The following is a 57,671-nucleotide window of genomic DNA, read 5'->3' on the forward strand; positions in this document are numbered from 1 at the left end:
ATCCATCGAAGACTGCGTAGCATAGGATAACTACGGTGAACGTAGCAGGCTTGCAATTCAAAAGCTGCCAAACATCGTGCTATTCAGCGCTCAAAATGGGCGGGAGGAACTTTGGCTAATAGACTCGTTGACTCGACCAGTCCTTATCTTCTCCAACATAAAGACAACCCGGTCGACTGGTTCCCCTGGGGTCCGGAACCCTTCGAGGAAGCACGTAGGCGAGATGTTCCTGTGCTCGTCTCGGTCGGTTACTCCTCGTGCCACTGGTGCCATGTAATGGCGCATGAGAGCTTCGAGGATCCCGAGACGGCAAGCATCATGAACGAGCGGTTCGTCAATGTCAAAGTTGACAGGGAGGAACGTCCAGACGTCGACGAAGTGTACATGACAGCCCTTCAAGCAATGACAGGTCATGGCGGATGGCCCATGACTGTCTTTTGCACCCCAGAAGGAAAGCCTTTTTTTGCAGGGACGTACTTCCCTAAAACAGAGCGCGGAGGATTGCCGTCTTTTAAGGACTTGTTGATTGCTATCTCCGAAACTTATGCCAAGAACAGAGGAGAGGTCGTCGAGCAAGCCGAAAAACTCGCAAAACTACTCGAACCTCCAACCCTAGATGCGAAGAAAAACGAAGGTCTTGAGCTCAAGCGAGTCCGCGACTTAATCGAAACAGCTTTCGAGGCTTTATTTGCCAACTTCGACGAGGAGTTCGGGGGATTCGGGGGAGCCCCTAAGTTTCCTCAGGCGCCCAACTTAGAATTCATCCTAAGGTACCACTGGGCGAGCAGCGACCCCAGAGCCCGACGCGTTTTACGATCTACCTTGGATGCCATGGCTCTGGGAGGTCTGTACGACCAGATCGCAGGTGGCTTTTTTAGGTACTCGGTTGACCGGCGGTGGGTCATTCCGCACTTCGAAAAAATGCTGTACGACAATGCGCAGCTAGCGCGGGTGTACCTGTGGGCCGGGCAGCACTTTGGATCGACGTTTTACCGCCGGATCGCGTGCGAAACCGCAGACTTTGTAATCGACACCCTCACAGATCCACAGGGAGGATTCTGCTCAGCCTTGGACGCAGACACCTATGGGGTCGAAGGAGGTACGTACACCTTCAGCTACGAAGAGCTCAAGGAAATCCTTCCCGAGAACCACCTTGACTTCGCCGTCAATTACTTTGGAGTATCCAGAGAAGGTAACTTCGAAGGAACCAACCACCTCAGGGCTCGCGTACCTGCAGAAGATCTCTCAGAAACAGATCGGCAAACGCTACAGCAAATACGCCAGGTACTTCTCGAAGTTCGAAAAAACCGTTCTCAACCTAACTGCGATGACAAAGTGATCGCATCGTGGAACGGCCTCGCAATCCATGCCCTCGCCGACATCGGGCGAGCGACTGCGAACACAAAATATTTAGATGCTGCCGTGTCATGCGCCACGTTCATCAAAGAGAAAATGGTAGGTCCGTTGGGATTGGTGCACACATGGAGGAAAGGGAAGACATCTCCTCAATGCTTCTCGACCGACCTCGCTTCGGTTGGTCTTGGCTGCATAGCAGTGTTCGAAGCAACTGGAGATTGGGGATGGGCGTGTTACGCTCGAGACCTTGCTTTATCGATCGTCGAAAACTTCATAGATACGAAAGACGGTCTAGTATTCCTCACCCCTGAGCACGATGTGGTCGAGTCGGGCCTCATCTCTAGACCCAAACCCTTGCTAGACAATGCCGAGCCCGGTCCCAACTCTTTGTCCGCAATGCTCTTGTTTAAGCTAGCTCGCCTCTTTGATGACGCCTCGCTACAGGACGCCGCTAACCGTATCGTCCACGCCCTATCTCCTGTTGCGGGGCGCCATCCGTCCGCTTTCGGCGGCTTTCTTTCAGCCGTGCTCTTCAACTCTCGTCCTCCAGCTGAAATTGTGATCGCTGGGGAAGTTTCCGAAGAAATGCGCGCCCAGGTTCTCTCGAGCTATCTTCCCGATGTCACCTTTGTATCGGGAATAGATAAGGCGCCAGAAGGCCTACCGTTAATAGAAGGAAAGCAAAGAACGAGCGGACAAGGCGCGGTTTATGTCTGCTCTAACTACGTGTGCGAGGAGCCGTCGACCGAGCCGTCGGCCCTCAGGAGGGCCATTGCAAATCTATCCGCTCGCGAAATGACAGTCGCGTAGCGACTCTAAAAAGCCGGTTTCCGCACGGCTACTGATCGGATTTGCGAGCACACGTGCATTAGAGAGTTAGACGAAGTGCAACACGGGCAAAGGAGGGTGGCGCAAATGGGAAATAAGGCATTGCTCGTCATCGACGTCCAAAATGACTTTGTTCCTGGGGGGGCTCTAGCTGTACCGGGAGGCGACAAGGTCGTCGACGAGATAAACGAAATGATGCCGTCTTTCGACAGAGTAATCCTTACACAGGACTGGCACCCCCCTGACGACCCATCGTTCCAGGCGTTCGGCGGTCCCTGGCCCCCACACTGCATTCAGGGAACCGAGGGAGCGGAGTTACACGCCCGGCTCTCAAAAGACAAGGCTCACCATCTAGTGAGGGCAAGCGTCAACAACAAAACGTCGGGGACCGACCTTGCAGAGTACTTGAACAACAACGACGTCGATGAAGTGACGGTCGCAGGTCTAGCCTTAGATTACTGTGTGAGAGAGACCGCTCTCGCCCTCGCTGACAAGGGTTTCAAGGTTAAAGTGCACTTGCCGGCGACTCGGGCAATCGCTGCTGACACCGCAGCGAGAGCGCTAGAGGACTTCAAAGCCGCTGGCATCGAAACCGTCGGCAGCCTTGAGGACGCGTTGGCCACCTAGGAGACCTTGCAAAAAAGCTCCTGCAGGCCCCGTAAAAAAGCAGTCTCCCTGAGTGGGTCGTGAGCCTTGAAAGAAGTAGAAGAATTTGGAATTGGTGCTCTAGATCACTCAAAAAATTGAAACTCAAGGCTAATGATATTGTTATCTGGGACGATAGATTGTTTAGGACCGCTGGAGTGTTTAGCGACGTCCCCTAAACAGGGACAGTCGCAAGCATCTGCACTGTTATAAATGAAGGGTTCGGCAGCAGGGCAATGGAGGATGGGCGTCAGCTGGTCCTCTGCAAAGAGGGGTCCTTGCTCCAGCGCATTAGGTAGCCGAAGTAGCAGACAGAGTATCAGCGGGAGGGCTGAATGGCGAGAGTACGCAAAGAGGCTCTCGAGAGTGAAGATCTTCTAGGTCAATACTTAAAAGAGATTGGACGTCACACCCTCCTGACACAGCGAGACGAGGTGGAGCTCGCCAAAGCGATCGAAGCCGGTGTCGAAGCCAAAATGAAACTTGAGTCGTCCGACAAGAAACTTTCCAAAGAAGAACGGATAAAGCTGCAGAGGCTAGTGAGAGAGGGCGAAAAGGCCCGCAAGCGATTCTTGGAATCGAATCTCCGTCTGGTAGTTTCGATCGCCAAAAAGTACACCAACTCCTCGGGAATGCCGCTTCTCGACCTCATTCAGGAAGGTAACCTCGGCTTGATGAGGGCTGTAGAAAAGTTCGATTACCGACGCGGATTTAAGTTTTCCACCTACGCAACTTGGTGGATAAGGCAGGCAATCACCCGTGCTATAGCCGACAAGTCGCGAGTAATTCGCGTCCCAGTGCATATGACAGAGGTCGTAACCAAGCTAAATCAGGCACGCCAACGGCTTGAATCGGAGCTTGGCAGAAGACCATCAGATTACGAACTGGCCGAAGCGACACAGCTTCCAATAGAAAAGGTACGCCTGGCATTGGAGTCAATCTACGACGTTGCATCACTTCACGAAACCATTGGCGAGGACGAGGAGACCGAGCTGGAGGACTTCATAAAGGACTCCGATGCTCCCGACCCAGAACACGACGCTTTGCGAGCCACTTCCAAAGACGAGATTCGCAGGATCCTCCAGGTCCTAAAGCCGAGAGAAAGAGCCATCCTTGAGTTGCGTTTCGGTCTCGACTCTGGGGAAGAGCGTACTTTAGAAGAAGTCGGAAAAGAGTTCGGGCTTACGAGGGAGCGTATACGCCAGATAGAGGCGAAAGCTTTGTCAAAGCTTCGCCATCCCTCAATGGGAACGCTAGTCGTAGAACAGGCGTCCTGAGCTCTGGTAGCGAAGGTATCGACCGGGTTAGTCGGGGAGGTCCGACACTGCCTGGATGTACGTTTTGCGGGCACGCTAATCCACCGGACACGACTCGGTGCGAGTTGTGCGGTCAAGACCTCATACTCCCGCCGAGCCAAAGCATGGGGTTTCCGCAGACAGAGACTCCCTCGGGCGCTCAAGGAGGCGGCGCGGACCCCGGTTTTCTTGCGGGGACCCCTAGGGGCGCTACCCAAGAACTTTTTGACGCACGCGACGCGGCACCGTCTCGGTACGACATTACCCCGCCTCAGACTCCGAGTTCTCAAGAATCACTTCCTCCTCCTGGCTGGGGCCCGAAAGGATCGACTACCTCATGGAGCATTGCCAGTGGCCAATCCCCCACACCCGTAATCCCACCGGCCAAAGTTAAGAGAAAATCGGCCACTAAAAACCTGTGGAAGGAGTTACAGGGATATCTGAAGGTCTTGGCCATCCTGGCGGTGGCAGTCGCCGGAGTCGTCCTCTACTTACAGTCAAGGGCTAATTCTGCTGACCTCAAAGTCACGATTTTCGGGCCTCCAGAAGGCAAAATATCCGGCTCACTCGTCGTCAAAGATTCCGCTGGAGAACAGCTCGGTAGAAGAGAAGTCTCGGAAACTGGAGCCCGTTGTACCTTTTACAAACGGGTCGACCTAACCATCAGAGCTAAGAAGTCAAGCGACTACTACTTTGAATGGGACGGTGTGACGGGTAATTCGCTCTCCGACGGAGAACTTCGTTCCAAAGGATATGCGCTTGTTTTAGACATTCGGCGAGGGACGCCGTACGTTACAGCGGGAGCCCCCTCCCAAGTGTGCTAGCCGAGGTCGAGTCTTAAGCCCCAGCATGCCTCCTATTCCAGGCATTAGCGGATGGCTGCCTGCAATAGCCACAGTGCCAGGATTACAACAACTATAAAGGCTGCGATCCCACCGCCGAACAGAAGCCATTTCGGGACTTGACTCCGAGAAATTCCTGCGGTTGGGCTCGCAGTTACAGGGCCATGAGAAGTAGTAAGCACACCTGATGGGGGAAGCGTGGAGGCGACTTTTGGCGGAGGAGGCAGTGTAATTCTTCCAGCCGCCAAAGCATCGGCGGCAGCCGTACTAGGGGATGCCCGCCCGCCAAGCGATGACGATGTAGCCGGCGCGCTCGCCTGGCTCCGAGATACCGGTCCTGTAGTACTTGGCGCACTGTCATATACAGCAATGCCTGGGACAGACACCCCACTTTCAAGTTGACCCGAGGAGGCCGCCGTGAAGAAATCTGCATATCGGTCCGGTGCCTCGGTCCTTCCAAGCTCCATAGCGGCTGCAAGTTCCTCGGCTGTCGGCCTTTCTTTTGGATCTTTTGAGAGGGCCCTCGTAAGGACTGGACGCAGAGATGCTCCCACAGGAATCTGGGAGAGGTCGGGGTCTTCCTTCATGACCTTGGTGAGGATTTCTTTGACGTCCGATCCCTCAAAAAGATCCCGTCCGATAAGGGAGAAAACAAATACACAAGCCGTGGCAAAGATGTCACTAGCCGGTGTGGCTTCCTGGCCAAGAATTTGCTCGGGAGCCATGTAGCCAGGCGTCCCTAACACAGGTTCCTTCTTTATCGCGCCTCTCAGCTGCTGCAACTGAGCGAGTCCGAAATCCAAAATCTTTGTTTTGTCGCCAGCGATGATCACGTTCTCTGGCTTGATATCGCGATGCACCATCCCTAAGGAGTGCGCTGCTTGCAGTCCTCTGGCAACCTGGGCACAAACATCGCAAGCTTTGGAAAGCTCGAACGGGCCATTCGCCTCGACCAGATCTCGTACCGTCTTACCGTCGACGAACTCCATGACAATGTATGGGGGCTTGGCGTCCACTACGTCGTAGAGAGTTACAACGTTAGGATGTGCAAGCTTGGCTGCAGCACGAGCTTCGATCAGAAATCGCTGAATAATCAGACTGGCCTCCATCCCACCTGCGTCGACGAGCTCGCGGGATATCATTTTTATAGCGACAGGACGGTCCAATAGCGTGTCATGAGCCTTTACGACGACCCCCATGCCGCCGCGGCCTAACTCCCCTTGAATGCTAAAGCGTTCATCAAGAAGACGTTCCATCGCCCTACCTGTGGTATTTTTGACCTGTCCCCAGACCCTTCATCTCGGCAAGTTCATTCTACCCGGATGAGTGCGCGTACTCCGAGATCTGCTGTTAGTGCACTTCTGGTTTCGGCATCCTACATCGCAGTATTGACATATCCTTTTTTGTGCAGTGAAGATAATCGAGCTCACGAACAGCCGATTCTGAGGAAGGATCATTGCGCTTCACTCGATCCCCCGTCTACATGCTGAGTACGCGATTGAGATTCGGTAAGCTTTTGAGATCGTCGGTCACAAGAACACTCGCCTCGAGCTTCGAACCACGCGAGAGTAAAGGTATCTCCGAACAGATCCGTGGCAGAAGAATATCGTTCTCGAACATACTTCGCATTTTTGAACAACTCGGCGACCCAGGGGTTGAAGCATGGTTCGCTCTCGCCGTAGACGGCGATTACGAGTTAGCAAAGAACCGAGCCGAAGATGCCCTGGCCCGTGATCCATCCTCTAGATTCGCACACAGCGCTCTCGCTGAGATCGCTGTCTTCAGCTCCCGGTTTGACATAGCCGCCCAACACATCCAAAAAGCTATTTCTTACAACCCTCACAACAAGTGGCTCCGCCTGACCCTAGCAGACATCTATATAGAGGGCAAGGAGCTGGAAAAGGCCATAAGTCTGCTCGAGGAATCTCAAGATATTCCGGGGCTGGAGCGCCACGTGTATAAACGCTTGGCACGGCTCTATTACCGTATAGGCAATCTACCTGCCTCGTTGTTTTGGCAAGAAAAATTGGTGGGGCTTGCTCCCGACTACCTCGTTTATGCCTCCGATTACCTGTTGCTGGCATGGCTGCAACTGCGCGTCATAGCCGACGCTGATCAAGCCCTCGACACTCTCAAAGCTGCTGCTCAGATCTATAAACGTAATCCTCGAATAAAAGAAGCGATTCTTTGCCTGGAGAAATCCACAGCCTTAGAGACCCAAGATCGAGCTCTCTATTTCGGAGAGGACACAGCGAAGTCTTTCCTGCCTCAGCTTTCATCCACTCAAGCCTTGAAAGTAGAGGGTTTTCCCAAAGTGTCTTGCATACCTGTACATACGCCGCTGGTTACCATGCACACCGACATCATTTCACTCATAGACGCGGCTACTGGCACAACGAGAGAGGCGGATGACACCGTGGCGATCTCGGAGTCGGTTCTAGCCATAGCTCAGGGACGGGCGATACCACTGGAACTAGTAGACCCCGGCCCGATATCTCGATTCCTATGCAAGTTCGTGGGGAAGGAAGGACCTCTTCACAGCCCCGAGGGCATGCAAGGCGCGGTGTTCGAAGCCGGAGCCGTCAAGATTGTTGTCGCAGCAACAGCTGGTGGACTTGCAAGGCTATCCGGCAGGAAAGGTGTCTTTTACAAAATCGCTGGCCCCCGATGCGCGATGATCGACGATGTTGCCGCTTGCATGCCGCCCTTCGATCACCACCTCATACTTGGACCTTCCAATCCCGATAAGTTTGCCGAGATCGCAGCAGCGACATTGGGGTGCAGGGTGTGCGTTGTCGACGCAAACAACAAGACTGGGGCATGGGTAGTAGGTGCATCCAAAGGGGTAAATAGGACTTCGTTAGAAAAAGTATTACGTAACAACCCCGCCGGCAACGAGGACGAACAGACGCCCGTAGTTCTTATAAAAGGGTTCAAATAGCCAAAAGACTACCTCTATAGAGTTGGCTCAAGTCGTCCTGTGATATATAGAAGACTCAGCCAGAAAAGTACGCTGAGGCGAAGTAAGCCATTGTTAGAGCCGTACCGACGAGCCCATGAAGAGCAATGTTCTTGCTCATAGCGGGCATCAGTCCGTACGGACTGTCGTAATTGTCCCGCATCCCTCTGTACACGACTATAGCCAAGGGCGCGGGCAACAAAGATAGAAGAGCCAACGTTGGCATCAGTCCGATGGCGACACCGATTACAACCGATAAGAATGCAGCTGCGGCCGCAATCGCGTACCCCCGAAGAATTGCTTCGCGAGAAAACCGCACAGCCACAGTATTTTTGCCCGCCAGCGCGTCGGCATTCCGATCTGGGACTTGATTCACGTAGAGAATCAGCATCACCAGAATCGCAACTGGTATCGAGGCATAAAGAGCCTCAATTGATAGCTTGCGGGCAACCACATAATAGGACCCTGCGACGACGATCGGTCCGAATCCCGTTGCCACAGCAAGATCACCAAGACCCCGATAGGCCAACCTGAGCGGCGGCGCGGTGTAAAAAAAGGCCAGTAAAACTCCGATACCACCTATCGCCAGCAAAGCGGGGCCTCTAAAGACCGACAATACCACTCCGATTACACACCCCGCTACCATCAGCCCGGCCCCCCACCCCAGCATCGCTTTCTCAGATACCAGACCGTACTGTAGCACCCTTGACCCTCCGCTGTATGGGGTAGGGGTCACATTCATCTGATCCGCTCCTGAGACGCTATCGAAGTAGTCGTTGAGCATGTTCAGCCCGATATGAACCAGAGACGCACCGATCAGAGCTACAGCAGTGAACCACGAAGCCGAGTATCCCTGCCAGCGGGCGACGGCAGCTCCAAGGAGCACTGGTATTACTGTTGCCGTAAGGAACGGAGCTCTGGTGGCGAGAAACATTTTCCATAGAAGAGGAAGCCGGGGCTGAATCTCCTTACCCTCCGTACGCGACAGCGACTCGAGATAAGCCCGGCCTCGACCCACTGAACGCTCGCAGTATTCGAAGAAGGGCACGACCGATTCGTCCCACCCACTAATTCGCTCGGCTTTGACTTCGAAGACATCCCCCTTCGGCTCGAGCCTGCCCTCTACAGTCAGGTATCTTCTGTCGACGTAGCCAAAGTCTTCGACGGGCTTTATGTGACTGAAAATGACAGTCACGCGGCGCCCTGGGTGCATATCCGGCGGCCTGGAAATCGGATCCAGGACTACCGAGGCCTCGGAGTCTCCCGAACGAAAATCGGCTGGTACGCTCATCGGGTAGTCGTCATCGTCAATGTAGGTGACTATCGCCTTGGCGTACCCTTCCAAATCGATTGCGTGCGATCTAGAAGGCGCTTCCACCATCATGACTCCCTCCGCCACACGAACACGCGTTTCGGCGTGATTTCAATGATCGCCCGCTCCCAAAAGAGCGGCATTGCAAAGCGCTTCTTCAGAAATACGTCAACAGAGGGTTCCTTCTGCCTCCACAGCGGTAGTAGCCTCATCCATCCTTCGTGAAGGTCATCGTCGATCACCGCCGCCTCTCCCTGGATTGTTGCTCCAGCAAGCTCGGTCCCAGATACAGCGCTTGGATCAGAGATGCTTACGGCCACCTTTGGGTTAGCTTTTATATGCTCCAGTTTTTTGCTGAAAAGGACGCTAGAAGTCATATAGATCTTCTCGCCGTCAAAGAGAGGAATCAGCGGGTACGAAACAACGCGTCCTCCTCCGGCTATCACCGAGAGCTCCGCCACGAGAGCTCGTATCAGCAGGTGTTCCACTTCCGGCGAAACCTCTGATAGCCGGGTCGGAGAAACGGTCTCGTCGTTCATTTGCCCGACACCTCCTTGTTCGGTCGGGATTGCTGATCCCGCGCTCTGCGGGAGTGTATCGACACCACAGCCCCGGCTCGTCGCGCCTCGTCTGGCTCCCACGTTTTTCCTGAACTGAATGCTGCCATCCCGCTCTCGACGGCGGATGCGAACTGTTCGAGAGCCTCTACTTTCGCCCTGATTTGATCGGAGTATGAGCTTTCCTCCAGAGCACGCTTAGTCTCTTCGACGGTGGCAATAACCTGGCGCAAGTTCCACCTAAAGCGCCTCTCGACGATTTCCTGGAGAACTCGCCAAAAGTCCGAAGCTCCCTCGTAGTGATCCTTTCTAGAACCGGGGACAGCAACCCGTCGGACAAGCTGCCATTCGAGAAGGGGCTTCATGTTGACCGAGACGCTACTTTTGGCAATTTGAAGAGATTCAGCGATCTCTTCAAGGTCCACTGGGGCTTGTCGCAAGTAGACGAAGGCGAATAGTCTCCCTTGCGCTTGAGTAAGTACGCCAGAGGTCGCCGCGGCCACTCCTATCCCGTCAATGAAAACTTTTTCAGCTCGGGACAAAATCGCCACGCCTAGGTCACCTCCGTTCGCAAGCTGAAGCCTTCATCTCTCCAAGATCTTCAATCTGGGTGCGTTCCGTCTGCTTAGCCCTTCGAGAGCCTTAGAGATAATTTGTTAATTTCAGAAGATTCGAAATGTTTAGAACATACAGCACTCTTCGGTCAAATTCCCCATGCCGATCGAAAGCGAGAGGACTCCCTACACAATCGAGTCTCGCTCTCCTCGACTGGTGTATGGCAGTTTCTATGCAGTTCTTCACCTATCGGCGTAAAATCTCTGCTGCGACTTCTCCGACCATCTCCAACGCGGAGCCGGACAGCCCCTGGTGTACAGGGATGCCCAAGAGCCTTTCCCTTGCCGCTCGAGTATCGCTTATGAATTGCTCCGGGGTTGACCGATGTGGTACAGGCCATACCTCGACTACCCTTACTCCCCTCTCGAAAAAAGCCGCGACTGCCGCTCTTCGGTCAGGGCACTCCACCGGCAGAAAGAGCGGAACTGTCCCCGGTGGCAACTCGTGCAAGCCCTCTGGAACGAACTCACCTAGGTCAAATTCCCAAACGAGCCTGGTGTAGTTGCCGCGACGCGCCGCTGCTACAGCAGATGGCCACTGGCCCGCGAGCACAAAATACGAGAGCAGAGCCGCCCGAGAAGCAGCCGATGCCAAAGCGGATTCCGAAATAGTCCATGCGCCCTCGTTTTCATCGACAGCGAATATGGCTCTGGACAACTCGCCGTCCAATGCTGCTTTCTCCGACCTCGACAACTGTGACACTGCTCGGGCAGCAACGGTGGCTATCCACCGATCCCCTCCGGCAATAGAGAGAAGTAATTGAGAAGCCAAGGTACGGGCGTTGGCCACCGAGAATGTGCGCGCACGTCCGAGCGGCGCCGCTGCAGCACCCACCTTGCCGTACAGCCACAGCGCACCTCCATCGAGAGTTCCTAAGCTCTTGCGGATCGAAAAGATTGCTGCTGTGCCTTTGGACCCAATTGCCGATCCATCTGGATACTTTGAATACAGGGCTTGAGCAGCGTCTTCAATTACCATCCCAAGGCGCGTCGCCCCGCCACCGAATACGCCTCCTTGCTCGGTGCCCAACTCGTCTAGACGGACACCATCTCGAGCATCAGAATCGCTTCCCGACTCGACTCGACCGTTCTCTGGCGGAGGCCATATCCCCTCTACTATCGGGGGAAACCCGAAAAAGGAAACGACATAGCAAACGCACGACCGGCAGGAAGATTCGTAAAAACTCTCGCAATCCACTGTCAGATCTGGCTTCACCCGGTAGAAGTTAGGCTTTAGACCAGCGCGCAGCAACGCCTCTATTTCGGAGCCACAGTGATATGACGGTACCGCCACCGAGTGCGGACCACCACAGCGACAATTCAAAGCAAGAGCACGGCCCGCTAGGTAGACAGCCCCGCGTCCAAGATGTAGTAGGTACGAGTTTCCGCGGAACTCGGGGACTCGCACGTTGTCAGTGAGATCGTAAAAGTGGGAGCGACCAAGGAGAAGCTGCGGATCAATGGATCCGCGCTCGAAAAAGCCACACAGGGCCTGGGGTTGGATCAGCTGAAGAAAGGCTCCCCGCAGCGCCGATCTCACGTCAAATGGGGGGTATGTGGTGACGAGCGAGGCTTGTCTCAACCCGAGACTCGGCGTCCCACTGGGGCCTCTTCGACGTCTGCGAAGAGTTCCTTAGGATTTAGAATCCTTTTGATTATCGCTAGGTCTTCCATTCGCGTAACCACTCCCCACAAAACAAATGCGGCCAAAATGGCAGCGCCGCCCACCGATAGCTCGACAATTCTCGACAAGCTAACATCTCCAATAGCTTCGATCCACGGGCGGAGCTTAGCCAAAACGATCCATCCCGCCGCAGCGCAGAGCGCGCCCGCAAAGAATATTTGCAACAGGGGAGTTGCCAGCCGCCTGCCGACCTCCCTCTGATGTAATCGGCGAAACAACACCCAGCCCGACACTGCCGAACCTATGAAGTAGCCCAAGCTGTGCGCCAACGCTAGACCGGCAATCTGAAAACGCGGATACAAAACAAAGTCGAGAGCCACTGTGACGCCGACTTCTAGCAAATTCAACACAAAGGGGGTTTTCGAGTCGTGAATCGCATAGAAGCATCGAACTGTCAGCACCCAGAGCGAGAAAGGGATAATCCCGACCGCGAAAGCAGCCAATGTCGAAGCGACCAGTTGAGAAGAGTTCGCAGACATGACGCCCCGCTCCAATAACAGGGCGACAGCCGGGCGGCCGAGCACCAAATAGGCAGCGGTCATCGGCGCCAACAAAACGCTCACTGCCCTTACTGCGCGGACCAGCCGTCGGGCTAAAAGATTGACCCGTTTCTCCACCCACAATCCCGCGATGCTCGGCACGACGGCTGTGATTATGGAAATCGCAACCAACCCGATAGGAAGCTGAAAGAAAGCGAACGCAATGAAATAGGCCGTAGGTCCGCCTTGCACTCCGTTGGCGAGCACCAGCGCGATCGCGAATCCGATTTGATTGGTAACGACAAAACCGAAAATCCACGAAGAGAGGCGCAACAGCTTGGGCCAAGAGCTTTGCCCGAGGTGCGCGAATCCCCGTCGAATACTTATCGAAAGTGGCAATCTTTTTACAGCAGGCCACTGAGCCGCCGCCATCGCAGCAACTCCGCCAGCAGTACCCAGAGCCATGATGAACATCCCGAGTGGCGGCGGCGTTCCGGCAGCAGCGATTTGTTTCGGCGTGATCTTGGCAAAAACTAGGAAAGTAGCAATCACCACTATGTTGTTGGCAATCGGCGAAAAGGCCGTCGCGACAAAACGGTGATAAGAATTGAGCAGTGCCGCTGTTACGGCTGTGTATCCGTAAAAGACGATCTCTGTAGCGAAGAACCTAAAGAAAAACGTCGCTTGATACTTTTGCACTTCCCTCGTGTCTTCTCGGAGTCGAAACGCGAAAAGATTTATCAATAACGGGGCAGCAACGATTGCTACGAAAGTGACGAGTAGGAGAGCTCCCATGGTTCCGACAAAAAGCGACGAGACTCGAGCCGATGCCTCTTGATCGTCGCGAGCAGTCTTTATGTCTTCGACAAGAACAGGGATGAAAACGGATGTGAGCACTCCTCCCAAGATCAGCTCGTAAACCACGTTGGGCAATGTGTTGGCTATGTTGAAGGAGTCAGCAAGCCTGCTTTCTGCTACCCCAATCGCGTAAGCCATTGCTGCGAGGCGACCCAAACCCGTGACACGCGAAAGGAAAGTTCCCACAGCCATTATTAGGGCGGGACGGCTCAGCGATCCCTTCCTCGAAGGCTCTGGCCATGCCGAAGGCGATGAATCGGTCGTCGAGGCCAGTTCGACAACTCTCTTTTCATCTATTGAAGGTGTGCCATTCAGCATGTCTTGGTTACCATCAAGTAACTAATTTAGTAGCGCGTCCGTCGTGCAGATACCGATTCCAGCCACAAGCATGCACTCTCTCGAGGAGGGTTATATGAATCCTCGGCAACCGGTCATTGTGGGGGTGGGTCAAATCACTAATCGCCCGAAAAGCCCCCAAAAACTCGTAACTCCAATGGAACTGATGGAATGGGCAGCTCGGGCTGCGCTTGGAGATACAGGAGCTGCCAACCTTCACCGCAAGATCGATACCGTCTTTGTCGTCAACATAATCTCCTGGACATACTCGAATCCTCCCGGAGAACTCGCCCGCCGTCTAGAAGCCGAGCCCAAGCTCACCGGTTATACAGCGATCGGAGGTAACTCTCCCCAATGGCTCATGAACAAGGCGTGCTCCCTAATTTCCAACGGTAACAGCGATGTTGTTTTGATAGCTGGTGCCGAAGCTTTCGCATCTGGAGCGCAGGCCCGCAACTTCGGAGTCAAGCTAGACAGAGGAGATCGATCTAGCCAACCCGAAACCATAGGCGACGCGAGGCCAGGTCTTTCGCCAGAAGAAATGTCGATGCAACTAGTGACCCCTGGGCAAATTTACCCAATCCTCGAAAACGCATTTCGGGCCTCCTTGGGACGTCCAATCGACGCCCACCAAAAGGAGCTTGGACGCTTGTTCGAGTCGTTCAATGAGGTCGCAAGGTCAAACCCTTTGGCATGGTTCTCTGAGCCAAGGACAGCTGAAGAGATCGAAAAGCCAAGCATCAACAACCGAGTTACCGCTTTTCCATACACCAAATATATGAACGCCGTCATAAAAGTTGATCAAGCAGCTGCCCTAGTCGTCACCTCGGTTGAGGCCGCCGAGGCTTGTAGGATTCCCAAAGACAAGTGGGTGTTTCCGGTCGCAGGCGCCGACCTGAACGACGTCTGGTTTTTCTCGAGGCGTCCCGATATCGCTAGGTCGCCGGCAATTCGTGAGTGCGGCAAGGCAGTCTTTGAAGCAGCGGGTGCGGGCCCCGACGACATCGAATTCGTAGACCTTTACTCTTGCTTCCCTGTAGCAGTGGAGATCGCCTCGCTAGAGCTAGGATTGACTGCGAGCTCAGACCGCCCGCTAACACTCACTGGCGGTCTCCCCTATTTTGGAGGCCCAGGAAATAACTACACTTCTCATGCCATAGCTCATGCCGTAGAGCGGCTGCGCCAAAGCGAGACGGCTTTGGCACTTTGCACCGGGCTTGGCTGGTTCGTCACCAAGCACTCACTCGGCATATACTCCGCCAGTCCTCCCCAAAACCTGTTCATCCACCCAGACCTCTCCCGACATCAGCAGCGGATTGACTCGACCGAGATACCATGGATAGCGGGCGAGGAACGCGTGGATGGGAAGATTATCGGCTATACAGTACTCTACGACCGCGCTTCAAATCCCGAAAGGGCACCAGCAATCATAGAGACCCTTGAGGAACAACCCCGGCGAGCGCTAGCCGATATCCCCCTCGAGTACATAGAAGACCCTTGGAGTCAGGAAATGGTAGGGGTAATAGGAGTTCTAGACCCGGTCGCCAAGCCTCGGCCTCAGTTTGTCCCCGGAGACACAGGTGTCACCTGATCCCAGCCCAAACACCAAGAACTCATACTGGAGATCGGAGATCAAAGAAGGCTCGATTCTTCTGGTGCGTTTCGAGAGACCGCCCGCTAACAGACTCAATGCTGAGTCGCTCCGAGAGCTTTCAAAGCTACTGGACAAAACCGAGGCAGACACTTCACTCAAGTGCGTGGTGATCGCCTCTGGAGTCGACGGCTATTTTATATCTGACACCGAAGACAGCGAGTGGGAGAAGATCAGATCGTCCGAGAGCCCTCAAACAGAGCTGGTTCCCTGGCACCGAGCGTGCTCAAGACTGGTATCGCATCCCCTTCCGACCATAGCAGCTATCGATGGAGTGGTGTCAGGAGCCGGCATCGACATTGTCCTATGTGCTGACATCCGAGTGGCAGGGCCACAAACCCAATTGGACTTTTCGGAGTACGCCTCAAGAAGAACTATCCCCTACAGCGGTGCAACCCAACGCTTGCCACGGCTAGTTGGTAAGGCCAGAGCGCTCGAGCTGATCATCGGAGGTAGCAGCGTTTCGGCGAACGACGCCGTCGCTTATGGGCTAGTTCAGAGAGTGGCCGATTACTCCGCTCTAGAGGAGGCCCTTGGCCTTGCAAGAGCAGTATCTACTTTGGATCGGCAGATGGTGACGGCTGCTAAAACAGCCGTCTTTAGCTCCGAAGTACCAATAGCCGAGGGCCTGGCGCTCGAGTCCCGCCTTGCGGTATCTCTCATAGCAGCCCGCGCAAGGACTAGCCCAGAGGCAACAGGGATAGACAATGCCGACACGAATTCGAAGAACCTCTAAACGTGAGAGGCACTCCGGTACCGATCTCGCACATATCGACTTGGATAGAGCCGTTTGTGACTAAAATCCATGGGATTTGTAACCAGCCGCAGACACGATGACCGAAACCAAAAATGTCTTCAAAGCCAAGAACGCCAGCGATGCGAGAGAGTCTTTTGTGGCTGGAGATTTTGACTGGGAGTTGAATTCCAAAAAATCGAAGAGAAGACCGATCGCCATAGTCACAGTAGCAGTAGTCGCTGCGTCGGTCCTTTTGTTCGCACGCTTAGCCTCATCAGACTCAGGCAAAATCAAAACCGTTCGCGCTGACAACGGAACCGTTGAGCGGCGCCTATTGCTGGAGGGTAGAGCAAAGCCTGCCCAGACCTACTCACTCAGCTTTCCGATTCCCGCCGCAGACGACAACGTCGGTCCAAACATCGCAGAAGTTCTTGTAAAGGCTGGTGACCGTGTGTCCTCGGGTCAAATTCTCGCCCGGCTAGAGGGAGAACACGTCGAGTCTGCTCTAGTGCGCTCACCAACCGACGGCGTCGTTGTAGAAGTAAGAGGAGCTGCGGGGGCTCCGCCCCCAGCGGGAGCTGTCGTGGTCGTAAGAACCCTTGATCTAGTCGCCGAGTTCGAGCTTACTGAGGCGAATCTGTCTGAGCTGAAGGAGGGAATGGAAGCGACCATGACCGTCCCGGTTCTTTCGCAGTCGATTCCTACGGTGATCGAAAAACTCCCCCAGGACCCGAAGAGCTCCGTCCCCTTCTCGGTGTCATTGGGCTCTGCTCAGGGAGGAGGAACACAAAGCGGCTCAGACCAAGCCCTCAACTACCCTCTAGAAATCCCGCTCCCTCGCATCGATGGGCTGAGGCCTGGGATGACAGTAGACCTCGATGTCTTGGTGGCTCGAAAGACAGATGTTCTGGTAGTCCCACAAACAGCCATACGCTATGACCAAGATGGAGCGTTCGTGGAGGTCGTGGATGGTCGTAAAACACATCCCGTGAGAGTCAAAACAGGTCTTTCCGATCAGTCTAATATCGAGATATTGGAGGGACTGAGTGGCGGCGAAAACGTGGTCATCCAAGGGAACTAGTAGACCTGAGCCGATGCTTCGACAGGTCTAGGAGTTGAACAAAAAGGCGGACATTTGGCCGAAGAAAGCGTCATCTCCCTAGAAGCGGTTAGAAAAATCTATGGTAGAGGACGCGCGGCCGTAGAAGCTCTGCGGGGCATCGACTTTCAGGTGCGAAAAGGGGAATACGTAGCGGTTGTCGGGCCCTCTGGATCGGGTAAGTCCACGTTGATGAACATCATCGGATGTTTGGACCGACCGACCTCTGGAGTCTATCGACTTGGAGGCCTTGAAGTTCAGCGCCTCTCAGACGATGTGTTAGCGAGGGTCAGAAACCACCAGATTGGTTTTGTATTCCAGAACTTCAACTTGCTTCCGCGGGCTACGGCCATAGAAAACGTCGAACTTCCGCTTGTCTATCGAGGCATGCCACGGCGCAAGCGCCATTCTCTTGCAATCGAGATGCTCGAAAGAGTCGACCTGGCAGACAGAATTAACCACACCCCGGCCCAACTGTCAGGTGGCGAACAGCAGCGAGTAGCAATTGCCCGAGCCTTGGTTACCAATCCGCTAATAGTGCTTGCAGACGAACCGACAGGTAACTTAGACACCGCTCGATCAGCCGAGATATTGAAAATCTTCGACGAGCTGCATGCCGAGGGTCGGACTATCGTGATGATCACGCACGAGCCTGACGTAGCAGCAAGAGCACACCGCAACGTCCGTATCCGAGACGGAGAGATCATATCCGACTCGTCATTGGGTGGCGACAATGACGAAGAAAAAATCATAGACCCTCGGTCATCTTTGGGAAATCGGACGCATTCGGCTGATCACTCGAGTGGGGGACGCCAGTGAGGTTTTATCAGGCGGTTCCGTTGGCTGTCGATTTTGTACGCCGCAACAAGATGCGGGCCGCGCTCACTGCCTTGGGAATAGTCATAGGGATAGCCTCCGTCGTTGCCCTGGTATCATCGGGTCAGGCCGCTCAACGCTCAGTGATCGGCCAGATAAGCTCTCTGGGACCGGACCTTGCATTCATACTTCCGTTTCCGCCGGTGAAGGTGCGGCGCCTCCAGGGTCCGCCGGCGATAGCGAGAGCGGGATCTTTAGGCTCCCTCACCCTCCAGGACGCATACGCAATAAGAGACTCCGTTCCCGGGCTTCGAGGGGTCGCGCCGGAAATCCAGGCAAATGTACCAGTCACCTCAGGGGATGTACGCCTTCAGGCTCGAGTGCTGGGGACGACAGCGGAGTACGAGACAATCCGTAACGCAAAGGTGACAGCTGGACGGTTTTTCTCAAGCCGTGAGGAACGCCTAGGTCAGAACCTTGCAGTGATTGGTCCTGATATAGCCTCGCAGCTAGGTCCCGCTGGAGTACCAGGAGGCGAGATTACTATAGGTAGCCGTCCGTTCCGCATAGTAGGCGTCCTCGGTGCGAGGGGAACCATGGGGGGTGTCAACTTAGACGAGATGGTGATCGTTCCTGCACCAGCCGCGAAGGCGCTTGTAGTCGGAGACGACAGAGTGGTAGTGATATCGGTGTCAGTAGCAGGAGGAGGCACCTCACCTCAAGGAAAAGCTACTCTCGAAAGAATCGCCGCTTTGCTTCGAAGCAGACACAACATCCAACCCGGTAGTACCGACGACTTCAACATCACGACTCAAGAGGACATCCTTCAGACAGCACAGTCGATAACCACAATCATGACAGTACTGTTAGGGGCTATTGCCTCGATCTCGCTTTTAGTGGGTGGGATTGGGGTGATGAACATAATGTTGGTCTCGGTCACCGAGCGCACTAGAGAAATCGGACTTCGCAAAGCAATTGGTGCAAGAAGGAGAGACATTCTCCTCCAGTTTCTAGCTGAATCGGTCGGGCTCACCGTAGTAGGAGGAATAGTAGGAGTACTTATAGGCTCAGTCGCAGCCGTCGCAATAGTTCGAAGCATGGAACTGCAAGGGGGCGCCTCCCCAATGGCCATTTCAATGGCATTCATCGTGTCGGCAGCGGTAGGTATCTTTTTCGGCGTCTACCCCGCTTACAAGGCTTCAAAGCTAGAGCCTATCGAGGCACTGAGGTACGAATGAGCACAATTCGGGTTGGGACTGGGCGATGGCGGCGGTTCTGCGCGGTAGCAATCTCTCTGTCGGCTACCCTAGGAGCCTTTCTGTGTCTGTTACCATCCCCTGCCTTGGCGGTTCCCGTGCTGACTCCAGTGATCCGCACCGACCTATCCTCCTCCGCACTAGTTGGTGGAGTCGTAGTTCCAGAGGTGTCTACTCCGCTCTACTTCTCTCCCTTGGCTATATCAGCAGGCGCCGGCAGATCGCGGAGAGTAAAGGCGGTTCATGTAAGAGCAGGACAAGTCGTTTCCCAGGGAGCTGTACTTGCCGAGCTGGACGGCGACGACCTTTATCAGCGCCTCGACCAGGCTCGGAGCGCGTTGGCTCGAGCCCAAGAAGCACAGCGCCAGGCCGAGGCTGCCAGAAGGGCTCAAGAGGCCCGTCTCGCTCAGTTAGGCGAGCAACTCTCGCAGGCACAGTCCACAGCTGAGAAAGCTTCAGTTACGGCCGGACAAACCCAGAGTCGCTGTGTTTTGCTGGCTACGTCCCTTGTCGCCAACGCTATAGAGGAGTCCGCGTCGCTACCGCCACCCCCACCCTCTCCTTCCTTGGACGCTATGCCAAAGACCAAGGCCGCACTCGCCGCGCTCGAGCAGTGCCAAGCAGACCTTGCCAAGGAGTCGACTACATTGGGAGCGTCCACAGCCACGGCGCAACTTCTTCAGGCACAGCTATCGTCGCTCTCGTCATCTCGCAGCCAGGTGTCTGCACTAGCAGGACAAGTTTCCGCCGCCAGAAAAAACGTCGAACAAGTGCAGCGCCTCATCGACGCTCTCGCAATTTCTGCTCCCTACGACGGAGTCGTCTCGGCCGTCAACATAAAAGAGGGCGGAAATTTGGAACAAGGCATACCGGCGTTCGAGTTTCGAACCACCAAGTTGGTCGCCAGGGCCGACCTGGCGGAAGGAGATCTATTAGGAGTAGTTAGAGGGTCCTCGGCCTTAGTCTCTATTAGGTCTGCCCAGATCGAATTCACAACGACCGTAAAGTCGATTTCTGAGGATCCGCGAGGCTCCCGAGGGGGACCTGTGTCCTACCCTGCTTTCTTCGATCTTCCCCCCAATCCCTCCATAAAACCTGGGCAACTCGTACGAGTCAAGATAGTCGTGGAGACCCGAAGGGGGGTGCTGGTAGTACCCTCGAGTGCCGTCACTGAGAGCAAGGGACTCTACTACGTATTGGTATCAAAGGACGGGAGGGACGAGCCTAGACGAGTCGTTCCAGGACTAAGTGACGAGAATCTGACAGAGATAGTCCAGGGTCTGGAAGAAGGAGAAATGGTGCGCACACTCGCGCCAAAGCTGTAGCTCTGCCTCCCGCACCTCCTCGACACACACATTGTCGCGACGCCGCGAATTCTTGCCGATTCATTACTGTGCTATTCGTTGCTCAAGATCGAGCGGTGACTTTGTCGATACCGGAGGAAGGAGGTGGCACAATGGTTGAATTATCGCCCGCCGTATCTACACTCGGCCAAAACTCGGATGCAAAAGTCGGCTGCCTTCCTCCACCCCTTGTGCCCGTCGTACCCTATCTTCCGCCGCTGCTACAAGGTGAGCAACCCTACTACCACCACCTGATCACCGTAAAGCCGGCCGAGGGCGCCACCGCGGCCAGAGTAGTTCTGAGGCGATATGCTTGGACGGCTTCTTCGGAGGGGAACAGATGGGAACTGATGGAAATCGACCCTCTAGAACTACATGTACAAGAGTCGACGCCGTTCATTGTTGCGGGTCCTCTCGCACTAAACCCCGAGTGTCCGCAACTGTGGACACTGCAAGAGGCACGGGCTGCCTCCATTTCGATTTCGTCTATACCTAGGCAGCCAGGTCTGCCCACTTTGCAGCTTATGCCAGGCGTGTCACCTCCGGAGAGAGCACCTTATGTTCTCGCTCTGCACCCATCGATGGCATTACCCAGAACCGATCAACCCTCTGCGTGCCGCATTGAGGTGTACCCTCTAACTTCGTCAGCATCGTTTGCCTTCCGACTTCGCCTCTATTCTCGAGGAGAGACCAAGGGAGAGACGCCGTTTCTTTTTCAGGCCGCGGTGCGCCAGCCCAAAGCATGGGAGATTTCTCACGGACACAGGATTTCAGAGGTCGATCCTTCCACCGGCACCTCATCGCAAGTCGTGGAGGCAACCTATGAGTCAGGGGATATGAGCCCCGTTCTAACGGTCTTTTCCGGCCGGTTGCTGGCCGTATTCATGTGGAAGCCTGCCCAGAATTTAGCGGTCACCAACGCAGCTGCCCTGATTCCCGAGGATCTTCCCCAAGACCTCCCTATCCTTCGCCAGCTCTCGCTTTCCGACTTCGCCCGCGAAGGTTTTCGTTCAGGGTATGCCACGGGTTACAGCTGAAAAGGCTTCGTCTTACTTTTTTTCCCACCGAATCTACTAAGATCTCCGCTACGTCCAGGTACGATCTGCTTCCGACTAGTGCAACCTTTGGGCGAGGTGAAAAGACGAGATGCGAGAAGTGAAAACCACATATCCGGTTCGAGTGCCTCTCCAGACACGCTTCTCTGACACAGATGCATCCGGACACATCAACAACGTCGCTTTGATGGCCTACTTTGAGCTGGGGCGGGCGCATTACTTCAAGGCGCTAAAGGGCGAGTTCAATAGCCGTGGTAGAGGATTCATCCTCGGCAGCATTGAAGCAACTTTCAGAAAACAAGCATTCTTTGGGGACGATCTTGAGGTAGAAGCGGGTATATGCGGCATCGGCCGATCTTCTTTTAAGATCTCATGCCGCATAGTCAACCGAAAGACCGGTCATCTCATTGCTGAATCGGAAGCGACCGTGGTGAGCTTTGATTTTTCAAAGGGGCGCACTACCCCTCTGTCCGAGGAATGGAAGCGGCTTGTCGCAAAGCTTGAGGGAGTGGAGCTTGAGGAGCCCACACAGTAACACTTTCAGCACCAGTGATCTAGTGATGACCTAGTGACCTAGAAAAACGGGATTGCTCAAGGGAGATCGCTGGTCCCAACTCCGAGACCAGCTCCGCCTCGAAAGCAGGAGTGGGATTCACCCACAAGCGCTGATCAACTCTGTAAGCACTGCCGATCGACCCGCCGGCACAGACCCTTATCACCACTGGAGTATCGCCCCGGTGGCGCATCAGCACGCTTTTCAATCGCTTTATGCAAGACTCCACTTCTTCTGCCCCCACGTTCTCAGCGTCCACTCTGATCTGTACCGAGGACGTTCCATTAGGAGGACCGGTTTGCACAGGTAACACTGAACGTCTTTCTTCATCATCGAAGAGGTCCTGTGCGTTTGAGTCCAGCCCCATACTCAGACAATCCCGGTCGTAGCTGCCGTCGATTTCCAAAAACGCCGTTTCATTAGAGACAGCGTCTGTACCGGCACTAACAGCTCCGCCGTCGGTTAACTTCTCGTTGTCAACCTGCCCTACCTCTCTCGACAGCTCTGGCGAATCGAGATCGAGAAGCGCCTCGGCCACCAGCACGCGCCCGTCCTCTCTTGCCTCCAACCGCCCTTTGACAACTACAACTGCGTGTTCTTCTATGCGGTTATGGTAGTCCCTCGCTACCTTCGGAAAGCAGACAACCTCGATAGAGCCGGTCAGGTCTTCCAACACAAAGCTGAACATCTGCTCGCCCTTTCTGGTGAAGCGAGGCCGAAGCGCAGTAAGGCACCCAGCAACAGCGTACCGACCGTCCGGAGCCTCCATGAGGTCTGCGATCGTCACCCTAAAGACCTCTTTTATCTTTGCCTGGACCTCCAAGAGCGGATGATCGCTCACATACAGTCCCAGCATTTCCCTTTCATAAGACAGCTTGGTTTCGCGATCCCATTCTTCGTTACCCACTCCGTGGTTGTGTTTGAATGCTGGCCCCGAAGGCACCTCAGCGAAAAGCGAGTACTGGCCTTCTTGCTCCATGCGCCGGCGTGCTACCACCTCTTCGACGATGGCGAATGCTCGCTCCAGTAAAGACTTTCGGGCATATCCCATCGAGTCGAAAGCGCCTGCTTTGATCGCTGCTTCCAAGATGCGCTTGTTGAGTACCGAGATATCGACTCGCTCGCAAAAATCGACAAAACTCTCGAATAGGCCCGCCTCTCTCGCCCTGAGAATCAATTCGCCCGCAGACTCGCCGAGGTTGCGGATCGCCGAGAGGCCGTAGATAATTTCTCCATTCTTTACGGTGAAGTCGATATCGGAAAAATTTACATCTGGCGGTCTCACTGTAATCCCCATAGACCTGCACTCGGCCAGGTACCTAGCTGTCTTGTCTTTGTCGTCCTTTACAGAGCTAAGCAGAGCGGCAAAGTACTCGGCAGGAAAGTGAGCTTTGAGGTACGCGGTTTGGTAGGAGATCATCGCGTACCCGAAGGCATGGGACTTGTTGAAGCCGTAATCCGCAAATGGCTCTATGAGAGCAAAAAGCGACTCTGCGAAAGACCTGTCGTATCCCTGTGCCACGCAACCTTCGATAAACTCGTCTCTTTGAGCTGCTACTAGCTCGGGGATTTTCTTACCCACCGCTTTTCGGAATGCATCAGCTTTGGCGAGGCTGAAGCCTGCGATCCGGGACGCGATCTCGATGACACTCTCCTGGTACACCAGAACACCGTAGGTTTCTCGCAATATGGGCTCGAGGTCTGGATGTGGATAGTCGATAGGCTCCCGTCCGTGCTTTCGATCCACATAGCGAGGAATATTGGCCATGGGACCCGGACGGTAAAGAGCAATAACCGCCGCTATTTCCTCTAGCGACGACGGCCGCAGGCTTCGCAGCAAACTGCGCATCTGGGATCCTTCGAGCTGAAACACACCCGCGGATTCGCCGCGCTGGAGCATCGCAAAGGTTTTTTCGTCGTCTAACGGAACAGCATCGACATCGATGTCTATACCCGTGGAAGCTCGTACTAGCTCCCTCGTCTTTTCGATAACCGACAGATTTCTCAGACCCAAAAAGTCGATCTTTAGTAAACCGAGCCGTTCTACGGCATCCATGTCGTACTGGGTGACGATCTCGACGTCCTCGCCCTTGCGCTGAACGGGCACTCTCTCAACCAAGGGCTCCGGACTTATCACCACGGCGGCAGCATGAATGGAGTCCTGCCTGCGAAGGCCTTCGAGGCCGACAGCGACGTCGACCACCCGCTTGACGTCCGGGTCACTTTCTACTGCCCCTCGTAGAGGAGCTGCGATTCTGTAGCTGTCCTCGAATCCAGGAGTTTCTTCTAGACAGGCCTTGAGCGGAGTCGACCTTCCCATCACTAGAGGAGGCATCATCTTGGCAATCCGGTCCCCCAGACCGTACGGATATCCCAGTACTCGAGCCGCGTCCCGCACGGCTGCTCGTGCCTTGATCGTCGAGAACGTGATGATCTGGGCTACGTGATCATGGCCATACTTTTCCGATACGTAGCGGATCATCTCCCCCCTATAACGCTCGTCGAAGTCCATGTCTATGTCGGGCATCTGGCGGCGGCCTGGATTCAAGAATCTCTCGAAAATCAGCCCGTAGCGCATGGGATCGATCTGGACAATCCCCAAACAGTAGGCCACGAGGCACCCCGAAGCCGATCCACGCCCTGGTCCTACCCTGATTCCCTTTTTCCGCGCGTAAGACACCAAATCCCAAACGATCAAGAAATACGAAGAGAAGCCCATCTCTGCTATAACTTCTAGCTCGTACTTCAGTCGACGACTTACTGCTTCGGAAAGCGGATCCCCATACCGTCTTACAGCGCCTTCGAATGCGAGCTTTCTGAGGTAGGAGTTTTCGTCGTACCCCTCGGGCACATCGAACTTGGGAAGCAGGTGTTCCCCAAACCCTATATCTATACCTACGCGCTCCGCAATCTCCAAAGTGTTGTCGCACGCCTCTGGTAAGTCTCGAAAGAGCTGGCGCATCTCCTCGGCAGACTTCAAGTAGAACTGGTCTGTCTCGAAGCGCATACGGTCGGTTTGATCGACAGTGGCACCTGTCTGGATGCAGAGCAAGACGTCTTGAATTACCGAGTCTTCCCTGCGGGTGTAATGACAGTCATTGGTAGCTACCAATGGAATTCCTAAATCTGTCGCCAAAGCCACCAGTTTTTTGTTCAGGCGGCGTTGGTCAGGAAGACCGTGGTCCATAACTTCTACGAAGAAATTTTCAGCACCAAAGATGTCTCGAAGCTCTGCGGCCTCTGCGACAGCTGCTTCGTACTCACCCTCGAGCAGTAGCTGTGGGACTATTCCTTTCAAACACCCAGTAGTTGCCACGATCCCCTGGTGATACTCGGACAGTAGCTCTTTGTCGATGCGTGGCTTGTACCAGTAACCGTCCAAGAACCCGCGGCTGGTCAGCTTCATGAGGTTCTTGTATCCGGTATTGTCTGTAGCCAATAGTGTCATGTGGTTGTAGCGGTGCCAATCTTCGCCTCTCCCCCGATCAAAACGGGAATTGCGCGCCACGTAAGCCTCCATCCCGATGATGGGCTTGATACCTGAGAACTTAGCCTCTGAATAGAAATCGATTGCGCCGTAAAGGACTCCGTGATCGGTAATAGCGATGGCTGGTTGCCCATCGCGGGCTGCCGCCCGGACAATCTCTGAAACTCTCGACGCCCCGTCGAGTAACGAGAATTCGGTATGTAGATGCAGGTGAACAAATGAAGAAGTCATCTATTACCCCGCAGGAGAAAAAGCCTGGAACGCCTCCGGTTGGCTGCAAATTTCGCCCTGAAACCACTTTTATTAGGCGTACCTAGCCCACTGGCGATGAGAATACCACTTACGGAATTGCAGTCGGGGAACCGGCGAAAAACTCGTGACTGAAGTACGCTTGAGCAAACAAGGCCTGATAGCGATATGACACTGGCTTAGGATGGAATCTCACTACTTCAAAGACATCGCCCCCAAAATGTCTCTCTTGGCATCGGCCGACAGCTCTGAAGAGGCCATTGCGGTTCTCAAGCAAATCATTGCTTCGCTGGGCTATGAAAGCGAAGTTGTGAGCGGACCCGAGCTCCCTCACGAAGGTTCCAATGTCACGTTTCGCATCGCGCCGTCGGCAGCGCCACACTGGACAATAGAAGCAAAGATGGCGGGAGGCATTGCTCGCGCCCACAGCCCCGAGGCTGAAGCCTTGGCCCGGATTGCATGTGAACTTTTCGGTGCAGTAGTCGCAGCTGTCGAGTTCCGCTCGCGAGTTGCCGCTCTGGATGAGCAACTGCGGGCTGCTATCTCGACTCTCCATCACGACATCAGAACACCGCTCACGTCAATAGCGGGCATGGCCCAAACTCTTCTGATGCGCCCAGGGGTGGAAGACGCCGTCAAAACGGAGTTCTTAGAGCGCATCGAAACTTCGGCAGAGGCTATCACAGCAATGACAGATGAGTTTCGCGCGCGAATCGATGCTCTGCTCACCGTAGCAAATCTACCACCCGAGACAACGCGCTTAGACGAAGCGTTCAAAAGCGCTATCGCAAAAGCTGTCTCTAAGGGTGCCGAAATTACTGTCGTGTCCGCGCCTCAAGGAAGCATCTCGGTTCGGACGCCACCCAACGTCGTCGATGAGATTCTGGATGGGGTTTTCGCACACTTCACAGCCGTTTTGGCCGGGAGAGCCGTGGCGGTTCTACGCGAGGAGAGCACGCGCGCCCCAGCCAGATCTGACACGAATCCCGTAGCTAGAGCAATTCTGAAAGGGCCCGCGTATCCGGGTTACTCACTGCCCTCAGACCTTTCCAAAATTTGGGTACCCGAGGGGGCGCTGCTCTCCAGCGAGCAACCCGAAAAACTCGCTCGCCCCTATCATCTTTGCCAAGCAGCAGGCGGATCGTTGCAAGTGTATAAAGACAGGGACGAACTCGTATTGGAAATCGAGCTCCCCATGTCGGCATGAGAGAAGCGATCTGCCACCAGGTACGCGAGTCAAAAAAGACGCGTTCTCTGCAGCGCCGTCACTTGATGATCACAACGTCTAAGGGACCCTCCCTCTTGAGTACGTTCACGCCCACATCATCTTGATGCCGTGAGAAAAGCAAGGTAGCCGAGGATCCGCCGCATCTGAGACCCGAGATTTTGACCGAGTCTAAAAACGAGGGTAGAGCAGGACGCTCCAAGATTATCCTCCCAGCAACGGCATCTACTTTCAGTCCAAGGCACGCCTTCAGCAACAAAAATACGCTCCCAGCAGACCAGGCCTGGGGATTGCAGGCCACTGGGTATAGAACTGGTTCTTCTTCTACGATCCGGTCGAAACCACAGAACAGCTCGGGCATCCTCATATGGCCGAAATGCCGGACGGCATCGAACAGTCCCCGGGTTATTCGCAAAGCACCTTCCTTGAAACCATAGACAGCCATGCCCTGCGCAATTATCGAGTTATCGTGCGGCCATACAGAGCCGTTGTGATACGCGATTGGATTGTAGAGAGCCTCTCCGCGGGCAACTGTGCGGACTCCCCATCCGCTGAAGAAGTCGGGCGACATGAGGGAGTGGAAGATCTTAGCCGCCCGACTTCTGCCCGCTAGTTCTCCTAACAAAACATGGCCCGCATTCGAACTCCTTACCGCACATTGGCGCTTACGTCCGTCTAGGGCAAGGGCATACATTCCGATCTCATCGCACCAAAAAGCGTCATCGAACCGCTTTTTCAGGTCGGCTGCAGCTGTCCGCTGGGACTTGGCAAAATCTCGTTCGCCAAGCTCATCTGCAATAGCCGCTGCAGCCAGCCGGGCGGCATACGCGTAGGCCTGGACTTCTACAAGGGCTATTGGGCCCTGGGGGATACGCCCATCTGCGTGAAAAACTGCGTCCTTTGAGTCTTTCCATCCCTGATTTTCCAAGCCGTTGCCCTTGTGCCCCTCGTACTCGATCCATCCATCCCCGTCCCTGTCGCCGTAGTTGTCTAGCCAACAGGCTGCGGCATGTATATTTGGCCAGATGCGTTTTATAAACTCGATGTCGCCCGTGTGCCGTAGGTACTGACCGGCGAGCCATACGAACAGTGGAGTGGCGTCGATCGAACCGTAGTACCGCCTGAACGGCACTTCTCCCAGGATCGACATCTCTCCCAGTCTCTCTTCGTGAATGATCTTACCTGGCTCGGCCTGAGAGTAGTCATCTTCGGAAGTCGCCTGAGTAGCCGAGAGATACCCGAGGACTCCTCTAGCCAAGGATGGATTGACGAGCAGAAACTGATAAGCCGTTATGCATCCATCGCGCCCGAAGGGGGCTGAGAACCATGGGATTCCAGCGTAAGGGTAGAAACCGGTCGGCAGAGTCGACGTGAGCGTGCGAATGTCGGCCAGCGAGCGATGAAGCCACGCATTGAACTGCTCGTTGGAGGTGTCTATCTCTGTATCCTCATTCGACATCTCAAGGAGCTGGCCTCTAATCTTCGAGCGAGCTTGCTCGAAAGTAGCCACTACAGGCTTGGCTCGGGATTCACAAGCTACGGCCACCGCAAGTTCGATTTCTTCTTTCGGGCGCATCGCAAAGTAAAAAACCGGCCCCGATTCCGATACGCTATCGGCCACAGGTGTCCAGGTAATCTCTGTTGCCCTTTCCCGCCCATCGAGGCCCAGGTACGAAAAGCGCATCCTTTTGGTAGAGAGGAGCGGGGCGCGCAACTCGCCCCGGGACTCTCTTTTTACTCCGCGAACTTCAAAAATGTCCGAGAAGTCTGCGTCGAAATTCAGGCTTATGACAATCTCGACCGGCTCTGTACCAAAGTTGCAGACCTTTGTAGATTGGTAGCACACAGCATCCCATAGGACCTTTTGGCGACCTATGTGAACCGTTCCATGCGGTAGTGCCAGCTCTTCGTCCAAATAAATGTCCGGGTTGGTTAGGTCTACGATCACTGTGGAGCCATCCGAACTCACCGCCGAAGACAGGAGCAGGAGGGGCTGTCCATTCAAGAGCATTCGTTCGTGACAGAGAAAACGCGTTCCTTCGTGGTACACCCCCTCGTATCCCTGGCTAGGCGTGTGGCCAACCCCGATATCGCCATACTCATCGAAGACGGCAAAGGATTCCCGGTGTTTGAGAACCAAAGTATCGGCAGTGACCCTGGGCGAGGTCGTAGTGATATAGAAATCGTTGATTCTCCAGGCCCTGCGGGTCCGACCCCCAGCCATAAAGTGCGACTCGCTCGCTTCAGTCATGCGATCGGTATACTTCTCTTCTGCACATGACATGAGGTTATATCACCGGCCCACAAAATCGGTTTATCTCGTCGCTCCCAAAGAATTTTGTTCTCGGGAGAAGGCACGAGAAAAGCTCCAGAGTGAACGATTCGAGCATTCAGCGGCTCGGGTTCTTCAAATCCACAAGTGGGCCGCGCCAGGATCCTTAGAATGCAGCACATGACACCCCGCGCAGACACCACCCTTTCCATTGTTTTGATCGCGCCCCCGTGGCTCCCGGTACCGCCAAAAGGATACGGAGGAATAGAGGCGGTAGTTGCTTCGCTTGCCCGACAGCTCGCTCTTAGCGGACACAGCGTTACTTTAGTGGCGTCAGGTGACAGTCAGGTCAACGGAGCAAAGCTAGTAGCGCCTTTCGATCGATCTCAGCGAGACGTCTGGGAGGACTTTCACGTAGAGATGATCCATGTTCTCGAAGGCGTTGCAGATCTCGAAGGCGATGTGTTCCACGACCACTCCCTCATGGGGGCATTGGCATGGGGCGGTATCAAAGAGCCGTTGGTCCATACGATGCATGGTCCTGCTACCGGTAAAATGGGCCGGCTTTATCGAGCGCTCGCCAGAAAAGTCCCGTTGCTAGCCATTTCGCGTCAACAAGCCAAAGATCTGGGTACGGGAGTGTTGGATGTGGTGTACAACTGCGTCGACACCGAGAGATTCCGCCCGTCCACGCGCAAATCCGAGTACGTAGCATTTCTCGGGCGGATTTGCTACGACAAAGGTCCAGACGACGCCGTCAAGGCGGCTCGTAAAGCGGGGGTGCCCATAAAACTAGCAGGCAAGATAGCGAATGCAGAAGAACAAGATTTTTACTCCTCTGTTCTCGAAAGCATGCTCGGTGGCGACGCCGAGTACCTAGGAGAGATTTCCGAAGATGAAAAAGTACAGCTTTTAGCAGAGGCAAGGGCACTGCTGGTGCCAATCAGATGGCCGGAGCCTTTCGGACTCGTGATGGCAGAAGCCCAAGCGTGTGGGACTCCGGTCATCGCCTACCCCAACGGAGCAGCCCCCGAGCTCGTAGAAGACGGAGAGACCGGATTTCTCGTTGACGACGTAGAGGAGATGGCCTCGAAGATACATGCCGTAGAGAGCATTTCTGCTGAGGCATGCCGGAACCGGGCTGTATCGCTCTTCGGGCCCGAACGTATGGCACAAAAGACCGAGGAAGTCTACAAGAGCCTGCTCGATCGACCAGCGAAGGTTCGCGCGGCTGCGGGTAAGTAAAATCCTCCAAGGCCTACCTCGCCTCCGCTGAGAAGAGGACTAGAAGTCAGCACCACCGAGAAACAGCTAGCTCACTCGAGTCTGAGCTTTACAAGTTCGTCCCGGAGCTCGTCGGCCAGCTGGGTTAGCTCGGATGCTTTCTGGGCCAACTCCTTCGAGCTAGAAAGGTATTCCCTCGATCCGTCTGCTACCTGAGCGATAGCGACTACGACCTGATCACTAGCCGACCGTTGCTGGGCAGTCGAGACCGAGATTTCCTTTGTTGCAGAAGAGGTCCACTCCGCAAATCGAGTAATCTCGTCGAGCCGCTCCGCGGCCTCTTCGCCAAGCTTCCCTGCTGCAACAACTTCTCTCGTACCCTCCTCAGTGGCGAGGATTGTCGTGTTGGTCTCAGACTGGATCTCCGATATTAGGCTTCGAATGTCCTCGGTGGCCTCGACACTTCGCTCCGCTAGTTTCCGAACCTCGTCTGCAACCACCGCAAAACCTCGGCCATGCTCACCGGCTCGTGCCGCTTCAATAGCAGCGTTCAAAGCCAAAAGGTTGGTTTGGTCCGCAATGTCAGTGATTAGTTCGAGAATACTGCCAATCTCTTGAGACAGTTCGCCCAACCGTAAGGTCTGCGATGCAATGTACTCGACCTTTTTCGCAATACGGTCGCGGGTCTCCCCCCATCTGTCGACTGCGTCCTTTCCTCGCAGAGCAGCCTCAGAAGTCTTCTCCGCGAGACCTGCTACGCTCTCGGTTAGTTCAGCGATCTGCTTGGCCGCGGCGGCAAGCTCTTCGATGGTCGACGAAGTCTCTACTGCCGCCGACGACTGTTCAGCAGAGAGGGCAGCCTGAGAGTCCGAGGCGACTCTGAGGCTCTGGGCCGTGTCGCTCAACATGTCGGCGTTGCGTCTCAGCCGCAGCGCGAGGGCTCTCCAGTTCGCCACCGCAGTGATGAAGTGAGCGATAACCGGCCGAAGCTCTTCGGGAACCCTGTACGATTCCTCTTCAATCGCCTGGAGTGACTCGAACGTGAGATCGCCCTCGCTGACCCGCCTGAACACCGACGCGAACTCCTCTAGGACCCCCCCTCCTCGCGACTCGAGCGACGTGACTTCGGATGGCAGTCCTCCCGCACGCGCTCCCCCTTCAGTTCCCACTAGTGCAGACGCTAGGCCAGCGATCCAAACCAAAAAAACAGCGGCACCGATGCTACCACCGCCGCCGCGCCCAAAAGCTCCAGAGGCGGCAAGGCCGCCAGCGACCAGCACAGCCGTCGAGGTGGCAACCCCCGCGCCGAGCTCCCTGCCACACAAGCGCCCACTCAACACGGCCGTAGCCGCAGCAGCTCCAACAGCAAGTCCAGGTCTGTCCGCTCCTAGCCCCAAAGCAAGAAGTGACGGACCTAATCCCATCCCTGCACATGCAGCCACAGAGACTTCCGGGGGAACTTGGCTAAGTCGAAGCCCAGCTGTGACTACTGCAGCACAAACCAGGAAGATTGCTACTGATATCAAGACCAGCAGGGGACGATGAAGTCTAGAGCGTTCGACGAATGCCGCTATAAGAACAGAAACAGGAATCGACCAAGCAACAGCCTGCGCAGATAGAACGGCATTTAGAGGGACGTTTACAGCTGAGCCAGTTGTTACGGCACGTCGTCGCCCGCGAGAGGAATCGAGTCCCCCTCCCTCGTCTACCACTTCCCCTTTCATCACCCCAACAAGCCTTCTGCCATCTCTCGGCTCTTCTAAATCATAAAGTTCTCAAATGCTTTGCTCATTCTGTTCCAATGATCGTCCGTAGGAGGCTAGGTGGAGAAAATCGGGTGCTCTCGATGGGGTACCGGCAGGAACATCATTTGCTCTCGCCGTATTTACCAGCTCGCGAACAAAAGCAAACTCAGAGGTGCCATATAACGAGAGGTCATCTGAGACTATAACCATCTGCCCGAGCGCTGCTGTCAGCTTTCCCCACTCTTCTGCAATGGATGGATCAAGGGAGGTTTGGGTTTTCCTGAGCATTACACAGTCTGGATCGTTCACCCAAAACTTTCTATGCATCGGAGCGCGAGCAATCGTATTTCTCCATGCATTAGCAAGTGCGGGTAACGAATCGGTGAGACCATGTACTCGCTGTTGGGGCAAGAAGGTCGGTGCCACATCCGGTCCTATCCGAGCTCCGTCCAGAAGACCGACCACTGGCCACAAGGGGATTCCACACCCCAGCAAAAACACGTCCTCTCCCAATCCCCGTCGGAGCGCTTGAACCCCTAGAACTAGCGCTTCCGCTCTCCCTCGGGGGGTTGCAGATAGGCCGTGCATAGATGCCGCATAACAGAAGTCTATTTTGATGTATCTATAACCAGCCTCTCTCACCCCAGCCCCTAAACGCTCCAACCACTCCAATACTTCAGGGTGAGTGCAGTCGAGAGCGTACGCGAGACCGTTGCCCCCCCACGCAAAATTCAGCATGGCTGGCACTGGAGATCCGTTTGGAAGTTTGAGAAACCAATCAGAGTGGCCTTTATACACCGAAGAATCGGTAGTTGCGACAAAAGGAGCAATCCAAATCCCAGGTATGAACCCAGCCTCTTCGATTTTTCGTGCAATTCCGGCAACTCCAGATGGAAACCTGTCGTTGGTTTCCAACCAGTCTCCAATTGCTCTTTGATAACCATCGTCAAGCTGAAAGACGTCCAGAAAGTGAAGATGCTTCTCCGCTAACGAGAGGTTTTTCAATAGTTCTGCCTCGGAAATCGACGAAAAGTACTGATACCAGGTGCACCAGCCGGAATAGAGCGGAGCTGAGGCCCGAGCGCCTTTCAGTAGCGCCGATGCACCCAAGAGTCGGTCAATCAATGAACGACGTCGATCAAGCTCTGTGGTCGTCAGCGCAACAACGTCGAGGATGTCGCTGCCGAGGGAAGAACTCGGTCTCGTAGAAAAAACTCTTTCCTTACTCGAAGCGGCACTTCCTCCCTCGCTTTCACCTATTCTCGAAATATCGAAGGAGACCGCTAATGCGGTCGGCGTGCCGAAAAAACATGCTGGGGCACGCCGGCCGTCGAGGGTAGCTACTACGAGATCTTCTAGAGCCAGGATGCTCTCTGATTCGGCAAGTATGGGCCCTTTTACAGGGGGCTCTAGATGAGAAAAATGCGACATCGCCGCCATGTCTATGCCGGGCCGCTCTATGGCCTCACCAGCGCGAGCTATTCCGGTAAAGGACCACGACTGGTACCCATTGCGCCAGTAACTTTCGCCATCCCGTACCGGACGGTCGAACTCTACAACTAGGTACCGCTTAGCAACAGCCATATCTCGAGAAACAGCGGTCCCAAACGATCCGCCAGAGCCGTTGTCAGTTGCACGCCGTCTTTGGTCTTGTCCTACCTGGCCAGCAGGGAGCCGTACTGCTAACCAGAGCTCCGACGGAGAGGAGTTGATCTCACTCAGCACTTCGTCCGGAGAGACAGGAATCGGGTCCATCCCAGGAGTGGTGATATAAGCGGCCGTGGGCTCTGGCAACGGTGCAGCCGAAGCTGTCATTTTGGGTCTCCGAGAAGACACACTGGTATCAACTGCTAGCTGCGTCCGAAATCGGAGCACGCTCATTCAAGTAAGTCAGGACCCTACGGCAGATCCCCTCGGCATCCATCTTGAGACGCTCAAACCAGCGGTCCTGCGAGGCATGCTCTAAGAATCTGTGAGGAACGCCAATTCTTATCAAATCAACATTCAAGCGTCGTTCGGCCAGCTCTTCGAGTACAGCCGAGCCGAAACCACCGGCAAGAACATTGTCTTCTAGCGTGAACACGGCATCACAGCCGCTCACGTACTCTGGAAGCGCAGGATCCAACGGCTTTACAAACCTAGAATCTACAAGTCGTACCGAGACGCCGTTTGCTTCGAGCTTGTCCGCGGCCTCGGCCGCTATTGTGACCATCTTGCCCGTGGCCAAAAAACAGACATCGCTCCCGTCCCGTAAAACTTCCCAAGACCCAACGGGGATCTCAACGGGAGCTCTATGCCCGGATGAGGGAAGGCTTCCTTTAGGGAAGCGAATAGCGAAGGGGCCATCATGACTCAATGCAGTCGCTATTAGATCTCTTAGCGCCCACTCGTCTCGGGGAGCTGCAACGACCATGTTGGGCAGAGCTCGAAGATATGTGAGATCGAAGACCCCATGGTGAGAAGGCCCATCATCGCCGGTTATTCCAGCCCTGTCGATAACGAACAGCACGGGAAGATTGTGTAAACAAACATCCATCATCAACTGGTCGAAAGCTCGCTGAAGGAACGTCGAGTAAATTGCGACTACCGGCCTAGCTCCACCCATCGCCAAACCAGCCGCAAACACAGTCGCGAACTGTTCTGCGATTCCGACATCGAAGACACGCTCGGGATACTTCTCTGCAAGCTTGGAAAGGCCTGTGGGAGAAGCCATAGCAGCAGTTATGGCGAGGACGTCGGAGCGCCTCTCGGCAACCCTGCACAACTCCTCCGCAAACGCCGCTGTCCACGAGCGGGCCTTCGGCTTGGTAGGCTTTCCCGTCTCAGGATCGAAAGCCCCGAGCGCGTGAAGCTTCTCTACCTCGTCTTCGACAGCAGGGCCGTAGCCATGACCCTTTTCGGTGAGAACATGCACGAGGACAGGCCCTTCTACATCCTTGGCTAGATGTAGTGCTTGCTCAAGAGAGCCGAGGTCGTGACCGTCAATAGGACCCGCGTAGTAAAACCCCAAGTCTTCGAAGATAACTTGGGGGGCTACAAGCTGCTTGATTCCTTGCTTCACCCGTCGAGCTTCGGCCGCGAGGGACTCGCCTACTCTAGGAATCGCCGTCAGAATGTTCTCAATCTCTCGCTTTGCCCGTCGATACCGAGGGCTCAGCCGTAATCTAGAAAGATAAGAGGCAATGCTTCCTACAGTGGGTTGATAGCTTCTCCCGTTGTCGTTCAACACAACCAGGACGTCGAGTGCCATTGCCCCAATGTTGTTGAGAGCCTCGAGTGCTACCCCACCGGTCAGCGCACCGTCTCCCACGACAGCTACTACCTTGCCCTCAATTCCGGCCCTCCGCCGCGCCTCGGCCAGCCCAGCAGCGTACCCTAGCGAGACCGAAGCATGGGAGTTCTCCACAAGATCGTGTACGGACTCCGCCCTCGACGGATAACCCGAAAGGCCGCCCTCCTGGCGAAGGGTGTCAAAGCGGTGAGAGCGGCCAGTCACAATTTTGTGAACGTAGGCTTGATGACCGGTGTCCCATACTATGGCGTCCTTGGGGCTGTCGAAGACCCTATGAACGGCCAGCGTCAGTTCGACAACCCCGAGGTTAGGACCGAGGTGGCCACCCGTTTTCGACACCGAATCCACGAGGAACTTCCGAATCTCGGAAGCAAGTTCGTCTAGCTCCGCTCGGTCGAGAGTTTTTAGATCCGCAGGCGATTCGATTTTCTCCAGTATCACAGAGCGACCCTCCGACCTCTGGCTTGAGATAGTGCTACTAATGACATACTCGAGTGCCCTCGGGAATAGATCGCAAGATCTGTTCGTCCGCCCCAGCCGCCTCTGCCTTCTGGCAAGTCATGCGAACGCTCAAACTGACTCTAGGATACAGCCCGCGTGCTTATGGGGGGATTCTTGCATGACCTACATGTCCACTAACGCACTTTCCGAAAAACGCTGGTCGATATCCGCTGACTTAGGCTTGGGAATGCTGAACAGCGTGGCGTCTCAGCAACTCCGCGACCTCTGGCCTCGTGAAGGACTCGGGGAGCGAACGGCCCTGGCGCAGATACTCTCGCACTCGGGTTCCCGAGAGGTGCCGGCGCTCAGACTCGGAATGACCGCAGGTTTTGGCAGTTGCCATCTGGTCACATTTGACGCAGTAAAAAGCATGCTCGAAAAAGAGGGGGACGATTCCTAACTCGGAGATGTCAAATGACGACACGAATTCCTGAGCCTCGTAAGTTCCGTAGTAGTTGCCAACTCCTGCGTGGTCCCGTCCGATGATGAAGTGCGATGCACCATAGTTTCGTCTCACCAATGCGTGGTGCAGAGCTTCCCGGGGCCCGGCATACCGCATAGGAGCTGGAAAGGAAGCAATCATAACGCGATCCTTAGGAAAGTAGTGCTCCACCAGTGCCTCGTAACAACTCATCCTCACATCTGCTGGGATGTCGTCATCCTTGGTAGTCCCAACTACCGGGTGGATGAGCAGTCCATCGGTGATCTCCAGAGCACACTTGCATAAATACTCGTGGGCTCGGTGGATCGGATTTCGGGTCTGGAAAGCAACTACTTTCTTCCATCCAGCCTCAATAAATGCTCTGCGGGTTTCTTGAGGAGTAAATGCGTATCCTGGGTACGGCGGATCAATCTTTTCTAACACCTTAACTCGACCCGCGGCGCGATACCGGCCGTCTTCGAAGAGCCTGGCCACTCCAGGATGGCGTTCGTCGTCGGTTTTGAAGACGGCCCGGGCCTCAGTAGCGAGATCTACTTCGAAGACATCTTGGAGCTCAATGATCGCAAGTGGTTTTCCCAACTCCGGACTCCACCACTGTTGCTCCGAGTAGGCGACGTTGCCCGCTGGTTCACCGGAGGCCACCAGAGCCACAGCGCCAACGCGCTCGGAAGCTACAGCATTGGCCTCTTCATCGTCGAAGGGCAATGAAATCGGTATGGCCCATAAAGCCCCGGACTCTAGGCGGCACTCCTGGAGAACGCAGTTGTAGTCTCGCTTCGATAGGTACCCCTCCAAAGGCGAGTATGCTCCAATTGCGAGCAACACGAGGTCCCAGTAGTGATGGTCCTGGATCCGTTTTACCATCACTTTCGTGCCCTTGAGGGAGTCCAGGTACGATACAACCTTCTCCTCGGAGGAGTCGCCCTGTGAGTCGTCGTAGAGTCTGAGATCTACGAGCTCTCCTCGGGGAGGAGAGGGGATCTCAGCGGGCATGCAACCCGCACTCTGTCTTGGCGAACCCGGACCAGCGTCCCGCTCTGGGATCCTCTCCCTTGGCCACTGGTCTAGTGCATGGCGCACAACCTATGGACGGATACCCCCTATCGTGGAGAGGGTTGTACGGAAGGTTGTGAGCGCGCACGTACTCCCACACTTGCTCGGAGTTCCAAGTTACTATGGGATTTGCCTTGTAGAGTCCAAAGGCTTCGTCGTATCCAAACACAGGAGCGTTGGCTCTAGTAGGTGATTGCTCTCGCCGAATGCCGGTGATCCAGCACGCGTATCCTTGGAGAGCTCTCTCCAGAGGCTGAACTTTGTTGAGCTTGCAACACAGGTCTGGGTCACGCAGATAGAGTTGTCTCCCGTACTGGCTGGCCTGCTCCATGATCGTGTGACCGGGCCTGATCGTCTCGAAGGGCAAGTTATAACGGGACTCTACAACCTTCTGTGTCTTCTCGGTCTCCGAGAAAAGAAACCCCGTGTCCAGCGAGAACACCCGGACCTCTTCGGAGATACGGGAGATCATGTCCACCAAAACGATGTCCTCTGCCTGGAAGGAACAGGCTAGGGTGACATTTGTCGCCCCGAACGTCTCCACGACAAAACGCAAGATTTCCTCGGGAGGCTCACCTTCTAGGTTTCGGGCGATTTCAGCAGCATCGTGGGGAGTTATGCTCGTCTTAGCCGTGGACATCTCACCTCCAGAACTAACATCGCAAGCAGTGTACACGGAACGTTTCGTTGTAGCCTTTCGTTACTAGCAACAGACTGCAATACGATTGCGATGGCTCACACAATCGGAGTACGGCCGCCCTGAGATAGAATAAAAGCAAAGCCTCGAGAATGACTCGGGCCAATGGCAATCCCTGAGCCAGGTCTCGAAAGGTGGCTAACCGTGACTATGAAAATTTCTACAAAAGGGGACTACGCCACAAGGGCGCTACTTGCGCTGGCCTTGAGAGATGGGCCAGCCTCTGTGCGTGACATAGCCAAGTCCACCGGCCTGCCGCAGGCATACCTTGAACAGATCATGCTCGTCATGAAGGCCGCGGGATTGGTTGAAGCCAAGAGGGGGGTGCAGGGCGGATACTCCCTGGCGAGGCCCGCAAATGAGATATCACTCAAAGAGATTGTAGAGGCAGCGGAGGGAAGCGTAGCTCCCCTGGGCTGTGCAGCTATCGAGCCTGACACGAGCTGCATTGAAGAAGGGGAGTGCGCCTTGCAGCTAGTGTGGATAAAAGTCAGAGGCGCGGTCTCCGACATCCTCGACTCGGTCAGCCTAGAGGATGTCGCAGAAGATACGAGAAGAATCAAGGCTGCTCGTCGGCGGAGCAAGAGCCCGTTGGCTCTCTCGAGGATATCCCGCTCAGCAGTGTAAAACTTTTTGAGTTGTCTGCGGATCTGGGCTCCATTTCCATAGCGACTGGCCAACTGGGAGACTAGCCAACTGGGAAAGGAGTAGGGGCGCCGGCTTATGTATGGTGTTTTCAGGGGGGGCAGATCACCCCAACGCTAGCCTGAAAGACACGTTCTCTGCCCGGACTCCCACAGGAGCCAGGTCCACCAATAGGACCGCCGAGTTTTGTTGTAGCTGCACAAGGCCGTCTTCGGGCCCGGAGACAATTGCCCCAAAAACAATGTTTCCATCTCTAAGCCTGGCGATAGCAGCGTCAACCGCGGCAGCCTCGTTTGTGTACCACTCTTTGGCAGGTGAAGGGGAAGGGGAGGCGGCGAGCGCAGCCGTAAGCCCTTTACGCTGGGTCTCTAAAACCTGCAATCGGTGCAATCTCCACTCTTCTACCGCGTAGTCAACCTTGTTGCCACCCTTGACCGATTCAGGAAGCGTTACGCCGTCACCAACTATCGCCTCCTCTAATTCGACCCCCGCAGGAAGCGAATACTCCGCGATGCGGGGTCCAGTGATCGCAGACCTGAATGTCACTACAGCCACCCGGATCTCGCGCCCTCCCGCTACGTCCTCTAAAGCTCTGCGACGGGTCTCGACATAGGCTTGAAGGTCCTGTCCTGGGGGAGGCCCCACGACTACAACAGACAACACGCGCCCGGGGCCGGGATCTACCGAAAGATAAATGGCAAGTGCCGTGAGAAGTACGATGGTCGCCAAAAACACACCCGTCTCTACCTTGTGGCTACCAACCCATGCCCAGAGCGTGGCCGCCACCCCTCCCCCGTCGCGCTCCTCGGCGGTCGCGGCCATTCTCGCTCTTGCCTTTGAACGCCTTGGTTCGGGCACCTTGACGCTTATAGGCAATTCGTCGGATACAGAGCGGTGTGGCTCCGCTTGCTCGAGCCGCTTCAAGGGGTCGTCCGGCTCGCTCATATGGCTACTCCTTCTAAAGAGCCGAACACCGGGGTTCCAAGGGCAAAAAGAGCACTGACAAGATCGGGGGGTAAGGCCGACTCGAACACCAACCACTCTTTTGTGAAGGGGTGCTCAAATTCGAGTCGATAGGCGTGGAGAAACGGCCTCTCAAGGTAGCTCATGGCTTTTTGGATAGCGACTCGGTGGTTCCGAGAATTGCGGCGGCCATATATCGAATCGCCACACAGCGGATGGCCGATGGCTTGCATGTGAACCCTTATCTGGTGAGTCCTTCCTGTATCGAGTTCGACTTCGGCCAGGGAGCACTCCTCCCAATACGCTAGCCGAGTATAATTTGTCGCCGCCGGCTTTCCTCCCAACACCACAGCCCTCTTAGTCGGATCGTGTGGGTCTCTCCCGATGGGCCCTTCGATCCTCCCTGTATCGGCCTCTAGAACACCTGCAGCCAAGGCTAGGTATTTTCGCGTGACTTTTTTCGACGAGAATGCAGATACAAGGAATGCGTATGCCTCGGAATCGAGAGCCACCACCATAAGACCCGAGACATCTTGGTCGAGACGGTGCACTATTCCTGGCCGGTCTGGCTCGCCAACAGCCGTTATTTGCGGCCACCTTGCGAGCAATCCCGAAACGAGCGTGGGGCCGCTCACGCTCGACGCTGGGTGGACAGGTATACCTGCGGGCTTGGATACGACTCCCACGTGCTCATCCTCGTGAAGCACTTCGAGATCCATCTCTATTGGATGGACTCCCACATCGCTGTCTTCGAGCTCGGCAAAGGCTCGGTCCCCCACGCTAAGGCGTAGCGACGGAGCGACCCTCGCTTTATTGGCTACGCCTGCCTTGCCTTCCTTTATGAGGCTGGCTGCTTTAGCACGGGAGATGCCGGCCAGCGCAGAAAGTACCTGATCTAGCCTCAACCCGGACAAGTGCTCAGGAACTTCGAACTCAACAGTACGTGATCCTCCTGCCATGGGCTACCCACACTCCCCTCGCCTCTTCAAGCTGTAACCGGACGACTGCATTTCCACTTCCTAAGTTGCGAAGAGAGCGAGGTCACGAAGCATCTCCACTGATCTCCGGAGATGTCTCTCGTGGCCAGCCCAAAAGTCTATGTATTACGAAAAGACTCACCCCCACTACCATCGCGGAATCCGCCAAATTGAACGCAGGCCAAAACGAAAAGGCAATGAAGTCCGTAACTTTTCCAGCCGGAGCTACGAGTCGATCCCAGGAGTTACCGACCAAACCACCGAGCAATAACCCCGCAGATACTCGTTGTATTGGGTGCGCAGCTCTGGAAGACCAAACGAAAAGAGCTGCGCCAACCGGAATAGCCAATCCCAAAAACACCCAGCGGCCACCCTGCAGGATGCCGAAAGCAGCCCCCGTGTTGTATACCAGGCGAAGTTGGAAAAAGTCCCCTACGAGCTCGACCGATCGTGAAGACAGGGTAGACCTTGCCCACGCCTTCGACGATTGATCTAGTAACAAGATTACAGCGGGCAGCACGAGTGGCCCCGTCGGGGCCAAGAGAGCAGATAGATTCCGCCGCCTCAGAACCTGCGCTCCTCCCGCCGCTTGCATTCGATACACAGCTCAGCATACGGAAGGGCTTCTAGCCTCAAACGCTCTATTGGATTTCCGCAGCGTTCGCAGAGGCCATAGGTGCCCTTGGCAATTTTTTGCATCGCCCGCTCTACCTTTTCTAGCAACTCTCTCATTCTGATACTTAGCGACTCTTCTCGCTCTTGCTCGGCCAGAGTACTGGCGCCCTCTCCGGACTCCTCAGTGAATGCATCGTCTCGGTCCTCTCGATCCTCGGCTAAGATTTGTCTTTCTTTTTCAAGCTCTTCTATCTGAGCAAGTAGCCTTAGCCGTTCCTCTTCGAGCCTCTTGCGAGCAGTGGCGAGCAACCGAGCAGGGAGTTTGGCTCCACGCTTTTTCGAAGAGGCTTTTGGTTCAGCGGCTTTCCTGACCGATGACCTAGAAACCGTAGACCTTCTGGCGGCACTTGGTTGTTTGGTAGTTTGGGCCCTGCTTTTTGTTGTCGTAATCTGTTTAGCCTTTGAACCCGATACCTTTGCTCTACCAGTTCCCCCTTCTTCCTTGGCAGTCTTAGCTCTCTTTGTGACCGCTGACTTTGCCCCGGCACTCCTTCCGGACCGGGAGCTCTCCTTGGCGGTCGGCTTAACCTGAGTCTGCTTATCTGCTTTTGTGGCGGCTTTGGAAGCTTTGCTCTTTGTAGCGCGGGATCCCTGAGCTGATGTTTTCTTAGCGATCTCCTTTGCCGACGAGGTCTTCTTTGCGGTGTCTTTATTTTTTGTGGTCATCTTTGCCGCCGCTTTACTCCACCTTGCTATCTATCGGTCGATCAACCTAACCACCTCGCCCCTGTCACTTTAGGCGACCAAGTTTTGGAAAGTTCCACTATTGAGGCGTTCGGAGTTGCGAATACAGCCTCTTCTTTCTGCCGGCCCTTTGAGGTGTCATACCGACCTTCTTTCGACGGATCCGTATCAGGGAAAGCGTTGATGCTACCTTGCAATAAGCGCAGCAACATAGCACAGGCCCCCCAGGGGGTCAATCGAATTGAATATGGCCAAGTCCGGCCAGACTGTAGGGAACTAGGAGGGCCAGGTGCCTCACTTTCTCGAAGAACCGGCGCGGTGGAGAACGGACTCCAAGAGCTTGGCAGCCATGGAGCGGTCCGTACCTTCCACTGCCACCCGCTTTTTTCGGGCGCTGTGGCCAGATATGATCTTGACGCTAGAGAGTCCCACCCCCAGAGTTTTGGATAGAAACTGCACGAGTGCATCATTGGCCCGTCCTCCAACCGGAGGCGCGGCAACGCTTATCTTTAGGGCATCTCCATGACGGCCGAGCACTTTGGTCTTGCCCGCTGCTGGTTGTACATGGACATAAAACGCTATACCAGTTTCGGTCTCCTCTAAGAGCTCTTCTAATGAAGCCAAGCTGATTCCCCTTCGCTTTTGACACATGCGTAATTATCCTAGTAGCCGTCCGATTATGCCTAGAAAGCCGGCGTAGGCGGGAGATTCGGCCGCTCTAGGTTGCCACGCTGTCATTTGAAGTCCGCGGAGGCTCAGTTGTTCGATCCGGTGAGTCCCAGTGTCAATTTCAAAGAGTTAGAGGAGCGCATTCTCGACTCGTGGAAGCGCAATGGTGTTGTGGAAGAAGCCCTTGCTGAAAAGGAAGACAGGCCCCGTTTCGTTTTTTACGAAGGCCCTCCTACAGCCAACAATCGACCCGGCCTTCACCACGTTTGGGCAAGGGTGTTCAAGGACATCTATTGCAGATACAAAACAATGCGAGGGTTTTTCGTACCCAGAAAAGCTGGCTGGGACTGTCATGGCCTCCCCGTAGAGCTGGAAATAGAAAAAGAACTCGGCATCGAGCGTAAAGCTGAGATCGAGACGTTCGGGATAGACCGCTTCAACGCAAAATGTCGAGAGTCGGTTCAGCGTTACGTCGTCGATTGGGAAGCGCTTACCGAGCGAATCGGGTTCTGGCTCGATGTCGAAAGCGCTTACTGGACAATGCACAACGACTACATAGAATCGGTTTGGTGGCAGCTCGGACGTGTCTGGGACAAGGGCCTACTCTACAAAGACACTAAAGTCGTCCCCTACTGCCCCAGGTGCGGTACAGCGCTCAGCTCTCACGAGGTGGCCCAAGGGTACCAAGAGATCGAGGACCCCTCGGTGTACGTTCGATTCCCGATGATCGAAGGCATGGGAGCAGGCTCTGCATCGCTGCTCGTGTGGACAACCACTCCATGGACACTAGTCTCCAACGTCGCCGTGGCGGCTCATCCCACAGAGCGGTATGTAGAAGTGGAGTACTTGGGCGAACGGCTAATCCTAGCCGAAGCACGTCTAGCAGCAGTATTCAAAGATGCAATCGATAACTGCAGGGTGCTGGCTAGCTTCGCCGGATCGGAACTGGCGGGCAGGTATGAACGTCCATTCGATTACCTCGAACCTGAAACATCAGAGGCTGCTTACACGGTCGTTCACGATGACTTCGTAACCATGGAAGAAGGCACCGGGCTAGTACACCTAGCACCAGCATTTGGAGAAATCGACCGGGAGGTGGGAAAGCGGTACGGCCTCGGAGCACCTAACCCCGTCGATGCTGAAGGGAAATTCGACGCGCGTGTAAAAGAACTGGAAGGGATACCGGTACGAAGCGCTAATACAGCTCTTATTGAAAAACTTGATCGCAGCGGTAGATTGTTCCGATCTGAAACCTATCGCCACAGTTATCCGCACTGCTGGCGGTGCAACACCCCGCTCATTTACTGGTCGACAGCGACCTGGTACATCCGCACAACTCAGTACCGCTCGGCAATGCTTGAGGAGAATTCCCGGATCGGATGGCATCCCGAGCACATAAGAGACGGCCGCTTTGGCGACTGGCTCGCCAACAACGTCGACTGGTCCCTGAGCCGGGATCGATACTGGGGTACGCCTTTGCCAATCTGGACGTGCGACAAGGGGCATGCGACATTCGTGGACTCCAAGGCGAAACTGGCTGAACTAGCAGGACGAGACCTAGGAGACCTCGACCTCCACAGACCTTACGTGGACGAGATAACGATCGAGTGCCCCCAATGTCCGCCGAACGATCGATCCCTTGCCCAGCGAGAGCAGGCGGTCCTTGACGCGTGGTTCGACTCGGGGGCAATGCCGGCAGCGCAGTTTGCCTATCCGTACACACCTGACTCCAGCGAGCGCTTCGAGAAGAACTTTCCAGCTGATTTCATAGCCGAGGGAATCGACCAGACTCGGGGTTGGTTTTACTCGCTTCTCGCCATCTCTACTTTGGTATTTGGACGTTCTAGCTACAAGAACGTCCTGTGCCTCGGTCACATCGTAGACGCCGAGGGCCGCAAGATGTCAAAGCGGCTGGGCAACGTCATCGATCCGTGGACAATCCTCGACAAACAAGGGGCCGATGCACTTCGGTGGTACTTCGTCTCCTCCGGTTCTCCATGGGTCTCGAGCAGAGTATCCATGGAAGCCATCGAGAAGTCCACCAGCCAGTTCTTACTTACCCTATGGAACACGTACTCGTTTTTCGTCACCTACGCAAGAGCGGATCGCTTCGATGGGAGCGGCGATCCCCCGCCACTGTCAGAGCGCCCACTTTTAGACCGCTGGATACTGTCCCGCCTCTCTCAAACTGTCACCGACGTTACTGAGGCATTGGAGTCCTACGATGCGCTCACCGCCTCGCGCAAACTCGAGGCTTTCGTCAAAGACGTTTCCAACTGGTACGTTCGTCGGAGTCGACGAAGATTTTGGTCAGCTAGGTCTGCCGTATCCGAAAAGGACAAGGAGGCGGCGTACCACACTCTCTTGGAAGTCTTAGTCACTGTGGCCCGATTGCTAGCTCCAATCTGTCCTTTCGTCTCCGAAGAAATCTATCTAAATCTGTCTTTGTCCGTTGAAGGCAAACCCAGAAGCGTCCACCTAGACAACTGGCCTGAGCCTTGCGTTGAGGCAGTTGACAACGACCTGGAAAAGGCTGTCGCGACTGTCCGGCGCCTCGTGACCCTCGGACGTGCGGCCCGTACGCAAGCCCGCATAAAGATCCGCCAACCTCTTCGCCGAGCGCTGCTCTCTGTTCCTTGGACCAATGCGGACTCTCCGTCGGAACGGTCGTTACAAAAGACTCACGCGGTTTTTTCGGAGTTGCTTGACTCCCTAAAAGAAGAACTCAACGTCGACTCCATCGAGTGGGCGGATCCGGCATCGATGCGAGCAATGGTGGATATCCGCCTCAAGCCCAACTACAAGAGCGTCGGCCCCAAGCTGGGGAAAGCGGCCAAGGCGCTGCCTGAGGCCCTTGCATCGATAGATGCACGAGAGGCCGCGGCTCACTTGGAACGTGGACAGACTGTTAGTGTCAATGTGGGTGGCACGGTTGTAGAACTAGACTCCGAGGACCTAATAGTTGAAAGGGTTTCTCCCAAAGAATTCGCTGTCGCCATGGAAGGCGACTTTGGCGTTGCCCTTGACACACGCGTCGACGACGAGCTGAGAGCGAGAGGGCTTTTGCGAGAGCTGACACACAAGCTTCAAGACCTGCGCAAGCAAGCGCGCCTAGAGGTATCAGACAGAATCGATCTCTGGCTTGTGGCACCTCATGACGAGCGATTGGCAGCAGTCATAAAAGGTAACGCTGCCGAGATCGCCAGCGAGCTTCTTGCCGTGTCCCTGATCGAAGAAACCCCACCCGAGGGCGACGTAGCGATCAAAAAAGAAATAGAGCTCGACGGCTCCAGCGTCATTGCTGGGTTGAGGCGCGCCACGGGCTCGTAGACACCTCGGACCGGTAAGGAGGATTCGCAAACTCAGGCGCTCGACCTTGGAGCGATCAACGCCAGTCGAAGAACCCTCTAATTCCTTTATTGACCGGGAATATCCGGCGCCGTGGCCGGCCTAGGTGGCTCTGCATCACGGACTCCGAAGTCATCTATGACTCGGGTAGCCGAGGTGGGATGGCCACCCTCTCTTGGAGGAGCCACTCGGGGTTGAGGCGGAGGCGGAGGTTCTTGTCGGCTAGACTCTCGCTCTACCCCCCCAGACGGAAAATTGGGACGAGGGACAGCAGGCGGAACCATAGGTTCGGAAGGCTGTTGTGGTCGCGACTCTTCTGCGCCGCGTGATTCGGAGCCAGGCTGGCCGGGAGAGTGCGGTGCTTGAGCCACCACGGGGGGCGCAAGCGGTACGGGCGCTGCCTGGGTCGCTCTGAGGGATTGAGCGGACGGAGTGGGTGCTTGTGCCTGGGGTCGCTCTGAAGATATCGCTTCTGCCCGCTGCAATACTGCGAGAAAGTCGTTTATTACTTGGGCAATCTTGTCCGTGAAATCTTGGTAGTACTGACGCAGCGCTTCAATATCAGCCTCAATGAGCTGGCGCTGTTTTTGTAGGTGCAGCTCCATCTCTCTAACGCGTTCAGCTGCGCGCCTCTCAGTTTCTTGCGCCTGCGCCTCGGCACTCGCTACCAAATCTCTGGCCTTGGCCTGGGCTTCAGCCACGGTTTCGTCTGCGGTCCGCTGTGCGACTTGGAGGGTGCGCCGAATTATCGCCTCCGACTCGCGCTGCTCTGCTAGTTGCTCCTCCAACGACTCGTTGCGTGCGGCAAGCTGACGAAGGCGGGCATCCATGTTCCTCAATGTCGCCGCCACCCGATCGAGGAATTGGTCGACAACGTCCGGTTCGTACCCCTTGCGACCCTGTGGAAAGCGCACCTGTTCGACGTCAGAGGCAGTCACATCCATTTCTGTCTACTCGCTATCCGTCTCTTCACTTTTCAATTAAGCACGGGCCAATTACCCCTCAGTACTCCGCCCGGAGAGATTCGACAAGAAGCCGCCCTAGAAAGAATACGACATACCGACAACTTATTAGTGATAGACAATCCGAAATCCGAACGCACTGGCGTCTTGTCAGTCGGTAGAAGTTGTTTCCTCAGCTTTAGTAGTGTGACCTACAGACAGAACTGGAAATCGTTAGAAAAGACGCGAACAACCCAATATCGCAGGGACGACAACGGTGAGCACTAAAAGCGGAATCAGCACAGTAAAGTCAAAAGCCGCCTCGCCGATTCTAACGGGCTTGAACACCCTTTGAAGGGGGCGCATTATCCAACTCGTAGAAGCCTCGCAAAACTTCTGTACAGAATAAAGTCGAGAATCCGGACCTATTCTGAACCATGAAAAAAAGATCCACGCGATGAAGATAAAGCTGTAGATCCGGCTAAAAGAGCAGAGAATTCTCACCGTCACTAGCTGCCTCTCTATTTTCCGACTCTAAACGTCGTACCCGCTTGCGCGTAGGCGGTCTTTTTCATCTTCGGGAATCGATGCATGAGCGGGGAGCAACAAAAAAGCGTGATCACCTATCTTTCGCATCCTTCCTCGAAGAGCAAAAGTCAGGCCGCTAGCGAAGTCCACTATCCTGCGGGCTGTGTCTCGCTCAACTTCGCTTAGATCGACTATGACAGGCTGGGACTGACGAAACCGTTCCCCTATCTCTTGTGCGTCGGCGAAACCCTCGGGTTCTATCACTTGTACTCGGGTGTCAGTGGGGGGAAGCATTCGCACTCCGCTACCCGGATCGAACCCGGCGGTTTCCACGCCAGAAGGTATATAAGTGGACGCAACATACTCGCTCGAAGAGGGCTCGGTGCGCACCGTTACTCTGGGGGGTTCCGTGTAGTGACCCGCCTCTCCGTAGCGAACGTCCTCCTTGCCACCATAGCCACTAACCTGACCAGCGGTGTCATAACCCCCGCCTAAAGTGCGAGCGTCACCTGCCGATCCGGGGGGCTCGCCATAAGAAATGCCCTCCTCGGGCCCCTCGTCTTCGAGACCCAACCAGATCAAAGTTTTCTTCCAAAACGAGGACATTCTCCCTCCTTGCAAGGGCTGAGACAATGGCCCGAGTTCCAGCGCTTAGCTAGTATCAGGCTCGAATATAGCCCTTCCGATCCTAACCATGGTGGCGCCTGCAGATATTGCCACTTCGAAATCGTCGCTCATCCCCATGGATAGTTCGGATATGCACGGGTCTACAGTCTCGATTAGGTCGTCCCTGATTCGTGCCAGCTTTCCGAAGTACTTGGCGTGTTCGTCGGGAGTAGCACCCTGTTTGGACATGCACATCAGTCCTAGGGGTCGTATGCCGAGCTCTAACACTTTCTCAACGAATGGTCGGGTGGTTTCTGGTGCGATGCCATGCTTTTGTGGCTCACCGGTGACATTTACCTCGACGAGTATTCCCACAGAGCAACTAGATCCTTCGACGCTGAATGGAAAAGTACTACCCTCCCTCTGAACGGAGGTCGTTCTTTTGGCGATGTCCTCTGCCAAAGCCAGAGAGTCCAGGCTGTGGATGTATCTCACGAACTCCAAAGCCTTTGAAACTTTGTTTCGTTGAAGGTGTCCTACCATGTGAAAGATCGGTATGTTTTCGTCGAGGCTCGCATCTTCTGAATATCGGTTTGTCGATGACAAAGCGTTTCCTACACCGCTAGACAGCGCTTTCCACTTTGCGTGAGCTTCGAGGACTCTATTCTCTCCGATGTCAACAACCCCCTGCGCCAAGACGGCCTTGATTTCTTCCAGCCTTCTCCCTTTTGTTACTACGACTAGTCTTATCTCGTCCGGTTTCCTTCCAGCGCGAAAAGCAGCGTCCGCGATGCGAGCCTGGACAGCAGCAAGTCCTCCTGTCACTCGCTCTACTGTGTTGGGCGAGAAAAACGTACGACCCATGTCCGAGTATCTTTACTTCTCGTCGTTCTGTTTCTCCTCGACGATCCAGGCGATAAGAGCCTGGCGACCCGTTCGGGGGCCATCTCTTCGGTAAGAGTAAAGCTGATCTGAACAGGCCGTGCACGGCCCCAACGAGATGACGCCTAGAGGGCGACGATTCCGAGATTCAAGCGCGCGGACCACGGCGGCGTGCATATCCAAGCTGGACCGGTTGCGATCTACGCAGTTGCGGCCAAACCGCTCTTCGAATAGGTCGAGCCTATCTTTTTCCACACGGTAACAACACGGCCCGATACTTGGACCGGCTATCGCCCAATCGATCCCTCCGGTTTTCTCTTGTAGTTGAGCTGCAGCTGCCTCCACAACTCCGCTCACAAGTCCTCGCCACCCTGCGTGGACCACGGCAATTCCCGGAGGATCGCAGCTTCCCATCGCAAGCGGAACACAATCGGCGACGAATATAGCTACCGGTGTCAAAGCAGCAGTGGTAACTATCGCATCGGCTTTGAGTCCTGCGAGATTTCCAAGCTTGCCTGGCTTTTCAGGGGCGGGAGCCGTAGAACACTTGAACCGCTGCCAATCTTTTGGCGCATCGGCGACGGCGTTTCCATGGACTTGGACTACCTCAAACCATTGGTGCCCCACACCTAGCTTTTGCGCGATCAGGTACCGGTTTTCCAAAACGGCTTCGGGCACATCTCCTACCCTAAATGAGAGATTTGCCCCACAGAACACGCTTCTGCCCGACCCGTCTCGCCGATCCGTATATACGACCCGTGCTCGCCCTATAGAAAACTCGTGCAGTACGGCCATCCTAAGACACTCTAGGCCCTGTCCGAAGCCGTAGAGATCCGGACCCGGCGATAAGGTTCCATCTGTTTTTTGAAGGGGAATCCCAGCCCCTCATCTCCTTCACGATGAGTCCTGTACTGTAGCACCTGCCAGCACTGCAAATAACCAAGGCGCGCTGTCGAAAAATCGCTTCAAGGAAATGTTTTCAGCGAAGAAAAGAGGGGATGTCCAAGTCGTCGCCTGATACGTCGTCGAATAGCTCGGAAAGTGCGCCCTTGGTCTCAGATTTGGCCTTGGGTTTACCCCTGTCCCTAGGACGATCCTCGGCGGCAAGTTCTGCTTTGTCTTTCGAGGAAGCTTGAGCCTCGAATCCAGCCGCGATTACGGTTACCCGGACCTCCTCGCCCAGCGCGTCGTCTATCACGGCGCCAAAGATGATGTTGGCATCTGGGTGGGCTGTCGCCGAGACAATGTCGGCTGCCTCGTTGACTTCGAACAAACCGAGATCCGATGGGCCCGATATGTTCAACAGAATCCCTCTTGCCCCCTCTATCGAAGACTCTAGCAGAGGACTGGAAATCGCAGCCCTCGCCGCTGTCTGAGCTCTTCCCTCTCCGCCAGCCTGCCCAATGCCCATAAGCGCTGATCCGGCGTTCGACATGATCATCTTAACGTCGGCGAAGTCCAGATTTATGAGGCCGGGCGTAGTGATGAGGTCAGTAATTCCCTGAACTCCTTGGAGGAGAATCTCGTCTGCCATCCGAAAAGCAGAAAGCATCGACGTCTTCTCGTCCGCCACCTTGAGCAGGCGGTCGTTCGGTATAACTATGAGCGTATCGACTTTTTCTTTGAGTCGTGCTATGCCCTGCTCAGCTTGAACCGACCTCCGCCTTCCCTCAAAAGCAAAGGGTCTGGTGACCACTCCAATCGTGAGCGCCCCTAAAGACTTGGCGATCTCGGCTACCACCGGTGCTCCGCCAGTTCCAGTGCCTCCTCCTTTGCCGGCAGTGATAAAGACCATGTCGGAACCCCGAAGGATTTCCTCGATCTCGTCCCTGTGAGCCTCCGCAGCCTCGCGTCCGACCTCCGGATCGGATCCGGCTCCCAGACCCCGAGTAAGGTCTCGGCCAATATCCAGTTTTATGTCGGCATCTGACATCAAGAGAGCCTGGGCGTCGGTGTTGATTGCTATGAACTCGACCCCCCTAAGCCCGGCATCGATCATCCGGTTCACTGCATTGACGCCGCCACCGCCAATGCCCACGACTTTGATTACGGCGAGATAGTTCTGCAGAGTCGAACCCGATGCCATATCCTAGTCCTCGCTTGTCCTACGACCCCCAGGCCTGCGCGCGTCAGACCCCGGGTGCTCCTAGTGCATTCGTTCTACGTTGTCAGATTACTTTCACCGCCCCTGGTAGAACCCTCAACTTCAGCTTGATGTTTAGAGTTATGTCAAGTTAACCTAATTGCTGAGACTTTATACCCCGCAAACCCGCGTGTCAAGCACCTCCCAACGTCCCATGAATCAAGCTGGTATCCAAACTACCCATCGAAAAGTCAACGCTCACGCTCGCTCAAGGGCGGGGGCACGTGGAGCTACTACGTTGTATGTTTTAACGCGCCATCCCTCTGCTACAGCTCTCTCCTGCATTGCCCGTAGCGCCCTGCCCTTTTCCTCTAGATCCGATGTGTCCCCAACTCTTACCTCGCTGCCGACAGCGGTAACCAAAAACAGGATCCCTCCCCTTGCGCCGCCTAGAGTGAAAGCTTCTTTGCTCCACCGCCCCAGTACCCCAGCGCACCACATAACTTGGAAGGCATCTACCGAGGCCTCTCCCAAGGATACGGTCGATATCTCACCCGTGAGCTCCAGAATCCCAGGTGGCGGCAGGTCGGTAATTTCGAAGGGGACTCCTCTGACATCGAACAACGTAATGCCTCTTGGAGTCCGCACAAAGCCACCTGGGGACCGCCGAAAAACCTCGACCGTTAGCGATCTTCGGAAATAGTTTTTTCGTACCGCCACACGCTCCACCCACGCAATCTTTTCAATCCGCTGGGCAAGCTTTCCAGAATCAGTCCACAGTATCGAAGAGCCGACCAAGTCGTGCACCCTATCGAGCTCGGGATCCACTTTCCCCTCGGCCCCCTTGACTTCCACGTCAGCTATACGAGCCAACGGACTGAAAGTTACACCAATGACAGCTAGCACCGCGAGGGATGAACAAATCACATACGTCAGCCGAAATCGTCGCTTGCGAGATAGCTCCTTTCTGATCTTTTCAGGCCTTGCAGGTTTTGGCGGACTCTTCGACACAGTTCTAGCTCACCCTAATTTCGGACGAGTAGACCACAGTTCGGCTGCGATGTCTCCGAAGTCCCCCACTAGTCGGATTTCTGGCTCTAGCAGCACTCCAAAGCGGTCAAAAACTCGCCGCCGCACCATTACCATTAGCGCAACAACATCGGAAGATTTAGCACCCTCTGATGCAACGAAGAAGTTCGCGTGCTTAGAGGACACCTCAGCTCCGCCAACTCGCATTCCCTTGCAACCTGCTTCGTCTATGAGACGTCCAGCCGAGTTGCCTGGTGGATTTTTGAAGACAGAACCCGCACTCGGAATGCCCCCTGGCTGATTGTCCCTGCGCCACCTCGAAATCTCGTTCATGCGCTCTCGGATCTCGTCGGGATCCCCTCGACCGAGACTAAAGGTTGCCTCAATCACAATCTCTAGCGGGCTGAGCTTCGAAGTCCTGTAGGCAAGACCGAGATCGGCTACCTCGATATCTTTGGGTCCTGAATCGAGGTCGAACACCCGCGCCGAGGCGAGGACTTCTTTGATCTCGCTGCCATGTCCTCCCGCATTCATTCTCACGGCCCCACCCACACTGGCAGGGATACCGACGCCAAACTCAAGCCCCAAATAGCCTCGCTCTCCAGCCCAGCGAGCCAGCATCGGAAGAGCAACGACCCCACCCGCCTTCACGCCGCTTCTGTCGGAAAGCTCATTGAAATAGTTGAAGCCCTCCCCTAATCGGATCACTACTCCGTTAATCCCGGCATCGGCGATCAAGACGTTAGACCCACGACCTAAAACAGTGACATTCATCCCGGAAAAGTGGAGCAAAGCTTCTCGGAGGATTGCCAGGTCTCTCTCAGACTCAGGCTGTACATAAACCTCCGCAGCACCTCCTAATTTGTAAGTGGTGTGGCGCGAGAGGGGATATGAGCCGGCCACCTTGCCAGTAAAATCGCCGGCGCGTCGGCGTGCTTCCAGTTCCAGCAGAAGCTCTTTTGCGCCCTTCCTCAACGCGTGTTACTCCCTGCCTTTCGCAGAGTGACTCCTCGAATGCTTTCGAACGCTATCCAGCATGATCGGCACGGATGCGGTGACGTCACCTGCCCCCATAGTTACCACCACGTCTCCCATCTGGACCTCACGGGTCACAGCTTCGACGAGCTGACGCCTGGAGGGGACATACTGGACTCGCAACACAGCACTAATCGTTCTTGCTTCGTCAGCCACCAGTCGACCGGTTACGCCTGGAATTGGATCCTCCCGCGATCCGTATACCTCGGTGACGAAGGCAAGATCGGCCGCTGAGAGCGCGCTCGCAAAGTCACTACAGTAGCGAGCAGTACGCGTATACAAGTGGGGCTGAAATACCGCTACAACGCGTCCTCTTCGGGCTAACGCCAGTTCTCTAGCGGCCTCTAGCGTGGCTCTCACTTCTGCCGGGGTGTGTGCATAGTCGTCGTAAAAAGCCACGCCCGAGGCTTCACCCCTCCACACCATTCGCCGCTCGACCCCTTCAAATGCCTCTAGTGCCCGCCTCACGATCTTGAACTCGATCCCAAGTTCCGTTGCTACGGCTACGACCGCGGCTGCGTTGACAGCGAAGTGTCGCCCAATCAGCGGAAGACGCAGCTTATCCGGTTTTTGCGATTTAGAAATGCAAAACTCCGCCAGAGTTCCTTCCTCGGACACTTCGAGAGTTCGGACGCTAATCCCAGGACCCTCTCCTTCGCCGAAAAAGACAAAGCGGGGCACGAAGGTGCCGCCGTTCGAGTCGACAATCTGCGCATCCTTGAGCCCCAGAGCTTCCTCAGCAGACTCCAACGCCTTTATGCTCTGGCACACCTCCACAGCTACAGGATCAGAGCGGTTTAGCACCACAACCGACCTCGCCTTCGTCATAAACTCGGCGAAGGCCTCCTTGAGCCGGTCGAAGGATCCCGCCCAGTTCTCTAAGTGGTCTCTGTCGACGTTTGTAACGACAGCGATCTCTGTTTTCAACTTCAGAAAAGTTCCGTCAGACTCGTCTGCCTCTAAGACTTGCCACTCGCCGCTGCCCCAACGTGCATTCGTTCCTGCTTCGTTCAGTTCTGCTCCCACCATGAAAGATGGGTCCAGTCCAGCCTCCGATAGGACAAGAGCTAGCATCGAGGATGTAGAAGTCTTACCGTGTGTTCCTCCGACGGAGATGGTCCTTTTCATTTCTGAAATGTGCGCGACGGCATCCGTCCTCTTGAATGTCGGAATCCCTTTTCTGTATGCCTCTTGCAGTTCGGGGTTGGATGGACGGACCGCAGCCGAGTAAATGACAGCGTCTGGAGACGCTATGTTGGAGGGGTCGTGCCCTATCGCGCACGTCACCCCGATGCTGCGCAGACGAGTTATGACAGTGCTCTCCCTTAGATCCGATCCCGTAACCCGATAGCCTAGAGAAGCAAGGATACGGGCGATCGCGCTCATCCCCGCTCCGCCCACTCCGATCAGGTGTATAACCGATCCCGGTTGAGGAAAACGCTTCTCTTGGATACCGGGATCCGAGATCGTGCCCTCAACTCTAGGAGTAGAGTCAGAGGTTTCGGGTACTTCAGCTTTGCGCAATTTCTCCACCATCCAACTCATGTACTAAGAACGGAGACAGGGCGAGCAGATGTCAGGCCTGCCACCTCGGCGACAACCTCGAATGCAGCTCGGGGTACGGCAGCAGCTTGGAGACCTGCTTTGCGCATCTTGGAGAGTTTCTGGGGAGAATCAAGCAACCGTTCTACCACGGACGGAACCAGACGGCACTGGGAATCGTGAACAATGACAGCACCCCCGAGGCGAGCGAGAGCTTCTGCATTCGACCGCTGGTGATCGGCCGGCACAAACGAGGAAGGTAAAAGAACACCGGGCGTTCCGGAAGCGGCAAGCTCTCCAACGGTAACCGCGCCCGCTCTTGCCACAACAAGATCGCATGCTCCGTACAGGCGGTCCATCCGTGACACGTAGGGCACGACGATAAAACAAGGTTGCAGCCGTGCTACGAACACAGTGCCAGGTGATATGCCTAATGCTTCGGCTAAATTTCGAGCGAGTTCTTTTGCCGCTTCGGGATTCTCAGATACAGAGCCCTTGCCACCAGCGCGGCCGTGATCGCAACCCTGCCCGCTGCGATACCGCGAAGCCTCCATAATCCGCTGAACGCACTCGTCGAAGTATCGCTGGCCCGTAACTTGAATCACTCCAGCAGTTAAAGGCGAAGACACGGCCCCCCATCGACAAAAGGCCTCCCAGGCAGCTTCATTGGTGGGGCCAGCTCCCAAGCTCCCCCCCACGAAACCAACCAGAGGTGTAGCTGGCGCCAATCCGATGTGTTTACGAGTCAGTGGCGGATTTCGGCTCTCCGCTAACTTTTCGATCTCTGGTCTGACACATGGCTTCACCAAAACAGGTGTGACCCCGCGCCGCAAAGCCGCCCGTCCCAGACGCGACATTTCGAAAGTTCGGCGGGAGGCCGGAAACGCTGTCGGGACCAATCGAGTCAGGTTGACACCCAAGCCATTGGCCAATCCGAATACAGCGTCTACTTGCAACACAGTCACAGGAATTCCACTAAAGGCTCCCGCTAAAAGCAGCGGAAAGCTGGCATAACCCCCTATCCCCACCACTGCTCTTGGACCCAGATCGCGGAGCGAAACCAAAGCTTCGACAAAAGAGCGGGAAGCCCCGACCAGCCCTCCGATCGTGCCTTTTGGGGAGCGTCCCCGCACAGGTGCTGCACCCTTCAGGGAGCGATATTGGAAGCCGGCCGCCTCGACCGCTTCTCGTCCCGACCCTCTCTCACCCCCAAAGAATACGACCCCTGCAGGATCGAGCAATCCAGCAGCAACCAAATCCTCGGCGATCCTCACGCCTGGATAAAGGTGACCGGCTGTTCCACTGCCGGCAAATGCGATTGAGACAGAAAAGGACTCGGTCACGGCCTTTCTGTAGAACTCCTGCTTTGGGCGTTGCTTCCGGTCGATCCCGCTTTTACTGCGCACCCCCCTATTTCCCCAGACGCCGCCCGATCTCCTTGACGGGCGATCGCCAACAAGATCCCACAAGCCGACAACACGGTCAGAAGTGCTGAACCTCCTGTAGAGATGAACGGCAGTGGAACTCCGGTTACTGGAAGACGCCCACTGGTCACGCCGATGTTGACGAAGGCTTGAATCGAGATCCACCCCGTAATCGAGGCTGCGAGTACTCTGCCGAATCGATCCGGAGCTCTCAACGCAGTTCTCACGCCAAACAATGCAAACGCGCAAAACAGTAGTATCACCGCAACACATCCAACGAATCCCAACTCTTCCCCGATCACAGCGAAGACAAAGTCGGTGTGAGCATTGGGTAGGAACAACCACTTCTGACGCCCTGCTCCGAGCCCTACTCCAGTCCATCCTCCCGATCCAATTGCGAGCATTGACTGGATAGCGTGATAACCGGCTGAGTCCGCGCTGGACCACGGGTCTACAAAAGAAAACAGGCGAGCCTTCCGATAATCTGCCGACAGGGCTAGCGCTACGAACGCGCCACACGCTGTGCCTGCTAGCCAGCTGAGACTTCTGAGAGGAATGCCTGCGGCCCACAACACAACGAAGAAGACAATTCCCAGAGCTACTGTGGTTCCTAGATCAGGCTGAGCCATAATCAACCCAGTAAGCACCGCCATAACGGGAGCCGTCGGGAACAAAAAATCTTTCGTCGAGGTCGGTACCCTCTCTCTCTGCGTGAGGACGGAGGCCGCGTAGAGCACAAAAGCTAACTTCGCAAACTCAGAAGGCTGCACTCCGATGCTACCCCACCCGATCCAACGCGATGCCCCCCCTGCCTCTACTCCTATACCGGGCACCAAAACCAGCACTAGCAAAAGCGAGACTACCGCAAGAAAAGGGAATGCCAGCTTTCTGAGGCTGTGGTAGTCAATACCGGAGAGTCGCCACATAAGCAATGAGCCAAATATCGCAAAAAGCAGCTGCCTCGTGAAAATACCGAACGCTCCCTGTCCTTTTTCCATCGAGGCAACAGCACTAGAAGACATAACCATCACTAGGCCGAAGACTACGAGCGCTGCCACAGTCACAGCGAGCCCGCCCGCATTGGAACCCCGTGTTCTTTCCGTCGAAGGGGTTGCGGGCAGCCTGCGGGGCTGTTTTCGCAAGACCCATGATTTCATTTCATCCACCCATGGATCTCTC

The 57,671-nt window shown here is 55.3% G+C and carries 47 protein-coding genes (2 of these 47 only partly in view); 17 read left to right on the forward strand and 30 right to left on the reverse strand.

Annotated elements, in window-relative coordinates; all coding sequences use genetic code 11:
- The first annotated feature begins 81 nt into the window (after positions 1-81).
- The 4 genes from C4318_02380 (at position 82) to C4318_02395 (ending at position 4,948) form a co-directional block, all read left to right on the forward strand.
- On the forward strand, positions 82-2,166 hold the full coding sequence (locus C4318_02380; protein ID MER3453990.1) for a thioredoxin domain-containing protein: 2,085 nt from the start codon (positions 82-84) through the stop codon (positions 2,164-2,166).
- A gap of 105 nt (positions 2,167-2,271) precedes the next feature.
- Entirely contained in the window at positions 2,272-2,811 is a 540-nt protein-coding gene (locus C4318_02385) for a nicotinamidase (GenBank protein ID MER3453991.1), read from the forward strand.
- A 353-nt stretch (positions 2,812-3,164) separates the two neighbouring features.
- Complete coding sequence (locus C4318_02390) at positions 3,165-4,106, forward strand: RNA polymerase subunit sigma-70 (protein ID MER3453992.1); 942 nt, start codon at positions 3,165-3,167, stop codon at positions 4,104-4,106.
- Between the two features lie 143 nt (positions 4,107-4,249).
- Positions 4,250-4,948 carry a hypothetical protein gene (locus tag C4318_02395; protein MER3453993.1) on the forward strand — a complete coding sequence of 233 codons (699 nt, stop codon included), beginning with the start codon at positions 4,250-4,252 and terminating at the stop codon, positions 4,946-4,948.
- Positions 4,949-4,992: 44 nt separating this feature from the next.
- Here C4318_02395 and C4318_02400 read toward each other — a convergent pair whose 3' ends face one another.
- The gene (locus tag C4318_02400) at positions 4,993-6,222 is read right to left on the reverse strand and encodes a hypothetical protein (GenBank protein ID MER3453994.1); all 1,230 of its coding nucleotides are present in this window, start codon (positions 6,220-6,222) and stop codon (positions 4,993-4,995) included.
- A 227-nt stretch (positions 6,223-6,449) separates the two neighbouring features.
- Here C4318_02400 and C4318_02405 point away from each other — a divergent pair, with 227 nt between their 5' ends.
- Positions 6,450-7,907 carry a hypothetical protein gene (locus C4318_02405; protein MER3453995.1) on the forward strand — a complete coding sequence of 486 codons (1,458 nt, stop codon included), beginning with the start codon at positions 6,450-6,452 and terminating at the stop codon, positions 7,905-7,907.
- Between the two features lie 55 nt (positions 7,908-7,962).
- On the opposite strand, the gene C4318_02410 is transcribed toward C4318_02405, so the two are convergent.
- From C4318_02410 to mviN, 5 genes are all read right to left on the reverse strand, one after another.
- Positions 7,963-9,309, reverse strand: a complete 1,347-nt coding sequence (locus C4318_02410; GenBank protein ID MER3453996.1) for a hypothetical protein — start codon at positions 9,307-9,309, stop codon at positions 7,963-7,965.
- Positions 9,306-9,776 carry a hypothetical protein gene (locus C4318_02415; protein MER3453997.1) on the reverse strand — a complete coding sequence of 157 codons (471 nt, stop codon included), beginning with the start codon at positions 9,774-9,776 and terminating at the stop codon, positions 9,306-9,308. Before C4318_02415 ends, C4318_02410 begins: the two co-directional genes overlap by 4 nt.
- Positions 9,773-10,345 carry a hypothetical protein gene (locus C4318_02420; protein ID MER3453998.1) on the reverse strand — a complete coding sequence of 191 codons (573 nt, stop codon included), beginning with the start codon at positions 10,343-10,345 and terminating at the stop codon, positions 9,773-9,775. The genes C4318_02415 and C4318_02420 overlap by 4 nt, the downstream gene beginning before the upstream one ends.
- Positions 10,346-10,595: 250 nt before the next feature.
- A complete protein-coding gene (locus C4318_02425; protein MER3453999.1) occupies positions 10,596-11,990 on the reverse strand; it encodes a hypothetical protein in 1,395 nt (464 codons plus the stop codon).
- Positions 11,987-13,747: a murein biosynthesis integral membrane protein MurJ gene (gene mviN / locus C4318_02430; protein MER3454000.1), complete on the reverse strand. Its 1,761-nt coding sequence runs from the start codon at positions 13,745-13,747 to the stop codon at positions 11,987-11,989. Before mviN ends, C4318_02425 begins: the two co-directional genes overlap by 4 nt.
- 94 nt (positions 13,748-13,841) lie before the next feature.
- On the opposite strand from mviN, the gene C4318_02435 reads away from it, so the two are divergent.
- The 8 genes from C4318_02435 to C4318_02470 all read left to right on the forward strand — a co-directional run bounded on the left by C4318_02435 (position 13,842) and on the right by C4318_02470 (position 22,256).
- Positions 13,842-15,356, forward strand: coding sequence for an acetyl-CoA acetyltransferase (locus C4318_02435; GenBank protein ID MER3454001.1), 1,515 nt, complete (start codon positions 13,842-13,844; stop codon positions 15,354-15,356).
- Positions 15,328-16,152, forward strand: coding sequence for a hypothetical protein (locus C4318_02440; GenBank protein MER3454002.1), 825 nt, complete (start codon positions 15,328-15,330; stop codon positions 16,150-16,152). Before C4318_02435 ends, C4318_02440 begins: the two co-directional genes overlap by 29 nt.
- 97 nt (positions 16,153-16,249) lie before the next feature.
- The gene (locus tag C4318_02445) at positions 16,250-17,233 is read left to right on the forward strand and encodes a hypothetical protein (protein ID MER3454003.1); all 984 of its coding nucleotides are present in this window, start codon (positions 16,250-16,252) and stop codon (positions 17,231-17,233) included.
- A 54-nt stretch (positions 17,234-17,287) separates the two neighbouring features.
- Complete coding sequence (locus tag C4318_02450; protein MER3454004.1) at positions 17,288-18,070, forward strand: hypothetical protein; 783 nt, start codon at positions 17,288-17,290, stop codon at positions 18,068-18,070.
- Complete coding sequence (locus tag C4318_02455; GenBank protein ID MER3454005.1) at positions 18,067-19,305, forward strand: hypothetical protein; 1,239 nt, start codon at positions 18,067-18,069, stop codon at positions 19,303-19,305. The genes C4318_02450 and C4318_02455 overlap by 4 nt, the downstream gene beginning before the upstream one ends.
- Positions 19,302-20,648, forward strand: a complete 1,347-nt coding sequence (locus tag C4318_02460; protein ID MER3454006.1) for a hypothetical protein — start codon at positions 19,302-19,304, stop codon at positions 20,646-20,648. The genes C4318_02455 and C4318_02460 overlap by 4 nt, the downstream gene beginning before the upstream one ends.
- Before the next feature lie 131 nt (positions 20,649-20,779).
- A complete protein-coding gene (locus C4318_02465; protein MER3454007.1) occupies positions 20,780-21,703 on the forward strand; it encodes a hypothetical protein in 924 nt (307 codons plus the stop codon).
- Positions 21,704-21,812: 109 nt separating this feature from the next.
- Complete coding sequence (locus tag C4318_02470) at positions 21,813-22,256, forward strand: hypothetical protein (GenBank protein MER3454008.1); 444 nt, start codon at positions 21,813-21,815, stop codon at positions 22,254-22,256.
- Between the two features lie 19 nt (positions 22,257-22,275).
- Here the strand turns inward: C4318_02470 and C4318_02475 are convergent, their stop codons facing one another.
- Positions 22,276-25,992 (reverse strand): DNA polymerase III subunit alpha, encoded by a 3,717-nt coding sequence (locus tag C4318_02475; protein MER3454009.1) that lies wholly within the window; start codon positions 25,990-25,992, stop codon positions 22,276-22,278.
- A gap of 202 nt (positions 25,993-26,194) precedes the next feature.
- Between C4318_02475 and C4318_02480 the strand changes: the two genes are divergently transcribed.
- On the forward strand, positions 26,195-27,217 hold the full coding sequence (locus C4318_02480; GenBank protein ID MER3454010.1) for a hypothetical protein: 1,023 nt from the start codon (positions 26,195-26,197) through the stop codon (positions 27,215-27,217).
- Between the two features lie 58 nt (positions 27,218-27,275).
- Here the strand turns inward: C4318_02480 and C4318_02485 are convergent, their stop codons facing one another.
- Positions 27,276-29,519, reverse strand: a complete 2,244-nt coding sequence (locus C4318_02485; GenBank protein MER3454011.1) for an amylo-alpha-1,6-glucosidase — start codon at positions 29,517-29,519, stop codon at positions 27,276-27,278.
- A 159-nt stretch (positions 29,520-29,678) separates the two neighbouring features.
- On the opposite strand from C4318_02485, the gene C4318_02490 reads away from it, so the two are divergent.
- Complete coding sequence (locus tag C4318_02490; GenBank protein ID MER3454012.1) at positions 29,679-30,752, forward strand: glycosyltransferase; 1,074 nt, start codon at positions 29,679-29,681, stop codon at positions 30,750-30,752.
- 71 nt (positions 30,753-30,823) lie between these two features.
- Here C4318_02490 and C4318_02495 read toward each other — a convergent pair whose 3' ends face one another.
- The 5 genes from C4318_02495 to C4318_02515 form a co-directional block, all read right to left on the reverse strand.
- On the reverse strand, positions 30,824-32,455 hold the full coding sequence (locus C4318_02495; GenBank protein ID MER3454013.1) for a hypothetical protein: 1,632 nt from the start codon (positions 32,453-32,455) through the stop codon (positions 30,824-30,826).
- Positions 32,456-32,506: 51 nt separating this feature from the next.
- Positions 32,507-34,357 (reverse strand): hypothetical protein, encoded by a 1,851-nt coding sequence (locus C4318_02500; GenBank protein MER3454014.1) that lies wholly within the window; start codon positions 34,355-34,357, stop codon positions 32,507-32,509.
- The gene (gene dxs, locus C4318_02505) at positions 34,320-36,209 is read right to left on the reverse strand and encodes a 1-deoxy-D-xylulose-5-phosphate synthase (GenBank protein ID MER3454015.1); all 1,890 of its coding nucleotides are present in this window, start codon (positions 36,207-36,209) and stop codon (positions 34,320-34,322) included. The genes C4318_02500 and dxs overlap by 38 nt, the downstream gene beginning before the upstream one ends.
- Positions 36,210-36,444: 235 nt before the next feature.
- Positions 36,445-37,704 (reverse strand): sulfate adenylyltransferase, encoded by a 1,260-nt coding sequence (sat, locus tag C4318_02510; GenBank protein ID MER3454016.1) that lies wholly within the window; start codon positions 37,702-37,704, stop codon positions 36,445-36,447.
- Entirely contained in the window at positions 37,694-38,404 is a 711-nt protein-coding gene (locus C4318_02515) for a phosphoadenylyl-sulfate reductase (protein ID MER3454017.1), read from the reverse strand. Before C4318_02515 ends, sat begins: the two co-directional genes overlap by 11 nt.
- A gap of 162 nt (positions 38,405-38,566) precedes the next feature.
- Between C4318_02515 and C4318_02520 the strand changes: the two genes are divergently transcribed.
- Complete coding sequence (locus tag C4318_02520; protein ID MER3454018.1) at positions 38,567-39,088, forward strand: Rrf2 family transcriptional regulator; 522 nt, start codon at positions 38,567-38,569, stop codon at positions 39,086-39,088.
- A 123-nt stretch (positions 39,089-39,211) separates the two neighbouring features.
- On the opposite strand, the gene C4318_02525 is transcribed toward C4318_02520, so the two are convergent.
- The 5 genes from C4318_02525 to C4318_02545 form a co-directional block, all read right to left on the reverse strand.
- Positions 39,212-40,051, reverse strand: a complete 840-nt coding sequence (locus tag C4318_02525) for a hypothetical protein (protein MER3454019.1) — start codon at positions 40,049-40,051, stop codon at positions 39,212-39,214.
- Positions 40,048-41,028, reverse strand: a complete 981-nt coding sequence (locus C4318_02530) for an RNA pseudouridine synthase (protein ID MER3454020.1) — start codon at positions 41,026-41,028, stop codon at positions 40,048-40,050. The genes C4318_02525 and C4318_02530 overlap by 4 nt, the downstream gene beginning before the upstream one ends.
- 82 nt (positions 41,029-41,110) lie before the next feature.
- Entirely contained in the window at positions 41,111-41,641 is a 531-nt protein-coding gene (lspA, locus tag C4318_02535; GenBank protein ID MER3454021.1) for a signal peptidase II, read from the reverse strand.
- Positions 41,611-42,387 (reverse strand): hypothetical protein, encoded by a 777-nt coding sequence (locus tag C4318_02540; GenBank protein MER3454022.1) that lies wholly within the window; start codon positions 42,385-42,387, stop codon positions 41,611-41,613. The genes lspA and C4318_02540 overlap by 31 nt, the downstream gene beginning before the upstream one ends.
- A 312-nt stretch (positions 42,388-42,699) precedes the next feature.
- Positions 42,700-43,056, reverse strand: coding sequence for a YggU family protein (locus C4318_02545; protein MER3454023.1), 357 nt, complete (start codon positions 43,054-43,056; stop codon positions 42,700-42,702).
- Positions 43,057-43,164: 108 nt separating this feature from the next.
- On the opposite strand from C4318_02545, the gene C4318_02550 reads away from it, so the two are divergent.
- A complete protein-coding gene (locus tag C4318_02550; protein ID MER3454024.1) occupies positions 43,165-46,404 on the forward strand; it encodes an isoleucine--tRNA ligase in 3,240 nt (1,079 codons plus the stop codon).
- Positions 46,405-46,490: 86 nt separating this feature from the next.
- On the opposite strand, the gene C4318_02555 is transcribed toward C4318_02550, so the two are convergent.
- Complete coding sequence (locus C4318_02555; protein ID MER3454025.1) at positions 46,491-47,366, reverse strand: hypothetical protein; 876 nt, start codon at positions 47,364-47,366, stop codon at positions 46,491-46,493.
- A gap of 231 nt (positions 47,367-47,597) precedes the next feature.
- The gene (locus C4318_02560) at positions 47,598-47,888 is read right to left on the reverse strand and encodes a hypothetical protein (protein ID MER3454026.1); all 291 of its coding nucleotides are present in this window, start codon (positions 47,886-47,888) and stop codon (positions 47,598-47,600) included.
- A gap of 9 nt (positions 47,889-47,897) precedes the next feature.
- Positions 47,898-48,497 (reverse strand): hypothetical protein, encoded by a 600-nt coding sequence (locus C4318_02565; GenBank protein MER3454027.1) that lies wholly within the window; start codon positions 48,495-48,497, stop codon positions 47,898-47,900.
- A gap of 45 nt (positions 48,498-48,542) precedes the next feature.
- The gene (locus C4318_02570; protein ID MER3454028.1) at positions 48,543-49,322 is read right to left on the reverse strand and encodes a YggS family pyridoxal phosphate enzyme; all 780 of its coding nucleotides are present in this window, start codon (positions 49,320-49,322) and stop codon (positions 48,543-48,545) included.
- A gap of 51 nt (positions 49,323-49,373) precedes the next feature.
- Positions 49,374-50,174 (reverse strand): hypothetical protein, encoded by an 801-nt coding sequence (locus C4318_02575; protein ID MER3454029.1) that lies wholly within the window; start codon positions 50,172-50,174, stop codon positions 49,374-49,376.
- Positions 50,175-50,358: 184 nt separating this feature from the next.
- Positions 50,359-51,465, reverse strand: coding sequence for a cell division protein FtsZ (locus C4318_02580; protein ID MER3454030.1), 1,107 nt, complete (start codon positions 51,463-51,465; stop codon positions 50,359-50,361).
- 255 nt (positions 51,466-51,720) lie between these two features.
- A complete protein-coding gene (locus C4318_02585; protein ID MER3454031.1) occupies positions 51,721-52,473 on the reverse strand; it encodes a hypothetical protein in 753 nt (250 codons plus the stop codon).
- Between the two features lie 9 nt (positions 52,474-52,482).
- On the reverse strand, positions 52,483-53,466 hold the full coding sequence (locus C4318_02590) for a hypothetical protein (GenBank protein ID MER3454032.1): 984 nt from the start codon (positions 53,464-53,466) through the stop codon (positions 52,483-52,485).
- 6 nt (positions 53,467-53,472) lie between these two features.
- Complete coding sequence (gene murC / locus C4318_02595; GenBank protein ID MER3454033.1) at positions 53,473-55,071, reverse strand: UDP-N-acetylmuramate--L-alanine ligase; 1,599 nt, start codon at positions 55,069-55,071, stop codon at positions 53,473-53,475.
- A complete protein-coding gene (locus tag C4318_02600; protein ID MER3454034.1) occupies positions 55,068-56,537 on the reverse strand; it encodes a hypothetical protein in 1,470 nt (489 codons plus the stop codon). The genes murC and C4318_02600 overlap by 4 nt, the downstream gene beginning before the upstream one ends.
- Positions 56,408-57,671, reverse strand: the 3' portion of a protein-coding gene (ftsW, locus tag C4318_02605) for a putative lipid II flippase FtsW (GenBank protein MER3454035.1). The gene runs 65 nt beyond the window's last position; the window shows 1,264 of its 1,329 coding nt (coding positions 66-1,329); its start codon lies off the right edge, out of view; its stop codon occupies positions 56,408-56,410. Before ftsW ends, C4318_02600 begins: the two co-directional genes overlap by 130 nt.
- Positions 57,651-57,671 carry the 3' end of a UDP-N-acetylmuramoyl-L-alanine--D-glutamate ligase gene (gene murD, locus C4318_02610; GenBank protein MER3454036.1) on the reverse strand. It continues 1,554 nt past the right edge of the window, so 21 of the gene's 1,575 nt are visible here — the last part of the coding sequence; its start codon lies off the right edge, out of view; the stop codon is at positions 57,651-57,653. The genes ftsW and murD overlap by 86 nt, the downstream gene beginning before the upstream one ends.

It is taken from the genome of Acidimicrobiia bacterium, from assembly GCA_040289475.1.
Classification (GTDB): Bacteria; Actinomycetota; Acidimicrobiia; order ATN3; family PSLF01; genus PSLF01.

Coding starts and splice junctions, on each gene's coding strand:
- C4318_02385 (MER3453991.1), top strand. CDS start 2,272: ATGGGAAATAAGGCATTGCTCGTCATCGACGTCCAAAATGACTTTGTT.
- C4318_02390 (MER3453992.1), top strand. CDS start 3,165: ATGGCGAGAGTACGCAAAGAGGCTCTCGAGAGTGAAGATCTTCTAGGT.
- C4318_02395 (MER3453993.1), top strand. CDS start 4,250: ATGGGGTTTCCGCAGACAGAGACTCCCTCGGGCGCTCAAGGAGGCGGC.
- C4318_02400 (MER3453994.1), bottom strand. CDS start 6,222: ATGGAACGTCTTCTTGATGAACGCTTTAGCATTCAAGGGGAGTTAGGC.
- C4318_02405 (MER3453995.1), top strand. CDS start 6,450: ATGCTGAGTACGCGATTGAGATTCGGTAAGCTTTTGAGATCGTCGGTC.
- C4318_02410 (MER3453996.1), bottom strand. CDS start 9,309: ATGATGGTGGAAGCGCCTTCTAGATCGCACGCAATCGATTTGGAAGGG.
- C4318_02415 (MER3453997.1), bottom strand. CDS start 9,776: ATGAACGACGAGACCGTTTCTCCGACCCGGCTATCAGAGGTTTCGCCG.
- mviN (MER3454000.1), bottom strand. CDS start 13,747: ATGCTGAATGGCACACCTTCAATAGATGAAAAGAGAGTTGTCGAACTG.
- C4318_02435 (MER3454001.1), top strand. CDS start 13,842: ATGAATCCTCGGCAACCGGTCATTGTGGGGGTGGGTCAAATCACTAAT.
- C4318_02445 (MER3454003.1), top strand. CDS start 16,250: ATGACCGAAACCAAAAATGTCTTCAAAGCCAAGAACGCCAGCGATGCG.
- C4318_02460 (MER3454006.1), top strand. CDS start 19,302: ATGAGCACAATTCGGGTTGGGACTGGGCGATGGCGGCGGTTCTGCGCG.
- C4318_02465 (MER3454007.1), top strand. CDS start 20,780: ATGGTTGAATTATCGCCCGCCGTATCTACACTCGGCCAAAACTCGGAT.
- C4318_02470 (MER3454008.1), top strand. CDS start 21,813: ATGCGAGAAGTGAAAACCACATATCCGGTTCGAGTGCCTCTCCAGACA.
- C4318_02475 (MER3454009.1), bottom strand. CDS start 25,992: ATGACTTCTTCATTTGTTCACCTGCATCTACATACCGAATTCTCGTTA.
- C4318_02480 (MER3454010.1), top strand. CDS start 26,195: ATGGAATCTCACTACTTCAAAGACATCGCCCCCAAAATGTCTCTCTTG.
- C4318_02485 (MER3454011.1), bottom strand. CDS start 29,519: ATGTCATGTGCAGAAGAGAAGTATACCGATCGCATGACTGAAGCGAGC.
- C4318_02490 (MER3454012.1), top strand. CDS start 29,679: ATGCAGCACATGACACCCCGCGCAGACACCACCCTTTCCATTGTTTTG.
- C4318_02495 (MER3454013.1), bottom strand. CDS start 32,455: ATGAAAGGGGAAGTGGTAGACGAGGGAGGGGGACTCGATTCCTCTCGC.
- C4318_02500 (MER3454014.1), bottom strand. CDS start 34,357: ATGAGCGTGCTCCGATTTCGGACGCAGCTAGCAGTTGATACCAGTGTG.
- sat (MER3454016.1), bottom strand. CDS start 37,704: ATGCCCGCTGAGATCCCCTCTCCTCCCCGAGGAGAGCTCGTAGATCTC.
- C4318_02515 (MER3454017.1), bottom strand. CDS start 38,404: ATGTCCACGGCTAAGACGAGCATAACTCCCCACGATGCTGCTGAAATC.
- C4318_02520 (MER3454018.1), top strand. CDS start 38,567: ATGGCAATCCCTGAGCCAGGTCTCGAAAGGTGGCTAACCGTGACTATG.
- C4318_02525 (MER3454019.1), bottom strand. CDS start 40,051: ATGAGCGAGCCGGACGACCCCTTGAAGCGGCTCGAGCAAGCGGAGCCA.
- C4318_02530 (MER3454020.1), bottom strand. CDS start 41,028: ATGGCAGGAGGATCACGTACTGTTGAGTTCGAAGTTCCTGAGCACTTG.
- lspA (MER3454021.1), bottom strand. CDS start 41,641: ATGCAAGCGGCGGGAGGAGCGCAGGTTCTGAGGCGGCGGAATCTATCT.
- C4318_02540 (MER3454022.1), bottom strand. CDS start 42,387: ATGACCACAAAAAATAAAGACACCGCAAAGAAGACCTCGTCGGCAAAG.
- C4318_02545 (MER3454023.1), bottom strand. CDS start 43,056: ATGTGTCAAAAGCGAAGGGGAATCAGCTTGGCTTCATTAGAAGAGCTC.
- C4318_02555 (MER3454025.1), bottom strand. CDS start 47,366: ATGGATGTGACTGCCTCTGACGTCGAACAGGTGCGCTTTCCACAGGGT.
- C4318_02565 (MER3454027.1), bottom strand. CDS start 48,497: ATGTCCTCGTTTTGGAAGAAAACTTTGATCTGGTTGGGTCTCGAAGAC.
- C4318_02575 (MER3454029.1), bottom strand. CDS start 50,174: ATGGCCGTACTGCACGAGTTTTCTATAGGGCGAGCACGGGTCGTATAT.
- C4318_02580 (MER3454030.1), bottom strand. CDS start 51,465: ATGGCATCGGGTTCGACTCTGCAGAACTATCTCGCCGTAATCAAAGTC.
- murC (MER3454033.1), bottom strand. CDS start 55,071: ATGAGTTGGATGGTGGAGAAATTGCGCAAAGCTGAAGTACCCGAAACC.